The organism is Methanoplanus limicola DSM 2279, assembly GCF_000243255.1.
Taxonomy (GTDB): Archaea; Halobacteriota; Methanomicrobia; order Methanomicrobiales; family Methanomicrobiaceae; genus Methanoplanus; species Methanoplanus limicola.
This window is the reverse complement of record NZ_CM001436.1, coordinates 3,127,861-3,185,531: the sequence shown is the minus strand read 5'-3', so window position 1 is coordinate 3,185,531 and position 57,671 is coordinate 3,127,861. Positions and strand designations below refer to the sequence as shown.

The window sequence follows — 57,671 nt, the reverse complement described above, 5'->3', positions numbered from 1 at the left end:
CCGGACGCTGTTTTCGCGAGGCCTGAGGTACTGTGACTACAATGATATTTTTCCCCTCATATGTTTTGGGTTTAATGTTCCTGTTCTGGAGTATGTTCACACTCACTTTTTTTGGATTGTTAAGATTATTCCAGATGTCCTGAATCATCTGTCCGTATTTTGGCAAATTATGATATACAACAGATTCATCTTTTTCCTGTGCTCCAAGAATTATAATGCCTCCACTGGTATTTGCCATTGCAGAATAGGTCTCCCAGAAGGATTCGGGAACTGCTCCTTTTTTGTCCCTTCCCAGTGCGGTTTTTAGTTCAACGTCAAAACCTTCCTTAAGGGAATCCAGGTCAAAAAAATCTTTATGATACATATCCATACTCCCGGAGGCTGACATCAGGCAGTCCCTTTGCTGTGCCTCTTTTGGTCTTCATCTTTTTCATTGCTTCCTGTAATTTACCAGCCAGTTTTCATAGGTCACAGACCGATTGTATGCCGGTGATTTGGAGCATATTTTTATAAATTCTGGAGGTTATGGATAAATCAGAATCATATCTCTTTTATATTGACGATCTCGACCGGAATTCCCCACTGCTGCACTGTCATTATATCGTCCTTCGTGTCTGCAAGGAATCTCACTTTAAGCCCGTCTTTCTGCATATTCTCCCCAAGATTTAAGGGGTAATATCTGGTGCCGTCCTTTGCCACAATACCGTAAAATCCTCCTTCAAGGTCAACATAAGTGACTGTTCCTTCTGTATTTATATTCACATCCGGAGCGTCTTTCCATATCGTGCTGTCACTGCTGTTTGATATACAGCCCGCAGCCATAACAGCCGCAGAGGCTAAAAGAAGGGTTATCGCCAGACTGCACATCCGGTTTGGTTCAGAAGATCTGTCTTTATCCATTAAATTTATTCTGATTTCAAAAATATATATAATATGTCTGCTTCTCCGGAGTTTAGGAGAGTTGGAAGTGGCAGGTTTTATTTTTTAATCCTGCAAATCCGGACTGTCCAGATCAAGGACAATCCCAACTCCGGAATATCCTGTATCACAGTACTTGGAGAGCTTAAGTATTTCGTCAAAACCTGTGCAGTGTCCGGGGTATATCCTGCCTCTGACATTATCCCTGAGATATTCTCCTGTCTTTTTTATCTTCTCATCAGGCAGTCCTGCCAGGTGAAGTCCGCCCATGATTCCGATTATCTCCTGCTCTTCTCCAAATGCCGTCTTCGCCTGCTCAACAATTGAGCAGATTCCCGAATGCGAACATCCGGTGAGGACAAATATACCTTTATCTGTCCTTAATGCAAGGGCTGTGTCATCCGGAATAGTATCAACGGTAAATCCTTTATCGCCTGTCTCATCCGGGTACACCGACCAGTCTCCAGGGTCTTCAAAGTCAAAAATACGTCTGATCTCGCCGAGGAAGACGACATTTTCGGAGAGTTTTACAGGTTTTGCAGTAAGTGTTATTCTGAAATGCTTCTCCAGGTCCTCTCTTGTGAACGGATTTCCGATATATCTGAGATGATCTTCCTCTCTTGCATACCTCTTCCTGAAAAACTCCGGGTGCGCAACAATCTCAGTCTTATTATTTTCATCTGAAGCCTGACGGCCTTCTTCTGTACCTGTTTCAGCGTCCTGAAGGGTGTGAATCATATGCAGAATCCCGCCTGTGTGGTCATAGTGGCCGTGTGAGAATGCAATAATCTCAGGTTCAAAGACGTCAATATCCATCTTCTCAGCATTTTTTGCAAATAAATCGGTTTTTCCGGTATCGAAGAGTATTTTTTTCTCCCCATCTTCAACCAGTGCTGAGAATCCGTGTTCTCCGGAGAAAGGGGATGCAAATATGACTGAATTTTCAGTAAGTATTGTTATTTTCATTTATGTGTCCCTTATTATGAATCTGGTGTTTTATAGTTGTTATACTGTTCTATCTCCGGATGCCAAATCCGATGCCGTTGTGTTCGCAAGTCTCTCCTGAAGGCCGGCTGTTGCATAAATGGATCTTATTACTGAGTCGATCTCCGCGAGGTTTGCATCCGGATTTGTGTTCAGTTCAAGTGAGAGCAGAGGCAGTGCGGGGCCGCCGATTTTAATAAGTGCAAGTGAAGCACCTTCAGTCTCTTCCTGATTTCCGGTGTTAAGAACATCAATTAATGGCTGATATGCCGGCTCACCTATACATGCCAGGATATTTACTGCCCATTCGCGCTGATTTTCATCTCCTGATGAGAGCAGTCCGATCATAGGTTCAACTGAAATTTCGCCCATCCTGGTGAGAGCTACAGCAGCCCATGTTGCCGACTGTTTATCTTCAGATGTGAGAACGGCACTCAACTGTGGTATTGCAGCCTCTCCTCTCTCTGCAAGAGCCTCTGCTGCCTTCTTCTTATCTTCCTGTGTGCCTGATTTAAGGGATTCAATGTACCCTGATATTTCTGAATCGCCGCTGTTTTCTCCTGTACATCCTGCAAAGAGGGAAATTATCAGAAGAAGGGACAGCAGTACTGATATCCGGAATATTTTCATTATAAATCTGTTGAACCTTTCTGAAGAAAAAAGTCATGGATTCTCCGGGTGATTACCCATAATGATATGGGCGGTTTTCTCTGGTCTCATCTGCATTATCCTGCCCGGATCTTTCTGTAATGATACCGTCCTGAATAAATTATCTCTCTTAATTATCTTTAATATGTGCTGATCCGGCTGAATTTCAGATGAAAAGGGTTAATTAGTAATCTGCCTGTTTAAAATTATGGTTTTAAGTGAAGTTCCATGCCCAAAGTGCGGGAAGACCGGATTATATGTAGAAAAACCCTCTGATAACGAAGTATGGGTAAAATGCCACGAATGCGACCTTTTTCTGGGGATGAGTGATGAAGACTGGCACAGGATTCATAATTCGCCTAATCTTCATGAAAAAATTGCAAAAGTCTACAAAACCGAATATCCCAAAGCAGTATCCGGAGGTTCATGCCGTGCATGCAAATCCGGAAAGGACGACCTGATCTTTGGGATATGTAAATCATGCCTCTATAAAATTCTGATAGTAATTCTTGTCATAATGGTTATAGGATCATATGCAGTCTGGATGTCTGTCCTTTAATCCGGGAAATTTATATTCATTATATTTTTTATTTAACCCTGCCGGAATACCGGTTAACCTATACTATATAACATATTAATAACTCCTGAAATACAATTGCCATCTGCATGTATTGTAAATCCTGTAATCCGGAAAGAAAGGACTGTACAGGATTTGGTAACATTGAAATGTCTTAATAAAGTATAATTCAGAACATTCCGGAATTGTCCGGAAAGTTTGCTTATTACTATGCAGTGCACTATAATCTTATACAGTTACAGGCCGGATCTTAAATAATATGTCAGATTATATACGCCGGAATATCAGACTTCCGGAAGGGCAGATATGGACTACAGTTGTGTAACAGTTCCGGGTAGGCGGGTTTATAATGAAGATTCATGTATAGCCATGCCTGTAGGTGAAGGCATACTTCTTGCAGTGGCAGATGGCCTTGGAGGACATGCTGCCGGTGAAGTTGCATCCGGGATTGCTATTGATACTCTCAGGTCCGTTTTTACAGATAAGTACAGGGCCGGAGACGGAGTTTCGGGTGTTGAAGCCTTAATGCGGCTGGCTTTTGAAGAGGCAGACCGTATTATAATTTCAGAAGCGAAGGATGAGCGGGCAGGAATGGGTACAACCCTTACTGCAGCATTTATCGTTGACGGCTCGGTTGTAGTCGGAAATACCGGTGATTCGAGAGTTTATCTTCTTGACGGTATTCTCAGGCAGATTACAAAGGATCACTCTGTTGTCCAGGAACTTGTGGACAAGGGGATGGTGGAAGCTGAATCGGCGAGGTTCCATCCGATGAAGCATATAATCAGGCACTCCCTCGGAGGTGACTTCAGGGTTGACATAATTTCTGATTCTCTGAGTTCCGGAGTGACGCTTCTCCTCTCAACAGACGGCCTTCATGATTACATCGGTTCAGAAAGGATTGAAGAGATTTTAAAGGGTGTTAAAGCCTGTGATGCAGCAAAGGCGCTCATTAATGAGGCACTATCATCTTCAGATGACAATATCACAGCAGTTGTTGTGAGGACTGACTGAAAAATCCCCTGAGTTCTGGGGCTTTTTGAAATATAGTATAATTCAGAACTTTCCGGAATGTTCCGGGAAGTTTGATTATTACTATGAAGTGCGGTATAAGTGCATGATTTGAAATAATCCTGGTCACAATCCGGTTATCCCAAATCATTATGCAGCGCACTATAATTATCTAATATTAATATACAGAATTTGCATGAGGTGACTTTAATGGCAGGAATTTATGACGAAAATGAGAAGACAATTGCAATCAGTTCTGATCCGGATTTTTTTGAGGACCTGTCTGAATACTTAAACGTCCTCTCCAACCCGACAAGGCTCAGAATACTGAAGTTTATTGAGCATCATCCGAAAGAGGTCCGTGAGATTGCAAAAGAGATTGATACCAGTTATGAGAATACAAAGAAGCATCTTGACAAACTGCTTAAAACAGGAGTGATAAAAAAGGAGGCCGGTATGGGCCGTCAGACTTCTAAAGGTGCTCTTCCGGTCTGGAAATATTCTATAATTCCGGGTGGGATGGAAGGAATAATCAGAAATCTGAGCATATTTTCAAACATTGACGTAAGAATCGGTGAGAGTGAGATCAATGATAAACTTGATAATATAAGAAAGATGATTGCGGATGAGTCCGGCTCTGATGTACCTGTTCTGGTTATGCTCGGAGGGGAGGACGACGGGAGTGCTTACCCTCTGAAGTCAGATGATGTCAGGATTGGCAGGGAGGACCATTCAGCACCCCAGTACAGTTATTCAGATGATGCGGTTGTAATTTCCGGTTCGTATGAGGCCGTTACAAGAGTTACAAAACCTCATGCCCGTTTTTTCAGAAGGCATAATATCTGGTATTTTGAAGACTGTGACTCTACAGGCGGTTCTTATATAAACAGCGAAAAGATAACACCCTTCCGTGAAACTGCTCTTAAAGGCGGAGATATGATCGACCTGGGGCGTGGTCCCCGCGGTGCAAGACTCATATTTAATGCCTTTTAAGTAATATAATATATTATCATGATTTCCGTTCTGATGACGGAGATTTTATTTTAATCGGAGGCAGCAGTAATGATAATACCGGAGATTCGATCCAGCCCTGAAATTTCCGGTTTTCTCTGCCGCCTTCTTCTCCTTTCACTGCTTATTCTGTTAATTCCCGGTGCGGCATCTGGTGCATCTGTTTATGTCGGCGGCGATGACGGTTTTCCAGATATTGCCTCTGCAATTAATGCAAGTAATCCTGGTGATACCGTAATTGTAAGTTCGGGCGTTTATGCAGAAAATATCCTCATTGATAAACCCCTGACCCTCCTTGGAAATGACTCCGGAAAGGGCACTCCAAAGATCGAGAGTTCATTCGGAGATGCGGGAATAAAGATAAATGCAGATTATGTCTCAGTAAAAGGGCTGATTGTGAGTGGTAATGCCGATTCCGGCATAATTGTCCGTGGCGGGAATATAACTGTCAGTGAATGTGATATTCAGTCCACTCCTTCCGGAATTACGATCTACCGTTCATCAGACGTCACAGTCAGGGAGAACACAATCCGTGGTCATGAGGTTGGTCTTTTTATTGATGAGTCTGAAGGGTGCATAGTATATCTGAATGATTTTGAGAATAATGTCAATGTCAGATGCCTCTCTCCCGGAGTGGTGTGGTATTCACCGGATAGAGAGTATATTTATAAAGAGAACAGTTTCAACTCACCACTGGGCAATTACTGGAATGATTATGTCGGTATTGACGGGAGCGGTGACGGCATTGGTGATGTGCCATATATCGGTTATTCTGATGATAAAGTCATTGTTCCGGACCGGAATTTCTATACTGTGAATGGGATCAATCCGTCAGGCGGCCGAATTTTTCCGGGACATAACTTTGTTGAGGATAATTATCCTCTCATATCCCATGTTTCGTATTACATACTTCCGCCTCCTGGAGGTTTTTCTCCCGGAGAAGGCGGCAGAGAGAAACCAGATCCGGTGAATGGCAGCAGGTTGCCTGATAATAATAGCCGCGGTGAATTTCCGGGACTGAATTTCAGCCAGCCGGTTCAGAACCCTCCGCCGGTGGCGTGGCTCTCAGGGGTATCTCCCGTTGAAGTGGTAGTTCTTATGCTGCTTATGTCAGGTGTTATTGCCGGAATGCTTGACCTTGTCGGCGGTTACAGGGAAGTTGAGAGCAGCGGTTCCCGCATAAGGAGAAACGGGATAAAATTCTTTTATGGCGGATATATTGCAATTGCGGTTGCAATGCTCTATTCCGTGGTCTCATATACCTCACGGCTGATCATAAGAAATATCGATTACGGGATTATTCAGGTATTATTCATTGCTTTAACGACATTTCTGATCGCGTCTTCGGCGTTATTATCGTACAATTTTATTAAAGGTGGAGTGCCGGTCCTCCTGAGCAGGCTTCATGCACCACTCGCAGCGTTTGGATTTATTTATTTTTTTGTATCTCTTTATACCGCACCGGTTGATCTCGGACCTTTAAATTCAATTATATACCCAGTATCCCTGATTCTGTCGATCTGTCTTCCTCTTCTTTATTTCTACATATATGAGAGTTCTCCCCAGAAATCAGTAAAAGAGGAGATAATTTCGGGTTTTCATCCGGAAATTGTCTCATCCGACACTGTTGTTGTCTCTAATTATGATCACACCACAGTCTTTGACAATGAATACGGCATTATGGGTTCGGCACTTTCAGGTTCATATTTCCCGGAATGCCTTGGTGAGCGTTATTACGGTGTGGAATTTATCGGTAAAGGGGGTATTGCCAGGGTATTTAAAGCTGTCAGGAGGGATGACGGCGAAGTTGTTGCTGTGAAGGTTCCGATTAACTTTGATGAGGTTACGGGGCGCTTTTTTATGAAGGAGATGAGAATATGGGAGGAATTATCGCATAAAAATATTGTGAGGCTGAATTCAGTCAATATTCTGCCTGTTCCTTTCGTTGAGATGGAGTACGTTGTATCTGATCTTTCTGAGTCTGAAAAACCTCTCCCTCTAAAAGAGACTCTTAAGATTATTGAGGGAATAGCTGAAGGTCTCTCATATGCACATAAACTCGGTATCATACACCGCGATATAAAACCGCAGAATATTTTAGTGACCAAAGACGGTACGGCAAAGATTACCGACTGGGGCCTTGGCAAGATGATCTCAGACGGTCATGAGACCACGGTTGTTGGTTTTTCACTTAACTATGCAGCTCCTGAACAGATTGCACCACGCAGGTTTGGTGTGCCTGATGAGAGGACTGATATCTATCAGATGGGCGTTGTATTTTATGAGATGGTCGTTGGCATGAGGCCGTTCTTTGGCGGAGGTGTGGGTGAGATGACTGATGAGATTATCCACCGTATGCCGATGAAGCCATCGGAAAACCGCCTGTCTGATGAGCCTTTCGACAGAATCATTATGAAATGCCTTGAGAAGATGCCAAAAGACAGATATCAGAATATCGGAGAGTTTCTGAGTGACCTGCAACACCTGAAAGATATTCTCTCTTCTCAGGGTGAGATCTGATTCTGATCTAATCCCTGTTTTTCTGCTTAATTTTCAGATCGGAGTTCTTTATCTGCTTCTTATCCTGAATATTTCCCTCGTGTTTCTTTTACCCGGAGATTTTACCGTTTAACCGTCCGGTTAAAAGCAGTAATCTGTGATATTTTAACCATTTATATAATCAGGCGGTGACTTATTTATCAGGGTGGCAGAGAAGGGGAAAATAACCCCACCCTTTTCTGCATATCCCGAGTAAATACCGAGGTGATGATTCAGTAATAACAGATATCAGAATAACCAGAAGATCTGTTCATGAATTATGCCGGTTAAAGAAGAGTTCAGGTGGTTGCCAGACCTTAATCTGAACAGTCTTCTTCCGGCAGATTCTGTTAAATGCTAAAGTAGATCAAACCGGTGAAAGAGTAATCGGGCGGGCCTGAAATATTAATTACGGCCATTCAGTCTGAATTAATTTCCCCATACCGGTGACAGGTCCGTCAAAACTTCATCATATAATAAAAACTCCGGACAATATCCGGAATTCCCGGATAACCAGACAATACCAATCAATAATAGATCGTAATTTATAGGGCCTTTTGGCCCGCAAATACCCAGATTAACCGATCCAACCATTAAATGAAATCCTAAATGCCAGAATAGGAATCAGAGAGACAATCCAGATATTAACAGCAACCAACCCCCCAAACCCCAAATATATTATTACCAATCCCAAAAAAAGACCAGATAATTAATAATCATAAAGACCAGAACGACCAGAACTTTAATTCAGGACATCCTCAGGGATGTTTTGTTTAATCCGGATGCGGCCCTGCCCCGGGTCATAATCCGGAGTTGCAGGCATAAAAAACCCCATAAAATATGCATGTAATAACATCCGTGTACCTCTCCATTAACAAAGATGGAGATGCTTTTTTTTTACGCTTAAAAAAATGTATGTTTATCTTATATTCATTACTTTTTCTGCAAGTTCGGCGGCTTTATCCTTGCCGATTATAAGGCCTCCTGAGATGTTAATCCAGTGGCAAAGTTCATTCAGGTGCTCTTTTTTAAGGTCATCAAAATGAAGGCTGTCAAGGTGGTATTTGGTCTGCCTTTCAAGGAATGTTTTGGCCGCCGGACCGAGATAAAAGGTTGCTTCCTTTAAGACCTTTTCTGAAAGAATGGACATCTGGTCTCTCTCCTCAGTCTTTTTCGTCCCCGAAATCCATCATCATAATCTTTAAACTCGCAACCATTCTTCCGAAAGATTCTGCAAGTTCGCCGATCTCATCGTTCCTGCTGACATCAACAGTGACTCCTGAGTCACCCATGCTTATTTTGTTGGCAGTTTCGTTTAATTTGCGGATGTCTCTTATCATCGACCTGGCAAACATGGCAATTATAAGGCCGGCAATTGCAACAGAAATCAGAATAATCATGTATATTGTATTCCCTATGAAATTCTGGCGGTCAATTACTTTGTGGCTGTCCATGTCCACCCCGACGATGCCCACAACTTTTCCTTCGGAATTATATACCGGGGCATAACCTGAGATTACAACTCCCCACTGGTCTATTGTAAATTCCTTCTCTGATATCGGCCTTTCAAATCCGAGGAACATCTCTTCTGTCGGTTCGTCATATACTTCATTGACTCCTGCGACATCTTCTGAGATGCCGTATTCTGCATCAACAACAAAGGCGATATCATCCCCAACCTTCCTCATGGTGTACAGATACATTATCTCATCCGTAGATTCCTGGATTTCATAGAGCTGATCTCTCAGCTTAATAAATTCCGGTGAATTTTCATCCCCTTCCTTTATATTCTGAAGAATATCCCCGTCAACCTGGGTGGCAATTATACTTGCGGTTGATAGCAGTTCATCCTGGGTTGTATCTTTAAGGGCGGTCTTTGTTTCGCCATATGTGTAGAAGAAACTCATTCCCGATATGACTATGATGAGTACTATAAAACTCACCGTAAGCTTTGTCATTATGCTGTTGTACCATTTTGTCAATTAATTCACCTTTAATAATATATTGTTAATATTCTAATGTTTTGGATTGAATGTTAAAAAAAGTTGTGTATTCCGGAATTAATGATTTTTAATTTTGTTTATTTATTATTATGTTGTTATTTGTGGTGTTGATATTTATGTCTGTAGTCTGACAGCCAAATATTATTTTATCTCTCTGTTGAACCGTTATCTCTGTGACATAAGATATTCATACGCTGAAAGTGCCGCTTTCGCACCGTCCCCTGAGGCAATTATTATCTGCTTGCCCTTTACCGAGGTCACATCTCCGGCGGAGAACACCCCTTTTCTGTCAGTATTCCCGTTTATGTCGATGATAATCTCTCCTTTCTCATTTCTGGCTACAAATCCGTCGAGAAAAGCCGTATTTGTCTGATGGCCTATTGCAAGAAAGAGTCCGTCTGTCTCCAGTATTTTCTTCTCACCGGTTTTTCTCTCTTCTATCGTAACCGATTTCAGAAAATCATTGCCTGACAGTTCTGAGACGACATAATTTGTATACGTATTTATACCTCCTGTGTCCCTGTACTGGCTGAGGTAGATCTCATCTGCACGTATTTTGCTTCTGACAATGAGATTGACTTCCTTTGCTATTTTGCTCATCTCTATTGCAGTAGTGAGGGCATAATTGCCGCCTCCGACTACGGTTACAATTTTGTCCCTGAACAGAGGGCCGTCACATGTTGAGCATATGCTTATCCCTCGTCCTATATACCTCTCTTCCTTCTCCAGACCGAGCCATTTAGGACTTACTCCGCTTGTGATAATTACTGCCCGGCATCTGTATTCGGAGCCGGATTCTGTACCGATTATATACTCATTCCCGTCTTCTTTTAACGAAGAGACACTGTCAAGTTCGATTGTCATATCCTGGGTTCTGATCTGCTCTTCAAACTTCTGCATGAGGTCAGAACCGGAGATGAGCTTAAATCCCATATAATTCTCTACCGACCATGATTCCAGTGCCTGACCTCCGATATTTTCTGTAATTATCATCGTATTGAGCATCTTTCTTGAGCAGTACATAGCTGCCGTCATTCCGGCCGGCCCTCCGCCGATGATGATGACATCCGGAATTCCGTCCTCTTTTCTCCGGACCCCGAATATCTCATTGAGGGCGGGAATGTCAAAGCCTATGATGGTTTTTCCTTCTGCCACTGTTACAGGCACACCATACTGACCGGAAAGTTCAACCATCTCTTTTGCGGCTTCTATATTCTCGCCTACGTCAATGCTCTCATATTTTATTTTTTTCCTATCCAGGAATGCCTTTAAAAGGCGGCAGTACTGGCAGTTTTTGGTAGAATAAACCCTCACATCAGACATAATATGAGCTATATTGTCTTCTTAATATTAGATATTATCCGTCAGTTAAAAAATCAGGGTTAATGCCAGACATTCCGGCAAAAATGTAAATCCTGCTGATAATTTCCGGCTAAATAAAATGTTTATAGTCTCCGGGATTATCTTTTCCGGAAAAAAAATGGTCGTTTTGAAATTTACTCTACTTCTCGGAACATTCTTGCCGGGACACCACAAATCGGGCATTTTTCAGGAATGATATCTACTTCAATATTTCCGCATACCGGACAGAGATAAACCTTTGAAAGTTCAAAATCATTTCCTGCGGATACTGCCTCCAGTGCCTTCTGATATCTTCCGGCGTGAACCTCCTCTGCCTTCATTGCATGGGTAAATACTGTTGCAGCTTCGTTTTCCCCTTCTTCATCTGCAGTTTTGATGAATGCAGGGTACATCTCCGTGTACTCTTCGGTCTCACCGGCAACTGATCCTTTTAGATTTTCCTCTGTTGAACCAAGTTTATTTAAGACAAATAAAAGTCTCTTTGCATGAATGGCTTCTGCTTCTGACGCTGCCTTGAAGAGCTTTGCGACATTTGGATATCCCTCTGCTGTCGCTTTCTCTGCAAAAACCTCATATTTCCGGTTAGCCTGTGATTCGCCTGCATATGCTTCTTCTGCATTTTCCATTGTAGTCATAATAATAAACTCCTTTTCCATTTTAATTCATGTCAGTTATACTATAAATGGTTATAGCAGTTATTCCGGTGAACCACCCGGAATTTTCATCTTCCGGATGTCTCACGATTGCCGTTATCAGTCTTTCTGCACTTTTTTGGTATCCCTTATCTCTTGCCTCTGTCAGTCCTCAAGGGTGGAGATGTCTCCGGGATCAAGCCCCATTGCCTCTGCCTTTAATACCCTCCTCATAATCTTGCCGCTTCTTGTCTTTGGCAGGCTTTCAACGAATTTTATCTCGGATGGCATTGCTATCGGACCGATTGTCATCCTTACATGATATTTCAGTTCATTGGACAGTGTTTCAGAACCTTTAAACCCTGTTCTGAGAATTACTGACGCTTTTATTATATTGCCCTTCAGTGGGTCGGGAATACCAATCACTGCCGCTTCAGCGACTGTTTCATGCGAAACAAGGGCAGATTCGACCTCGGCTGTTCCCAGGTTGTGGCCTGCGACAATGATTATATCGTCAGACCTTCCAAGTATCATTATATAGCCGTCTTTATCCTTTACTGCAAGGTCGCCGACAGTATAGCACCCTTCAATCTGAGACCAGTAATGATTATATCTCTCTTCATTGTTCCATATGGTCTTCATCATTGCCGGCCACGGACCTTTTATCACAAGAAGGCCTGTTTTTCCGGGAGGGAGACTTTTGCCCTGCTTATCCACGACATCGGCTTCAACGCCGGGCAGTGGCTTGCCTGCAAATCCGGGCTTCATCGGTTCGCCTATGAGGGTCGTTATCATGTGCATACCGGTTTCGGTCTGCCACCAGGTATCTACAATCGGGGTCCTGCTCTTTCCGATGACCCTGTAGAACCATTCAAAAGCCTCCGGGTTTAGGGGTTCTCCGACTGAACCGAGTATTCTCAGGGAATCTAAGTTATATTTGTCCGGCCATTCCTCACCATGCTTCATAAACATCCTTATGGCCGTTGGTGCGGTGTACATGATGGTAACGCCGAATTCCTCGACAATCTCCCACCATACTCCGGGGTCCGGGTAATCAGGCACTGATTCACTTATGATGACCGTTGCTCCGTTTGAGAGCGGGCCATAGACTATATACGAATGCCCTGTAATCCATCCCGGATCTGCCGTGCACCAGTAAACGTCGTTATCCTTCATATCAAATACATACTTTGTAGTGTAGTACGTTCCGACGAGATAACCTCCGCAGGTATGCAGTACCCCCTTTGGTGTTCCGGTCGTCCCGCTTGTGTATAATATGAATAAAGGATCGTCAGCATCCATCACCTCAGGTTCACAGTAGTGGCTCTGACCTTTCATGACGTCATTGAAGTCCATCTCCATCTCAGCGTAGAGTTCTATCGGAGGGTAAGACCTCCTGTGTACTATCACCTTTTCAACGGTGGATGCATTTACGATTGCTTCATCCACGATCGATTTCAGGCTGATTGATCTCCCCCTTCTGATGCTCACATCCGCTGTTATGACAAATCTGGCCTTTGAGTCCCTGATTCTTGCATGCAGTGCTTCTGATCCGAATCCTGCATACACAATTGAATGTACTGCGCCAAGCCTTGCACAGGCAAGAATTGCAATCACGTGCTCAGGTATAAACGGCATGTAAAAGACAATTCTGTCGCCTTTCTTCACACCGAGATTTTTAAGGCCGTTTGCAAATCTGTTTACTTCCCTGTACAGCTGCCTGTACGTCAGTACCTTCTCGCCGCCGTCATCTCCCCTGAAGATTAAGGCAACCTTATTTCTCTTTCCGTCATTTACATGCCTGTCAAGGCAGTTCACCGTGACGTTCAGTTTTCCGCCCGGAAACCATGATGCATATGGGGGGTTCCAGTCGAGGATTCTGTCCCATTTCTTCTCCCAGACGAGTTCCCCTGCCACTTTTGCCCAGTAGGTCTCCGGATCATCCTTAAAACGCCACAGTGCCTCGTAGTAGTCCGGCATGTGTGCATTTGTCCGGTAGGAGGGATCTGCGTGGTATGTCTTTGACATCCCTTCCTCCTGTCCGGAACCCGTATCCGGTTCTGGCATATTTGTCATTATTAATCATTATAATTTATATAGTTTTCTGTTGTCGAATTATTGCTCGTCAATTGACGACCTGGTTGTTTTATCCCGTTCTGCCTGTCTCTCTCTTCTCCGGCAATATTCCTGCATGTTACGGCGGCATTTAACCGGGTTACTATTCCGGAATAAAACATCCGCATTTAAAAATGAGAGCGGGTAATACTTACGCGATTGCGGATGAAGGCTATCAGGGATACATATGAGAGGGACAGGCCGCGTGAAAAAATCGCCTGTAAAGGTGTGGAATGCCTTAAAAACAGGGAACTTATCGCGGCAATAATCGGCAGCGGCATGCCCGGACGGGATGTTTTGCAGGTAGCTTCTGAGATTGAAAAAATTCTTAACGATGCTAAGGGAAATCCCGGTTATGAATCCCTCCTCTCCGTTGACGGTGTGGGCGCTTCAAAGGCATCCCAGATAGTTGCCTCTTTTGAACTTGCAAGGCGCTACATGCCGCGTGATGCAGTTAAGATATCAAAGCCGCATGATGTCCTGCCTCTTGTGGACTATCTGAAGGGTAAAAAACAGGAGTATTTCATCTGTGTAACTCTCAATGGTGCCGGGGAAGTGATAGAAAACCGCGTTGTTACGGTCGGCACCTTAAACCACAGTCCAGTCCACCCAAGGGAGGTTTTTGCTGATGCGATATCAGACCGTGCCGCATCTGTAATTCTCATACATAACCACCCTTCAGGCAATCCGGAGCCTTCGGCAGATGATATCGCCGTGACCGAGAGGCTTTTGAAATCCGCAGAAATAGTCGGTATTGGAATTCTTGACCATATAATCATTGCAAAAAACGGTCTTGTAAGTTTAAGGGAGAGGGGTTATATCTGAGTGAACTGCAGATAAATCCCTGCTAAAAACAGGGTGACTGTTCACCTGTACCGGTTATCCGGATTCTTCAGCTGTATTTTTTGCCTTATCCTCAGCAATAAGCCTGCACATCTCATATGCCTTTGTATATGCTTCCTTTATCTTTTCAGGTTTTTTTGTGATGTCCTGAATACTGTCCATATCATTCTGAAGTACATCCTCCCAGTATTCAAAATCCGTTATGTCGCAGAAAGCCCTCATTGAAAGCCTGACACCATCGAAGTCATAAGGTACATTCATGCCGCCAATAGATATCAGGAGCGCCTTTCTCCATTTTTTCATCTCTTTTTTAACAAGCGGGTCTTTCCGTACATATTTTGCCATAAAAAATACCTGGAACCTGTCCATGAATGATTTTATGGCTCCCGGAAACCCCATAGTCATTACGGGCGAGGCAACAATTAACCCGTCAATCGTTCTGAATCTCTTTAAAAACGGAGATACGTCATCTTTCATCATGCAGTCATCATTCTGTTCGCAGTAGAAATACTCCATACATGGTGAAAATTTCAGTTTTGTAACCTCTACCTTTGTAACACTGCATCCTGCATCCTCAGCGCCTTTTATTGCTTCTGATAGCAGTCTTGCAGTATTTCCATCTTCAACCGGGCTTCCGAGCAGTGCAATAATCTGTGGTTTCATAATATTTTTCTCCTGACCGTCCGGAAATATTATTTGTCCTCCTGATTAACTTTCCGGTGGTGAAATTTATCTCTTAATCTCTAAACAATCCTGATAGGTAAAATTGTTTCTGTTATGGTTCTGCTGTTAACGCAGGCTTTTTTCCTGTGGTTGCCGTTTAGAAATGAAAATAATCATTATATTACTTTCTTATTTAAATGTTTTTTGTAAATCCGGACTGGTTTATTCTGTCATACTCCGGGTTATGCGGGTTGACCCGCTTCTCTCTTACTGTGCTGCCATTTGTGAAGTATCTCCTGGGAAAGTTTAATATGATAGCTGATTGATCAGAAAATGAGGTTTTTATTATGGCAGAAAATCCAAAAACGGTAAAAGCCGGCGAAAAAGTCGGCCCTGGCAAGTACGTCTGTATAGACTGCGGGCTTGAATTTGAGATCAATGACTCTCAGCAGGATTTAAGAAAATGCCCTACCTGTGCATGTGAGATGTATCAGTGCTTTCCGATAACACATATCAGGCCGGATATTCAGACTCCTGAGGACGCAAAACATCCTCCGGAGAGATAAATATTAATTTTCCGGGCTTTAATGTCCGAATGCTTAAATTTGCAGAATTTGTATTAAATTTACGGGGTGTAACAAAATGGTAAATGTAACTGAAGCCGGAGAGGTCTTTGAATGTGAGATCTGCGGTAATGTGGTAGAGGTACAGGAAGTCGGCGGCGGAGAGCTTGTCTGCTGCGGTGAACCTATGAGCAAAAAGGAGGAGTAACTGAGATGTCTGATTTAAAGGATCTTGAGAAGAAGATCGGCAAGGTTCCAAGAGTGTTCCGTGATATGGCAGAGAAGGACCCGATGATGTATGATAAAATTCTTGAATTTGACAATTACATCTGGGCAGACGGTTCCCTTACCAAACAGACCAAGAAGATCCTTGCAATTGCCATTACTGCGGCAATGAGGGATAACAGGGCACTTGCCGCCCAGATGGCCGGTGCTAAAAATCTCGGCGTTAAAAAGGAGGAGATTGAGGAAGCACTGCGTGTTGCCTTCCTTCTCTCAGGGATGCCTGCCTATGCACAGGGCAGAAATGAACTTGATGCACTTTATGAATAAATTACAGATTTTAGGGGAAAATAATTATGGAATCTGAAGATAAGGAATGTGAATGCCTCTCAATGCCTGTTATAGGCGAACCTGCACCGGAATTTGAGGCATTAACCACCCATGGAAAGATAAAGCTCTCGGACTACCGCGGGTCGTGGGTTATCATGTTTTCGCACCCGGCAGACTTTACTCCGGTCTGCACCACTGAATTTGCAGCCTTTGCAGGCGTTTATGATGAACTGAAATCACTGAATGCAAATCTTATCGGCCTTTCAATAGACAGTGTTCATTCTCATATTGCATGGGTCAGAAATATTGATGAGAAACTTGGAATTAAGATACCCTTCCCGGTCATCGCCGATCTTGATATGAGTGTGGCAAACAAATTCGGCATGATTCATAAGGGACAGAGCAACACCTCAACTGTCAGGACAGTCTTTTTCATCGATCCTGAAGGAAAGATCAGGGCAATGATCTATTATCCGCTCTCAAACGGGCGGTATATCCCGGAGATTGTCAGGGCTTTGAAGGCATTTCAGGCAAGTGACAAGCATCACATTGCAACCCCTGCAAACTGGCAGCCCGGCGATAAGGTGATTGTGCCCCCGCCGGCAACCCAGCAGGAGGCAGATGAGCGTGCCTCAAAAGGCTATGACTGTAAGGATTTCTATCTTTGCTTTAAGGATATCTGATATCCCTTCTTTTTTTAATCTCTGCATATCCTGCATTTGATGCGTAATAGTTTTATGCAATTCAGGACATATCAGGCAGATGTTATGGTAATATCCGTTCTTGCCTTTGCCGGAAGTCCGAGAAGGCATGGCAATTCCGAGACCCTTCTTGATTATCTTCTGGAAGATCTCAACTCCGATGAAGAGGTTGTTATTGAAAAATTTGCTCTCTCAGATATTGATGTCAGGCCCTGCCGCGGATGCAACTCCTGTGAGAAGAAGGGGGAATGCGTTATTAAGGATGATTTCCAGACGCTTATTGATAAGATCGAATCTGCGGATATAATTGTTCTCTCCGCTCCTGTGTACTGCCTTGGCCTCTGTTCACAGGCAAAGGCTCTTATTGACAGAATGCAGGTATTCAGATCGAGGAAATATGTCCTCAATATGGAGATTGTCCCGCCTGAGAAGAAAGGAAAAAAAGCCGGGGTATTTATTTCAACGGCGGGACAGGACTGGGACTGGGTCTTTGATGCCGTAATTCCGACTGTGAAATGTTTTTATCACCTTGCAGGAGTTAAAAACCGCGATATTGAATATCTTATGATTAATAATGTGGACGCCAAAGGGGCGGTTGAGGCACATCCCGATGCAAAAAGGCTTGCAGAAGAGGCAGCTGCATCTGTCCTGAAAAAGGTGAGAGTGCTTAGAGGCGGTGAGTGATATTACAATAAATGTTCTTGGTATTTCGGGAAGTCCCAGAAGAAACGGCAATACAGAAAAACTCCTTGACTGTTTTTTAAAAGGTGCAGATGCCGCCGGAGGGACTGTTGAGAAGATTGAACTCAGAAAACTTGGATATAAGAGCTGTATGGGGTGCAATAAATGCCATAAGACGGGTGTCTGTGTTGTACATGATGATCTTACAGGCATTTATGAGAAGATACTCTCTGCCGATATAACGGCTGTTGCCTCCCCGATATACTCAATGTCGGTGACTGCCGAGATAAAGGGCCTGATTGACCGCGGCCAGTATCTCTGGGCGAGGAAGTTTATCCTTGACAATCTGCACTTTGATGAGGACCATGTCAGAAATCATAAGGGGTTTTTCATCTCAACCGCAGGGATGGAGAGGGAGGATGTCTTTGATTATGTCAGGCCTGTAATGACTGCATTTTTTAATGACTGCGGTATTGAATTTACAGATACCATAGCGGCAAACGGGATGGATAAATACGGCGGTATTGAGGGACGGCCTGAAATTATGAAGAATGCTTATAATGCCGGAAGAGAAGCTGTGATTTCACTTATGGTCCGGAAAAAGGGCGAAGGATAATTCCGGATATTTTCATCCGGACCTTCTTATTTTTATCTGCGGGTCCCTGTTTCATATAGGTGTTTTGAGAGCAGATCTCCGGTATTGTGGCATATCTCCCGGCTGCGCTTAAGATTTTTACACACTTTTATTAAGGTTAATGCAGAATTCTCTGTAATGATACTGCCCTTTGGGAATTCATCAGGTGCTGATAAAGCCGGATCTGCGCCTGAAATATCACTGAACGATTTCCGCATAAAAATTGGGGAAGCGGAGGCTGAGGCAAAAAAAATAATCAGCAAGGCTGACGGTGAAATCAGTTCCCTGGATAAGATATCATGGAAACTGAGGTTTACAACTCCTATTCTTGCCGGGGCAGCACTTGTTAATGTCTGGCTGGTCTTCTATTGTACATCGGAGTATTTTCTGTACTGGATAATGTCATCGTTCATATTCCTTATGGTAAATCCCTTTCTGATGATGCTGCCGACTGATGTCGATGAAATTAAGTCTTACATAGCTTTTGTCAAAGATCTGAGGCACCGTGAGAAGAAGAGCCGGGATGAGGTTGAGTCTGCAAAAGGCGTTGAGAAGAAGGATTTTAAACTTGCGGATAAGAAAAAGAAGTTAAAGGCTCTCACTAAGCAGAAGAAGTTCTTCTCCGAATTTGCATGGAATCTCTTCTTCATAAACTGCCAGCCGCTGACTCTCGGTTTTCTTCTTATCTTCCTCCTCTCATCGGTCTTTGCATTTGTCGGATGGATGATGCTTGGGACATTTGAGAGGTATTCCTCTCTTATTGTGATAATTCAGTCTGTGGCAATAATTGCCTTTTACATAGGCATTGCGTATGCACAGCCATATTCGAGGGGTTTTTTCTCCGGAATGCTTGGTATGCATACCAATTTTAAGAAGAGATATGAGTCGGGCTGGACACAGCTGCTTAAATATATCCTCTACTCTGCCGTAATTATTATCGGTGGCGGACTGCTCTTCGTTGCGGCTATCCTGCTGCCGGGATTTACATACAGCAGTTTTACAGCCATTGAAGCAGACCTCCAGTTTAAGATCGGGCTTTTTATGGTGATATTTCTCTCACAGGTTATATTCGTCCGGCACCTTCAGGGCGCTTACAGCAGAAGGCTTGTCTTTGAACTTTTAAAATCTGAGCGTGAACTGGCTGAAAAGGAATTTTTACCTCTTCTTGCCAAGCTGAGGTCCGAATCGGAAGGCGGAGACGTAACTCCTGAAATGGCGGAGGAATTAAGAATTTCCGGGATGAATATGCTCAGCCTTGAGATGCTCTCAACAGATTACAGGGCATTGTTCGGCTATTTTCCGGTATGCACCATTATACCTGATATGGACGTTATCAAAGAGATTCCTGACAGGCTGTATGAGGAGAACTGAAGATTTTCACAGCCGTTTCCCGGCATCCGATAATAATTTAATCTATTTTTGTTTTTTCATCCGGAAATCCCCGGAGAAGGTTTTGATATTTACGGTACAGCCAGTCCCGGACTTCTGTCATCATGCCGGTTCCGGCTTCTCAGCCGGACTAAAAGAGGTTAGTGTGGGGGTTATGCAAAGATTTTGACTATAGAATCCAGGATTCCGCCGTAGTCCTGTGATATGAGGATCATTGCCAGGGATGCGATGATCAACACTGCAAATACTGCCGGGTTCCACGAGAGGATCTTCTTTCCGTCAAGGACGCTTACAGGCAGCAGGTTGAAGAAGGCTATCATTGAGTTCACCGACATACCGACCATTCCGGTTATGGTGAGCAGGAACGGCAGCAGTCCTGTCCCGAGCACTGCCCCGAGAATGATAAGCAGGAGGAATGGCACGCAGAGTATGAGGTTTACAACCGGCCCTGCGGCTGAGATCATTCCGTTCTCCTTCGTTGTCATCGGCCTGCCGTCCCTTGAATAGATAACTGTCGCACCGGGAGCGGCAAATACTACTCCGACCAGTGCTGCAAGGGCCACTGCAATGACAAGCATCTGGTTGTCCCTTCTGAATTCTGCCCAGTAGCCGTATTTTATCGCTGTAAATTTATGCGCAAGTTCATGAAGGGCGAACCCCAGACCTACTGTTAAGAGCGAAACTCCGAAGAATATCAGAAATGTCTCCGGAGTTACATTGTTTCTGACAAATATGAGTGTAAATGCTATGGCGATTGCAAGCCAGGCAATTATCAGATCGTGCTTTTCCCTTTTGGTTATGAGGGATAATATATTGGTATTCATTCTGACTGACAGTACTTTTCTAATTATGACCTCTTATTCCTGTTGATAGTGCGGCACCTGTCCGCTCTCTCTTAAGGGTTAATATATATTGTGCCGGAGAATTATTATCATGGATCTGATGGAAGCAAGAAGCCGGATAGAAGAGATAGATATGAAGATTATCAGCCTCATAAGTGAGAGGTCTGATCTGGCTCTAAAGGTTGCAGAGGCCAAGAGAATAGAAGGCGGTGCGGTACGTGATGAAGAGCAGAGGGAGAAGGTAATCTCACGTGCGATAGATAAGGCCAGGGAATACGGCCTTGATCCTGAACCTGTAAAGGAGATATTTGAGCTTCTGATTCTTATGAATGAATACCGGCAGTGGCAGATTGCTGAAGGGGATTAGGTCTCTTCCGGAATTTTTACAGAGATCATAATATACGAATCATCAAACATCACCCCGTGTACAAGGTACACACTGCCTGAATCTTCAGGCCCTTTGAGTTTTAACCTCTCCCATCCGAATACCCCGTTTCTGACAATGCCGGTCATTAGAATATCCCTCTCCTTTGTCTTCTCCCAGACTGATGAGAAGAGTTTACCCTTCACGTCCGCACCACTGCATACCATTTCAGTAAAGGAGCGGTTAATCTCCAGTATCTCAAAGTCCGGGTGGGATATTATGCAGATGCCGACCGGTGAATAATGGAAGGCAAATCTGTAAAGCCTGCTCTGGTCATTCTTCTTCCGGAGAAAATCCATACTGATGTTATTCTCCGGATGATATTATTATTTACTGCCTCTTCTGAAGGCAAAAAAAGTTAAACGGATGCTGAAGGGCAGTACCCGGAAGAGGGTTTTACTGCTCATTTCTTGTGATCATGGTTCCTACGCCCTCATGCGTGAAAAGTTCAAGCAGGAGGCTGTGATCGTTGTTTCCGTTTATTATGTGCGTGTAATCGACACCGTTTTTAAGGCAGCTGATGCATGACTCAATTTTTGGTATCATGCCGCTTACAATGACGCCCTCTTCTATGAGCCTTTCAGCCTCATTTATGTTCAGCCTGTGGTATGTCCTTGTCCTCTGGGCATTCATCACACCGTCGACATCAGACATATTGATGAATTTAAACGCCTTTAAGGCAACTGCAATCTCGCCTGCGGCGGTGTCGGCATTTACATTCAGGCTCATTCCTCTCTTGTCTATTGCAATTGGAGCAATTACCGGGATATACTTGTTCTCCAGCAGACATTCAAGGAGGGATGGATCAACCTCTTCTATCTCACCGACATGGCCGAGATCGACATCCTGCTCAAGGTCGTCTATCTTTATCCTCTTTGCTCCCATCTTCTTTGCAAAGAGAATATTGCCGTCATTGCCGGACACTCCGACACCCCTTGCGCCGAATTTGGTGATGAGGGAGACTATGCCGTCATTTATCTTTCCGACAAGAACCATCTGGGCAATCTCAAGGGTCTCTTTGTCAGTAATTCTAAGTCCGGCGACAAATTTAGGCTCTTTACCCATATCTTTCATCTTCTGGGTGATCTCAGGGCCGCCGCCGTGAACGATTACAACCCGCATTCCGACATAATGCAGGAGCACCACGTCCTGAATTACGGTGTCAAGAACGCCTGCGTCCACCATGGCATGCCCGCCCAGTTTTACAACGACGGTTTTGCCGTGGAACTGCTGGATATAAGGCATCGCCTCCATTAAAACATCTACCCTGTTCATGTTGTGTACTTCCCGTTAATTTCCACATATTTCTCTGTCAGATCACATCCCCAGGCTGTTGCGGATTCACTGCCTGAGTCGAGATCTATAATAAAGGTGACTGTTTCACCTGCCATCATATCCTTTGCCGCCTTCAGTGTTTCCGGATTTTTGATGTCATCTGCGGTTATCTCCCCTCTGACAGCAAGAGGTACTCTCTTTTCACCGTCTGATATATATACTGAGGCTTTATCCACATCAAACTCAACGCCTGCACGCCCTGCTGCGGCGATAACACGGCCCCAGTTTGGGTCCTCGCCGTAAACGGCTGTTTTAACAAGCGGAGATTCGATCACGGTCTTTGCAACAGCCGCTGCATCGTCCTCGGATGCGGCATTTATTACTGTTATCTCAAGCATCTTTGTTGCGCCCTCACCGTCTGATGCTATCTGCTTTGCGAGGGATATACATACCTCCTCAAGTGCGCTGTATAACTCGTCAGGGTCTGCCCTTCCGTTAATTCCGGTGGCGGTTAAGAATGCACAGTCGTTTGTCGATGTGTCGCCGTCTACAACAACCCTGTTAAAACTCCTGTCAACCGCTTTTTTAAGCATAACGCTGAGTTCTTCCGCCTCTGCCTCAGCATCCGTATAGATGAATGCAAGCATTGTTCCCATGTTGGGCGCTATCATGCCGCTGCCCTTTGTAATTCCTGCGACAGTAAAGCCCTCTCTTCTGCATACTGCGTGCTTTGGCTTTTTGTCTGTCGTCATTATGGCTGATTCTGCATCAGATTCAGCTTTTTCGTCCCGGGAGAGACTGGATTTTATCCTGTTGAACTGGTCCTCAACTATCTCCATTCTCATAAAACGCCCGATGACCCCTGTGCTTGCAACGCCTACCTTTTCAGGAGATGTCCCGAATGCCTCTGCCCCAAGTTCTGCCATCCTCTCTGCATCTTTTAATCCCTGTTCCCCGGTATAGACGTTTGCATTTCCGGAATTGACGATTATGCCGTCCAGGTATCCGGATTTCATCCTCTCTCTCATGAGGTGCACAGGCTCTGCTGCGAGAAGGTTTTTTGTAAATACTGCGGCAGCGTTTCCTGAAGCTTTTATGAGTGCAAGGCCGTATTTGCCCTCCTTAATTCCGGCCGCAGTTACACCTTTAACGGCACATATATTGTTCATATTATTCTTTAGTCCCCGTTTGATCCTGTTCCTATGCCCCTGACTATGTCCTGCCTGGTGATGATTCCGACAAGCCTGTTCTGCTTCAGGACAGGAAGCCTGGCAATTCCCTCTGAGAGCATAAGTCCGGCAGCATCTTCAATGTCAGCTTCGTCATCTATTGATACAATCTCTGTGCTCATTATATCTGATACAGGACTGTCCCCTATGTCTGAGAGTGCTTTTTTTGTCTTCTCCCAGTTGATAAATTCACGGATTGGGATCTCGATTATCTCCAGCGGGGACGGCAGCCAGAGGTCGTCACTTAAGTCGCCTGTGTCAAGCAGTGAAAGTATGTCCGTCTCTGTCACAATTCCGGCAAGTCTCTCGCCGTTCATTACCGGAAGGCCGCCTATTCTTTTTTTCCTCAGAATTCCGGCTGCCTCACTCACCTTTGAATTAACTGTTATTGTCACCGGGTTAGGTGTCATTACGTCCCTGACTTTCATTGTTATAACCTCTTTTTACGGGAATACCGGGGCGTTCACAAGCCCGTCGTTCTCCCTGTATCCGCACATTATATTCATATTCTGTATCGCCTGTCCGCTTGCGCCTTTTACAAGATTGTCTATGGCTGATACTGCAACTATCCTTCTGCCCTCACTCTCAACGGCAATATCACAGAAATTGCTGCCCCTTACTTCAGCAAGGGTCGGGTTCTGAAGCCTTACGAAGAACTCATTTCTGTAGTAATCCTCATATAATTTTTCTGCCTCAGCCTGTTCAACCGGCTCTTTAAGCAGTATGTGTGCTGTTGTGAGTATGCCCCTGTTAACCGGGAGAAGGTGCGGTGTGAAATGGCAGTCTGCATCCGATCCCAGAAATGCCAGTTCCTGTTTCATCTCCGAGAGATGCCTGTGGTTTGTCCATTTGTAGGCTTTCAGGCTGTCTGCAACGTTTGTGTACTGGTTTGTCGCCGTCGGAGCAACTCCTGCGCCTGAAACTCCTGTTTTGGAGTCATAGATCACCGTCTCAGCCATCCCTGCAAGCGGTGCGGCTGCAAGTGTTGCACCTGTGGGGAAGCATCCCGGGTTTGCGACAAAAGAGCTTCCCTTTATCTCTTCCCTGTGAATCTCCGGAAGTCCGTACGGCGCTTTAAAGTAGTTTTTATGGGCTACTCCGTATGTCTCTTCATATACGTCAGGCGGCAGCCTGTAGTCAGCACTTAAGTCAACGGTCTTAATCCCCCTTTCCATGAGGTCAGCGGTGTAGTTCATCGCAACTGTATGCGGTACCGCAAGGAATGCAAAGTCTGCATCAACTGTCCGTGTCTCAGGGTCGGTGAATTTCAGGTCGCACAGCCCCTTTAAATTCCGGTGGACTGAATCAACCGTTGCTCCTTCTTCCTTTCTTGAGGTGGCGCATGTAACCTCTGCCTGTGAATGGGTGAGAAGGAGCCTTATCAGATCCCCTCCGGTAAATCCGGAGGCCCCGATAATTGCAATATCCATAAAATAGTATTTATTAACAAAGCGTAAAATCCCTTTGTCTTTTGTTCAGGGTTATTTTACTGCCGGCCGGGATTAATCTGTGCTGCCAAATTTGTAAAAAAGCCTTTTTGCAATATTTTCTATCATTTGCCGGTTTTCAAGAGCGACCAGCAGATCATCGGGGAGTCCTGAAGCTCCGAACTCTGCACCGGCCCATGCGCCGCATATGAAGGCCGTTGTGTCTGTATTCCCGCCTGTCTGGGAGGCAATATTCAGGAAATTTATATCTTCGCCATAGCGCAGTATCAGATACGCCGACAGTGGTATTGTCTGATAGACGCTTACATTATTCCCGATTGTCTGAAGCGCGCTCTCCGGTGAAATGCCTTCTTCAGCATAATTTATTGCCAGGTCTATCTTACCGGCAAGCTTCTCATCAACTTTTGCCATCTCTTTTGTGGCATGGTAAAGTGGTTCTGTATCATGGCTTAGTGTGTACCTGAGAAGAAGTGCAAACCAGAGTGCGCCTGCATGCGCCGCGGGACTGCTGTGAGTGACTGAGCATGCCTCAGTAAGCTTTTCCTTTATAGCCGGGGTATCTGAATATACAAGGGCGAAAGGAAGTCCGAGTGGTACACAGCCCGCTGTGTCCGAGAAGCAGCCCGGATTTTCATCTCCTGCAACTATATGTCTGCATGCGCTGAGTATTGTCCCGTCCGGAAACCTGAGCTGTTTTCCGAGGTAAAGCTCTTTTAGCCTTTCTGTGTAGGATTTTACAGAGTAGTTTCCGCTTATGAATAGTTCAGATACGGCAAGTGCAATCTGGGTGTCGTCGGTATAGCAGCCTTCTTTGAGTCCGGAATTAGGATGAATCCGGCTTGGTTTTACATATTCTGTCCTCAGATGCCTCAGGGATGCCGGTGTTGTCTCGTATGGCATTCCGAGTGCATCACCAATTGCTGCACCAAGCATCGCGCCCCTGTATTCATTCTCCATCAGAATATACTCTATTGATTCCTTGGTTAAACTTTGTCATTGTTCTTCTGTCAGAATGATTTTCCTGCAATACGGGCAGAATGTGCGCTGTTTCTCTTTTTTTGTGCTTATATGACAAATTATATTCACTATTTTTTCCTCTGCCGGGTCTTTTCGGGGGCTGCCGTCCCAGTGTCCGGGGTTAGAACTTTTCCGGATAATATTTTGGATATCCGGGTGAACCAGTTCTTAGTGGGATATTTTAGGCCGGTTTATGGCTTTTTATTCTCTGAATCCGGAGAAATGTTATTTACATTCTTTTTAGATACTATTTATCCTGTATTTATACGGGATTTTGGAGGGTGATGCCAGTTGAAACTGCTGATGGTGGATGAAGAGCCGGAAATTCTGGAGCTTGCCGGGATTTATCTCAATAAATATTCTTTTTATGATATCGATAAGGTATATTCGGCTGACAAAGCTCTTGAATGTCTCAGAATCAAAAATTATGATGCCATAGTCTCTGACTACGAGATGCCTGAGATGGACGGTCTGACTTTCCTCAAAAACGTCAGGAAGAGCCGGCCGACCATACCTTTCATTATTTTTTCCGGAAAGGGCAGGGATGAGGTGGTCGTTGAGGCCTTCAGGTTCGGGGCTGACGGCTTTGTACAGAAGGGTAAGAATGCGAAGGCAAATTTTGCAGAACTCTCGCACCAGATTGAGATAGCGGTTGCGAGAAACAGCGCAAAGTCCGAGCTTAAGGTAAAGGAACAGGCTATCGAGTGTTCATACAACGGGGTATTTCTTGCAGATGCCGAGACTCTGTTAGTTTCATATGTCAACCGTTCGGGCCTTTCACTTTTTAATTATGGTGCCAAAGGTGAAATGATTGGGAGGTCTTTACATGATTTCCTTGAAATTCCGGATGAGATTGACATTGCGAGCGATATTCTCTGCCGGGTGAAGGACAAAGGCGGTTTTGTGGGGGAGCTTAAAGGCAGAAGAAAGGACGGTTCGTCCGTTCATCTCCGGATTTCAATAGATATGATCACCGATGAGGCCACCGGGACTGACCATCTCTTTGGGACATTTGTGGATATTACCGAGCAGAAAGAGTATGAGAAAGAATTTCTCTCCTATATCACCGAAGCCGCCAGAAGAATACGTGAACCTCTTTTTCATATCTCAAGGTCCCTTGAGGCGGCGGCTTTTTCTGATACGCATGACCCTGAAAAATTAAGGCTTATGCTTCTTGTCCAGAAGAAGAATGCCGACCAGGTGATTGAGAATCTCAATGAGCTGAACAGGGCGATTACAAAGGCCAAGGATTACATCCCTGATGAATATCTTGAATATCTGTTAAGGTGAATTTTGTCGGGCATTGATGGTTTTATCAGCGGAGAAGGGGCGGCAAAGGTAGTGCTGGCTCTGACACGGGCAGAGAACCTTGCAAATGCCAACTGTGAAATTATCAAAAAATCTGCTGAAGCCGGCAACAGGTCAATAGTTATCACGATGAACAACCCCTCTCCTCTCTTAAAAGACCTCTACAGGTCAGAGGGGATAGATATCTCAAATGTCTATTTTATAGATGCAATCACAAAGTATGCCCTTGGCAGTCTTCCGGGTGACATCGACAACTCTGTCTTCGTTACAAGTCCGTCAAATCTGACGGATATAGGTATTTCAGTGACTGAGATGTTAAAGGAGAATTCTGGTGAGAAGACGATTGTTCTTCTCGATTCTGTCAACACCATGCTTATCTACATGCCCACCCCGACACTGACCAAATTCATGCATTTTATGTCCAGCAAATTAAGACTGATGAAGTGTACGGGTTTTTATCTCTCTGTAAAAGAGGGGCTTGACCCTGTCCTTCTGATGCAGCTCAAAACTTTTTCTGACAGCACTGAAGAGATCTGAATGCTGCGGCTAAGACCCTTAAGCAGGCCTGTAAAATTAATCTCCATAATTATTTTGGGTCCGGAAGTTTTTCCGGTCAGAAGATCTCCGTGAACATATGGTGTAAAAAAGGAGTCGGGTATTTTATTCCGGTAAATCTCTCACTCGGCATCGCTTCTGAAGGTCTCTTTCTCCTCATTTTTGATGGCTGATTCAAAGCATTCCGATGCCTCCCGGAATCTTCCGAGATATGTGAGGCATTTACCTTTTCTGTACACAGGAGCAGTGTCCCTGTGGTTTAGTTCTGTGCATTTCTCATATGCTTCAATTGCCCCTTCATATTTGCCTATGCACTCAAGTGCGATCCCTTTTCCAAGCCAGGCGTTTGAATCTTCTGTGCCGCCTTCAAGGGCTTTCTCAAAGGATTTTCCGGCTTCATTGTAGCGCCCTATATTTATAAGGAGCATTCCCCGTGCATTCCAGAGGGCGCTGCTTCTCTTTCCTGATCTTATTGCATTTTCAAAGCATTCGAGCGACTCTTCGTACAGTCCAAGTCTCTCAAGTGAGTTTGCTTTTATTACAAAGGCACCTGTAAGGTCGTGCTTCTCTTCAAGTATCCTGTCTGTGAACTTGATGGCCTTTTCGTATCCGCCCATATGCATCTGCGCAAGGGCGCACTGGAAGTAGCTCTCGGTGTCCGGTCCGGCACCTTCAAGGGCAGCACCGAACTGGACGAGTGACTCCTTGTAATGGCCGGAATTGAGGAGTGCTGAGGCCAGGCCAAGCCTTGAGAGGCGGTCTTTTCCGTCGGTCTCAAGAACCTTTGAAAACGCCTCCGCAGCCTCTTCGTAAGAGCCAAGCCTTGTCTGCATCTCTCCCCTTATTCTCCAGGCAGTCGGATTTACCGGGTCATGTGCCTCAATATTTTCGGCAGCTTCAACCGCGTCCTCATATCTGGCCATCCTGACGAGGAGTTTTGTGAGTTTTATCCATGTGTCTATATCTTTCTCATTGTCCTCAAGTACGGCTGCGTAGTGGCCTGCTGCAATTTCAAAGTCCCCTGCCCTCTCGCAGACTGATGCAAAGGCGAGTCTTGCTTCAGTATCGTCGCTCTCTTCCGTTTCAGTGGTGTCAATATATCTGGTGAAGGCATCTTTTGCATCCTGGTAACGGTTTGTGCCGGCAAGTGCAAAAGCCCTTCCACGCATTACTGCAACATTGTCAGGATCTCTCTGTGCAAGGCTGTCAAAGATCTCAGCCGCTTCGTTGTAATGGCCTCTTCTTGTGAGCAGAAGTCCGGTTTCGAGCATTATGCCGCGGTCCTCAGGCCTCAGTTCTGTTGCTTTTGCAAGTGATTTTACTGCCTTTTCATATTCGCCGGTCTTTTCAAGGGCAAGGCCAAGGTCTCTCCATCCAACACCGTCATCTCTGTTTGCCCGAACGTAATGTTCGTATGCTTTGGCGGCCTTATCGAATTTACCTAAGGATTTCAGGTCGGTTGCAAGGGCAAGGGCTGCTCCTGTTCTTTCAGGCTCCTCTTCAAGAACACTCATGTATATGCCGGCCGCTTCCTCGATCATGCTGTTTCTGTCCAGTATTCTTGCCTTCTGGATCTTCAGGGTGTTGTCCGGTTCAATAAGCTCAGAGAGGCTGATGATTGCGCTGAGTGCTTCCTCATAACAGCCGAGCAGTTCAAGGAGGTCAATATATTCCCTCCATGCAGTAATCCCGGCTTTTCCTGAATCTATTACGGGAGAGAGGCATGCGACAGCGTCCTCATATAAATTCATTGACATGAGAACTGATGCTTTTTTGGAGAGGGCTTCGATGTCATCCGGAAGTATTGTCAGTATCTGATCAAAGCTCTGCAATGACTCTTCAAAGAGGCCGAGTTTGATCTGGCTGTCTGCCCTGCCTTTCCACATCATTACATCGTTTTCGTCGATGTTCAGGGCAGAATCAAAGCATTCGAGGGCCTTTTTATAATTGCCTGTCTGGTATGTGGCAGTGGCCTTCTTCTCAAGGGAATCTTTCTCTTCAGGGAATTCAAGTATTATCTTGTTCAGGGCGTCAATCGCACCTTTGTAATTCCCTGTTGCAGTCCTGGAGTCTGCAAGGAGGCGCCATGCATTGTAGTCGTCCGGGTTCTTTTCCGTAATTGTTGCAAAGCATTCTTCTGCCTGTCTGTATTCTCCAAGGTGCATCAGTGCCTCACCCTGGATCATGAGCAGTCTGTGTTCCCTGATGTCTATTTTATGTTCATTGATGGTCTGGATCTTCTCTTTTTCAAAGAGGTTGAGTTCTCCGTCACTGCCGATCCAGTTCACAAACCCGGCATTGTTGCCCTCCATTACCTGTGAAAAACTGACTGCCGCTTCACTGTAGCGTCCAAGCCATGAGAGGCAGATCCCCCTGTGGTACCAGGTCGGCGAGTTTGAGGATGCTGATTTTAGTACATTGTCAAAGCATTCGACTGCCCTTGAGTACTCTCCTATCTGCTCCAGTGATATACCCATCATATGCCATGCCTGGATATTTTCAGGTGCCCTCTTTACGATAATCTCAAGTGCATGTGACGCTCCGGTGAAGTCGCCGTTCCAGTAGAGATCACACCCTCTTCTGAATGCCGCGGAGAGGTCATCGGGGTTTTCTGCCATTATTGTCCTGTAGATCTCCGCAGCCTCTGAATATTTTCCGCTTCTCTCCAGTATTCCCGCACGGCTGTATGCGGCTGTCAGGTCCCCGGGTGCGGCGGCCATTGCATTTGAATAAAAGATCTCCGCTTCGTCGTATTTATTCATAATCTCCAGGATATGTCCGGTTTTGATCATTGCCGTGACATTTCCCGGATCAAATCTGAACACTGCCTCATATGCCTCAAGGGCACGGTTCCAGTCAGATATCCGCATGCAGAGGTTTCCCAGGCGCTCCCTGAGTATAATATTGTTCTCATCCTTTTCGAGAAGTTTTTCACAGCATTCTGCTGCACCGGCAAAATCTCCGGTTGATTCATGTGCCTCTGCTTTTTTGTATATTACATCCGTAACTGACGGGTCCATTGAGAGTACCCTGTCATAGCACTGTACGGCCCCTTTAAAATCTCTCCTGTAATAGAGGGCGTTTCCGAGAGACTGCCATGCTGATATGTTATCCGGAGATGCAGCAACTGACCTTTTGAAAAATCTCTCTGCATCTTCATATTTTCCGGTGTGCATAAGGGCTGTTCCCATCTTAAAGCAGAGTTCTCCGTTTTCAGGTTCGATCTCTATAGCTTTTTCAAGGTCCCTGGATGCTTCTTCATATCTTCCCTGCTCAAAATGCGCTGAGGCTTTGTCTATCCAGGGGTTTGGGTTGCTCCCCTGGCCGATTAATTTGTCAAGAAATGCCATTTCTTCTTCCAGACTCCGGTTATGTTATTTACATTATATGGCGGAATTTCTTTTCATGCAGTGCCCGGTTTCCGGATAATTCCTTCGCACAGGTCATGCGGGACCTTTTCCGGCTGCCTGAATCTGCACCATACCTGAAATTCCGGCAATATCATAGAAATTTATTATCAGTTCTGTTATGTTAATATTAGTGCATATTATTATCTTCTGATTGATTTTTCATGTCTGACAACAGGCCGGCTCTGCCGCTCCGGCAGAAATAACAGTGTCAGTTTTTTATGGAGGCGGGGTTTTTTCCTTTACCCGGCAACCGGTTTCTCCTGGCTGATATAATGACAGGCAGATTTCCGGTGAAGAATAGGCACCGGTTCGCTATAATTTTGGCTGCATAGAAGTCCGGTGTGGATGATAATTATCCTGTGATGTAATAACAGCTATAAAAGAGCACTTCAGTTACATGAGGAAAAATGGATCTGCAAAACCATGTGGTCTGGGGAAGACCAATTGGGGGTTATGGTTTTACATCTCCGGGTGATTATCCCGGCATTTGATTGGGGGGATATGAGGGTTAATTAAAACGTTAAATGATGATGGGGGTGTTTGGGGATTGATCATGGGGGTGTAACGAATTATAACCATCTGTTTTGCCGGTAATCGGATATGTGATTAAATTTTAAATTAATAATCACCCTGTGCATCCTCATGCACAATTATTCGTGGGTGTTGTTACTATTTAAATTTATCTGGATCTGATGATCCAATCCTCTTATCCATTGTATTGTCACTGGTGATGTATTATAACATAGTTTTAATATCTCTAACATTCAGTTTTATATTATGGAATCAGAACCCTCGGAGCTACCGGCAATTCTGGAGATTTTAAAGGAAAATCCTCGTGGAATGTCCGTTAGGCAGATTTCCGAGGCAATAGGGATGAACAGGGTCACTGTGGCGCGTTATCTTGATGTACTGCGGACGTCAGGCCGTGTTGAGATGGTACCCTATGGTCAGGCAAAAGTTTATTTCTTATCTCACCGCGTCCCCATAAGTGCTCTGCTTGACTTTTCATCAGATTATGTTATTGTTCTCGGTAATGACAGAAAGATAGTTCATGCTAATTCAAAGATGCTCGAACTTTTTGATTTAAAGCTTGATGCTCTCTCCGGAGTATATATTGACGATCTGATGTCTCCGGATAATGATGAAAAGAACCTTGCTCCTTTTATAGATGCTGCTCTTTCAGGCCGCGAGGTTATAGAGGAGATCTGCATACAGAAAGGTAATACAGATATCTGTTTTGAGATGAAGATAATTCCTGCTGTATTTGAAGATGGTGCACCAGGTCTTACAATAATATTTCATGATATTACAGAGAGGAAGAGGACAGAGGAGATGATACTCATCCAGCGTGATCTTGCCTGGCAGCTCTCTGCCACACAGTCATTAAGTGTTGCTCTTCCGCTCTGCATAAGAACGGCCAGGTATATCCTGAATATAGAATCAGGCGGTGTTTATCTTCGGAATGGAGATTCTGGTGATTTTGAGCTTGTTTATTCTGAAGGGTTAAATGATCTCTTCAGGACAAAGATTAGCACAATCAGTGCCGGTTCGCGCCTTGGAAGGGATATAATATCCGGCAGGCCGATTTACGGAAAGAGTACTGATATTAAATTCGGAGAAGGTACTGATGATATTCTGGGTATGACCGGGCTGAAATCACTTGCAATCATACCCCTGCCTGACAACGGAAAGGTTATCGGGTGCTTCTCACTTGGATCGTACATTCCTGATGATTACAGTAAATTCAATAAACGTGAGATCGAAACACTTGCAACTTATATCGGCAGTGTAATTTCAAGAATAAAGACGCAGGAAGACCTCAGGCTCAGTGAGAAGAAATATAAAACGCTCTTTAATTACTGTGAAAATCCCGTTTTTGTACATAATTTCAGGGACAATATAAAGGAACCCGGCCGGATAATTGAGGTGAACAGTGCTGCCTGCAACGGGTTTGGCTACAGCAGAAATGAACTGTACAATATGTCAATTCTGGATCTTGACTGCCATTTAAGCGAAGAGGACTTAATGTCAGTTATTGAAGATCTCAAGCAGGAGAAAGTTGCAGATTACAGAACTATATACCGGAATAAGGGGGGTGAGGAAGTGCCTGTAAGTGTCAGGTCTCATCTCTTTGATTTTGATAAAAATTCTGTAATTCTCAGTGTTGCAAATAAGAATGTTCTGTGATGCCGGTTTTTTTACCCGGGTTCTCAAAAAATCTGTTTTTAGTGTCTGTTTTTTTAAAAATGTATTCGCTGAAGGATAACTGACATGAAAAGAAACCTTGAGGATATTCTGTTGTCCACCGGAGAGATGGGTCATATGGAGAAACTTCTTTTATTCCGGAGTTCTGCTATGAAAGATGCTTCTGCCGACAAAATCCTGAATGAAGTTATCCATCCTACTCTTGAGGATCTCGAATTCTTTCTGCGCTATTATGTTGTGAGGGATTATTCTGAAAAGAGACTTAAGGAGATAATCTCAGAATGGATAGATGCACAGATAAAAAAAGGATGAGGTGTCAGATATTTTTCCGGCTGAAAATCCTGGTTATTTCTGACTTGCTGCGTGGCCGGAACCTCTGAACGTTTCCTCTTATGACGCTTATGCTTCTTTAAGTTTCAGAATTATCTTAAGTCCCTCTCTGTGATCTCCGGGAACTCTGTCTGTAACTTCCATGCTCCCCCCAAAGGATTTCATTATCATATCTGCGGTTGCAAGCCCAAGACCCCTGCCTCTTCGTGAATCAGACCCTTTCTGAAATCTTGCAAGTACTGTCTTTTTAATTCCGTCATCAATGCCGGGACCGTTGTCGCTTATGGATACATTTACTGTTCCGTCCCTCTTCTCTGCATTTATGCAGATCTTTACGCCCTCTCCGCCGTATTTTATACTGTTTTCAATGACTATGTCAAGAACATCTGTCAGCATTTCGTCCGCTTTTACACTTATTTTCTCCGTCTCTGCTTTAATATCTGCACCTTTATGCCTCTCTGCCGCTTCCCTGACTGCCAGACCTAAATTCACCGGACGGCAGATCCTCTCTCTGTCGTGGATTGTTCTGATCCTTGAGACATTCTCGATAATACTGGCACTATGCCTTATTCCTGAGAGCATCTTATCAAAGAGCGGTCTCTCTTCTTCAGATACACTTTCTGCCAGGAATTCTGCATAACCGAGTGCTGCGGTATTTGCATTGTTTATATCATGGGTAAGTATGTCGAGGTAGAGGTTTGACTTACTGTTCGCAGTGCAGAGTTCGGAATTGAGTTTTTCTATCTCTTTTTTTCTGCTGACACTATCTGTAATGTCATTTAAGGTCAGAATAACATCATCTTCCGAGAGAAGTGATGCACTTATAAGGCCGTAATTCAGGTTTTCCTTCGCGGATTCCATCTCATAATTTTCAACCGTTCCTGATCTGTCTATCTCTGTAAGTATTCTGTTGTAGTTTTGATCGCCCACTATTTCAGAGAAATTATCTGTATCTTCAGGGATATCCCATGAACTTATTATATCTGTGAATTTATGGTTTTTTTCCGTAATTTTGCCGGTATATCGGTTAATAAGAGCAATTCCACCCTCTGAATTCTCAAATATTCCGGAGAACTTTATTTTGTCTTTTTTTATCCTGTCCGATATAACCGAGACTGTTATGGATATGCTGACATATACATAAAACTGCATTGTGGCCGAGACGATGCCCTCAATTCCCGGATATTCTGCTGCATAGATGATGAATACATATGCGGCTGAGATTAATGTTGAAGCGAGAACACCTTTTTTCGGGAAAAAAAACGAGATCAGGATTATCGGAAAATACAGTATGTGAGATACAACTATTGTAACATTGTCAAAGAAGAGAAGGTATGTTACCTCCATTATAAGGAATAAAGCAACAACTACTCCTATTGGTGCCCATTCCCAGATTATTTCCTTTTGTTCCTGACTATAAAAGGAATTTATCATAGGCTAAATGTAGGGAAAAGAAGTATAATAAGGCTTTTAATGTGCTATATTTCTGTAAATATTTTAAATTTCCGTGACGGTTCAGCCGGAAATTTCTGAACCGGTTTTTATATTTTCCATTTTTTACGGGTATATTCGGCATATGCGGCAAGGCCTAATATGCCGTCTGTTGAGGGGTGCACTTCCATAATTTCCGCAATATCTCCGGTTTTAACACCATTTTCTATCATATATGCAAGGTATGCACTCACCGGTCCTGATGCAGGTGTGCCGAGGTACATGCCGCAGATTTGACCGTTCTCTTTACTGTATTCAATCAGTGCCTGCCCTGTATTTCTCTCAGGCACTGACCAGAACGAACCGGGACCTGAAGGTGCAGGCATTGCCATCTCCATACATTCATCAGGTTTTTGTGAGCAGAAGGAATGCTCATATCTCAGTTTTACAGACTGGGGAAGTATGGCCGGGACTTTTTTTGGGGTTCTGCCAAGCATCGCATCCGCAGCAATGCTCCCTTCTGCCCTTGCAACCGGGGTGAGGTAAGGGCCGCCTGTGACGTCCCCTGCGGCAAATACTCCCTTTACCGAGGTCTCCATTTTTTCGTCAGTAATTATTGCACCGTTTTCCCTCTTCTCCGGGCCATGTATCATTGCTGAATTTGGTATAAGTCCGGTGGCGAATAAAACGGCATCTGTCTCTATATGAACTCCGGAATCTTTCAGAAGTATTCCGTCTGCCCGTCTATCTCCTGTAATCTCTGCCGGTGTGGCATTCTCAGTTAATTTTACACCCTTCAGGTCTTTTAAGGCACTCTCAACGCCTTTAAGCGGCATGCCTTTTAAGAAGCCGCTTCTTGCAATAATATCCACTTCTGCTCCGAAAGAAGAGAATATGTAAGCGTATTCAGCGGCAATAACTCCCCCACCGATGATACAAATTCTCTCCGGAATATCTTTAAGGCCGGGAATTACCGTATGAGGGTTATATACTCCCTTAAGTTCCGCACCGGGAATTTCCGGGACAAAAGGTTTTGAGCCGGTTGAGATGAGCATCTTATCCGGGTAAAGGGTCTCCTTACCGGTATATACCTCAGGGCAGTCAACCTCCGCTTCGGCATTCCGGATCTCTACGCCGGCATTCTCCGTCTCCTTTTTAAGGATTCCGGATATTGTGGCATGTATCTCAGTCATCCGGCTGACGGCGTCCGGATAGCTGACTGATGTCTCTCCCGATATTATGCCGAGTTCCTTAAATCTTCTGCTCTCATCCAGATGCTTTGCGATGTCATTTAAGGCGCATATGACCATACATCCCTGGTGGAGACACTGCCCCCCTAGAGGGCCTCTCTTCTCTATCAAAATTACTTCTTCGCCTTCAGATGCAAGTTTGATCGCCCCGTACCTGCCCGCAGGGCCGCCGCCGATTACAGTTATCATCTTTTCATCTTACCTGTCTTTTCAGAAGAGTTCTACTCCGTCATCCATAGGTTCTTCGAGGAATTCTCCGGTAAATGCATTGATCTCAACGATTTTATCCCCGCGAATCTGTATGACCGGAAGATAGACGAGCATAATTTCGGTTGAGACTGTCTCCTCATCCGGTTTTACTTCCTTATCCTCGTAATATATTGTATCCCCTTCAGTTGTGCTCACCCTGACGCTTTTTGTCAGTTCCTCCACGAAATCCTTTCTGATCTCTTCTTTTATCTCTTTTTTGCTGACGTGGGGCTGGACTATTTCAGCAGATTCCGGGACCCTTTTCTCCTCGACGACACTGAAATTCAGTTCCTCATCATCTGCGGGAGATTTTTTTCCGGAAACTGCATTTACAAGCCCGAATACTTCCGAATTGAAGTCAATAATGTGGCTTTTGTATCTTTTTTCTCCGCTGCTCCTGCATTCGTAGAGATAATGGGGTATATAGAGCTTCTTTAGTGTCCCTTTAATCCCTGCAATACGCCTGGCTTTCTCGTCACTGATTCTTGACGGCAGAAGCGGGAGTTCAGGCGCATATTCGTCAGGTTCGTCATATTTTTCAGATCCGGAAGAATAAGGTTTATATTCTGCCTTTTTTTTGTCTGCTTCAAATCTGAGTGCCAGATTTTCATTAAGCACATATGCAACGACTGCCTGCCCGGAATACTTTGCAAGGTCCTGGTATGACCATATGGTGCAGTTCTCCGCATGCACATTGTTATTCATTGTGAATACTATCTTTCTGCACTCTTTTTTGCCGGATTCCAGCTCTATGCGGAATTTTTTATTGTTGAAATTATCTATCCGGTCTTCATCATCCGAGCATAATACAACAATACAGTCATCATCAGTATATGCAGAGAGATCGATCTGCTCATTCCCTTCTCCTGTCTCATATCCTGCACTGTTCAGGATATCACTTATGGCTTTGACTGCTCTTTCCCTGATCATTTATATCCTATCTTGATTTGAAACGGAATTATTGTTTCTGTTGAATATGAAAAAAAAGTACTAACTACTGATGCATTCGGCAATGTGCTGTTTTGTGATGTGGCTCGTTATGTAATACCAGTATGTATTGAAAAAGCGTACAAATCCGTTTGATTCTGAGAAGAGGGCGTTTGCCCTGTCATCCGGAGGGTCCATAGATACAAGAACCTTTGAATCATCGACTATACAGATGCCTGCATATTTTCCTTCAAGTTTCATCTCAGGTTCAATATCTTTCTTAACAATCCATATTTTGCAGTTTTCCGGTATTTTACCCTTCCACTCGTTTGTAATGATGGTTGCAGATGCCTTTCTCTCCTTAGAACTGAGTATATCTCTCAGTTCCCTGCTGATTATGTCATATCCCAGTATCAGTCTGATCTCGCTCTCTGCTTTTGTGATTATCTCTTTTGTTTTTGCAGTGATATTTTCATTGCCGTAAATTGTCCATATCAGTTCCTGATGTCCTTTTTCATGCGCCTGCCTCCTCTCATAAATCTCATCTAATGCCTCTTTTGCATTCTCAGCATCTTTTTTTATATTGCTTAGAAGGGTTTTTATTGCCTCATCCGGACATGCAGCAGAGAATCTTTTAGGGGTTGTATTTGATACTACTGTGATATTTTTATTCAGCAGTTTATCAAGTGCTGGATATACGGAAGCACGCGGTACACCTGATATTTCATGTATTTCGGTTGCTGTTGCCCCTTCATACCGCAGCAGGGCTATATACACAAGGGCCTCGTATTTTGTAAGTCCAAGGGATTTTAGGGATTTTGTTATTTCGGAGGTCTTCTCCAGAGAGTCGTTCATTAGCATAACCATATATATGGCTGACTCTATTTAATGTTGTCACAAAAATAACAACAAGTGTTGTGTTAATAAAAATTATTGAGGATAATCGTAAATGAAGCTAAAATACCTATTATTTGCCTGTCTTATTGTTGCGGCATGTGTGATTATGCCGGCATCAGCAGGTTCAAAATACCTCTCCGGTGAACCTGAGATCAGCCTGGCAATATCAGGCACAAATGAATATTCCCCCGGGGATGATGTTACACTGACTGTGTCTGTCCAGAATTCCGGGATGAAAAATGTGAAGATCATTCAGTCAGATATCGTTGACCGGGATGACAATCCGGATACTGCAAAGATGGTCAATGTCGGCATTGATTCCGGTAAGGCTCCGGTTACAATAAAGTCCGGTTCACAGATGATCGGAGACATTGCCGGCGGTGCGACAAAGAGCGTCTCATTTAAGATGGAAGTTGACAGATATGCAGAGGACGGAGAATATAATCTGATAGGGGTTGTAAAATACAAATATCTCTACTTTGCAGAGCAGTCAGGCACAGATGCCATCACTTACTACTGGAAGGATGTAACCGAAGAGATCCCCCTTAAAATAACAATCAAGCCTAAAATTGTGATTGATGTCTCGGATGTCAGGACTGATTCGATGAATGTCGGCACAGAAGGTTACATAACAATGAATGTGAAGAATACAGGGTATGAATCCGGCAAAAATTCCGTCATTAAACTATCACGTGCCGGAACAAGCGCTGTAATTCCTACAGACTCAAGTGTGTTCGTCGGCGATTTCGCACCCGGAGATGTGAAGTCTGTAACCTTTAAGGCATCAGTTTCAGAGAATGCCGAGGCAAAGAATTACCCTGTTCTTGTATCTGTCGATTACAAGGACTCTGACGGAAAAGAGCAGACCTCCGACTCTGAGACTGTCGGTGTTGATGTAGGCGGAAAGATCGACTTTGAGATAGTCTCACCAACGACAGTCCTTCAGGTCGGAGAGAAAGGCACAATTGAGATCGAATACAAAAACACGGGCGCTGCAACGGCATACAACGCCAAGGCACGCATCAGTGCGGTTGACCCGTTTACAAGCAATGACGACACCGCATATCTCGGTGATCTTGCGCCGGGGGAGACTGCAACCGGACGTTATGAAGTCACTGTCGATTCAACTGCAACTGTTAAAAACTACGGGATTGATTCTGAGATAAGGTATCGTGACTCACTTGACAACTCACAGATCTCTGATTCAATGAAGGCAGAAATTGAGATTACAAAGAAGTCAGGTATGTCAGTTCTCACAAGCCCTATAGTCATTACTCTTATACTTTTTGTCCTGATCGGGGCAGGGTATTTTGTATTTAAACGTAGAAAGAATTAGTAATGGATATGATCAGGGATATTCCTCTCCCAAAACCTGATATCAGGTCCACAGAGGATATGAGGTCTGTTCTGTATAATGCGGCGGATGCAGAAGAGGACAGACCCCTTTATTTTATGTACCGTGCTCTTTCTAAGAATGAAGATGATGCTGAGTGGCTCATTTCACATAAAATAAGATATGATATTACAGAAATTCCTCCGGGGGAGATTGGCGGGGAATATGTAAAGACAAAAGGCCATTATCATCCTGATGCACCTGACGGGTTTGGGTATCCTGAACTGTACCAGGTCCTCTCCGGAAGTGCACATTACCTCCTTCAGAAGAAGGACCTCTCGGAGTTTATTCTGGTATGTGCACTGGCAGGTGATTTTGTTCTAATTCCTCCCGGTTACGGGCATGTGACGATCAATCCCGCGGATGAGACTCTTATTATGGCAAACCTTGTATCTGATAACTTTTCCAGTGAATATCAGTTTTATGAAGATATGCACGGTGCTGCATGGTATGAGACAGAAGAAGGATGGATTAAAAATCCTGCCTATGATAAAGTTCTGGAACTTAAAGTCCTGGAGAGGCCAAAGGAATATCCTGAGTACGGTATTATCCGCGGCAGGAATATATATGGCCTTATAGGGACGGATTACCTGGAATTTTTAAATAAGCCGTCCCTTCTAAACGGAAACAGAAAATTTTTCTGATTATACCGGAAAAATCTGCTTTTTTTAAGGGCGGTTTTTTGGCTGCCGGAAGTTTAAATCATTCTGTTTTCAGGAGATTTGGAGGGCCTGTGCGCTTGTGGGCCGCTTTTTTGATAAGCTCAAGTATTGACTTTTCTTCTTCATTTTCAGGCATATAGCTGTTTGCCTCAAGATTTTCTATGGCCCTGTCTATGGAATCGTATGTGTGTCCGATCTCATCCTCATCAGACTGCCCTTTATACAACCCTGCTGAGGGTTTTTTGTCGATTATCGCCTGCGGAACACTGATCTCAGATGCAACAGCCCTCACATCCTTCTTTAAGAGATGGAGCAGCGGCTGAATGTCTGCCGAATCATCGCCGTGCTTTGTTGAGTATCCAAGCATGTATTCGCTTCTGTTCGATGTCCCGCATACGAGGGCACTGTCCCGGTTCGCAAAATAGTACAGGGCTGTCATCCGGATTCTTGCCATGAGGTTGCCACGGAGGTAGTCTGTCTCCTCATATCCGGTTAATGTCTCAAAGGCCTTCTGTATCTCAGTTATAGGGACAACTAAGAAGTTTATGCCGAACTTCTCGCATAGTGCCCTTCCGTCCTCAATATCCTCTTTAGGAGTTACATCTGAAGGGAGCATATAACCATAGACATTCCCTCCGCCTATTGCTTTTGCAGACAGCCCGGCTGCCACTGCCGAGTCTATCCCGCCGGATATTCCTATAACTATTCTGCTTTTTCCTGCCGACCAGATCGTATGCCTGATCATATTCTCAATCTTCTGGCATTCACAGGATATGCATTCCTCATTCATTTTAATCACTCTCAAGAATATTCATAAGTTTTTTCAGTGAAACAGAACTGCCAAAGGCAATAACTGAATCTCCTGTATATATCTCTTCGTTCTCATCCGGCCTTACAACCGAATGGTTCTCCCCCTCTATGCCGATAATCTTTGTCCCTGTGAGTTTTTTAACCCTTCCGACTGTGTATCTTCTCCTGCCTTCTCTCTTCTTCATAACAACTCTCTGCCCGCCCGGAAGATCAATTAAGACAGATACCCTGTTTTTAATCACAATGTCTGCTGCAAACTGCCCGCCCATCGCAGGCAGAAGTGCAACATAGTCAGCACCGGCCCTGTACAGCTTATCAACCGATTCCGGGTGATTTGCCCTTGCAAGTATGTGGATTTTGGGGTTCAGATTTCTTGCAAGGAGGGTTGTGAATATATTGGCCTCGTCGTCGTTTACTGCTGCTACAAGGACGTCCGCTTTTTCTATATTTGCGGTCATTAGAATTGATTCATCCTCTGCATTGCCCTGTATTCCAAAATCTTCTTCAATATCTCTGTCTATTACAACCGCATTAACTCCTGATGAGTTGAGATTTTTATAGATAATTTTGCCGACATCCCCATAACCTGCAATTATTGCGTATTTCTCCGGGTGAAATGAGCATGCAAATTCTTCATCCAGAAGCCTCTGTATGGATTCCTCCCTTCCGGCAACGACAAGGGCGTCTGATCTCTCAAGCGGGACATCCTCTCCTGAGAAAGCATAAAACATTCCTTTCTTCCATAAAAATACAGGGTACACTCCGTATCTGCTGAAGAGATTTAATTCCTCTATCGTGCGGCCTAATGCAAAACAGCTCTCAATTACGGGGATATATACCAGTTTCAGGGGATTTTCCTCCCTGATGGATACAGAGGTGCCATCACGCCTTGAGGTCTCATATATGATGTCAATGACCGGTGTATTTGAGGCGTGCCTGCTGAAGATATTGCCAAGGTAGTTCTTGGGAGAGATGACATAATCCGCACCGGCGTAGATTAGGTACCTTTTGTATTCGAGAAAGTCAATGATCGCCGTGATCTTTGCCTCTGTCATCTCCCTCATGCCAAGTATGGTGGTTGCGGCGGTCTTCTCGTCCGTACTGATGATTATATGGGAGGCATCTGCGGCATGGGCGGATTTCCAGGTATTGTGCCTGTTATATTCTCCGAATATTACTCTGACTGATTTTTTGTACCGGTTCATTGCGTCCAGTGCCTTATTCCTGTCACATTCAAGAAGGACCACCGGAAGTCCTGACATCATAATCCCGTCCACTACGGACTTCGTGATCTCATTATGTCCGACAATGATTACATGGCTGGAGATCTTTCCTGTGATGGCCGATGGCGGGACAGGCTGAAGAATATCCTGGAGATAGGGTGCGATGGCCGCCGGGATTATCATAAGGACGGTAAAAACGCCGGTTGCCATAATGAAAATGAGTATAAGTATTGTGATCTGGTTCTCAACCGGAAAGAAGGTCACAAGGTCATAACCTACCGTTGTCATCGTCTGGACGACAAAAAGTGTTGATTCGGCAACTGTCAGGCGCTGATTTTCAAGGACCGGTATTGCATAATAGAGAAGAAGCGTATATGCGACGATCTGGATGATCAGAAGTTCGGTATAAAAAAATACCTTCCTCTTGTAATAGTGGTTCTTTAAGAGGTTATAGAGGCTGAATCTCTTTGACATATTACTCCTTCTTCAGTTCCTTCAGCATCCCGCATACCCTGCAGGTGCCAAATACAGGTTCGCCACATGCGGCGCAGGTTTCTGCTCCGGAATTGTCAGCCGGAATTCCGGATTTGAGCTTTTCACCGAGGTTTAACAGTGCATATTTTGTTGCAGGGTGACTGTAGTTATACTGGTTCAGAATGCCTCTGACATCTGCCCTGAGTGCATTATGTGAATATGGGCATCCACGCTCTTCATAGCCTTCTGTATGCAGCCGTGCATAGAGGGCGATCTCCCTTTCGGGTATTGTTTTAAATGGTTTAATTCTTGGCAGCATGCCTAAAACAGGTTTCTCTTTTCTGAGCAGAGTCACGGCATCGCCCCTCAGGACATTCATCATAACTGACTGCGCTTCATCATCAAGATTAAAGCCGTATGCTATCTTTGTCGCGCCGGCATCCCTTGCTGTTTTATTCAGCACCTGTCTTCTGAGAACTCCGCAGTATGAGCATGAGTTTATGTCACCTTTTTTCTGTACAATCTCATTAAGGGTAATCCCGAAATGCTCCTTAAATGATGCTGTGTGGAATTTAACGCCTCCAGACTCTGCAATATTCTCACATATCTTTATATCCCTGTACCCCGATATCCCTTCATCTATAGTTACTGCGAATATCTCTATATCTCTTCTGATGGCAAAGGTTTTTTTCAGGAAATAGAGGAGAGCTGTGCTGTCCTTTCCGCCCGAAAGTGCGACCGCTATTTTATCTCCGGATTTTATCCATCCTTCCTTCCGTATTGTCTTTTTTACCTTGGTCTCAAGATCTATGGTGAAATGTTCTTCACACAGGTGCATTCCGGAATATCTCTGAAACAGTACTGCATCCCTCTTGCATTTTGAGCATTTCATGTAATCTTCCAATCAATTTTATCCCCATAAACAGATAAAGCGTGTATGTAATATGCCTCTTAGTGCAGATGATATCCGGACACTCCATAAATATGACGTCGCTGTTCTGCTTTCGATTGAGAAACAGATGAAGCGGTACAATTGGGTGCCTGAGGAAAATATACGTAAATCAACAAAATTCTCTCAGTCTGAGCTTGAATTCAGGCTTGGGAGAGTTATGGCGAAGGACATGGTTAAGAGCAGCACACTGCCGTATGACGGTTACCAGCTTACATTTAAGGGATACGACGCACTTGCTGTATCCGCGCTTGTGAAGAGAGGCACGATATCCGCGCTTGGCACTCTTATCGGTGTGGGCAAGGAATCGACAGTGTATGAGGCGCTTGGTATGGGCACAGTTGTGCTGAAGGTGCACCGGATCGGGCAGCGGTCGTTTCAGTCTGCAAGACTTTCCAGGGATTATATGCCGGAATGGAAGCATTTTCCATGGATATTTGCATCCACTGAATCGGCAAAGAGGGAGTTTGAAGCTCTGAAAGTTCTTCAGAAAGGCGGAGTTTCCGTGCCGGTGCCGCTCACAATCAACCGCAATGTGATTGCGATGACCTATATTCCTGGTGTGAACCTCAATCAGTCAGTCTTTGAAAGTCCAGAGGACGCAGAGGTTGTGCTCGATGAGATACTTGATAATATGAAAAAGGCATATGACCTTGGATACATCCACAATGATCTCTCTGAATACAATGTCATGGTCAGTGAGAAGAATGTCTGGGTGATTGACTGGCCGCAGTGGGTGGAACCTGTCCATCCCAATGCCGAAGATATTCTCAGGAGGGATCTCGGAAATATTACCGGGTATTTCAAAAAGAAATACAGGATTGATATGAGTGTTGAGGAGGCACTCTCAAAGGTGGTCGGTTGAAGGTATTCGGAACTGATGTGATCAGGGGTTCGGTCAGCTCAAAGAGAAAGAGGCCGTCTTATGCGCTTATTATCCGGGATGACAACAGGGAGGTATTCTCAGGGGAGGTGTCCCTGTTCCGCCTGATGAGGCGTATAATATCGGAAAGACCGGATATTTTAGCGGTTGACAGCATCCGGGAGATCTCCAGGGACCAGTCTGAACTTGTCGCCCTGATGCAGCAGTTTCCGACAAAGACAAAGCTTGTACAGGTGACCGGCGGAGAAAAACAGCAGACTCTTCAGGTGGTTGCCAAAAGGTACAATATCACTTTTAAGAACCGTTTTGATCCTTTTGAGGAGGCACGTGCCATTGCCGGAATAGCAGAGGCCGGCGGCGGTTTTGAGGTGCAGGTATTTGAGGACTCATCTGATATTATAGTCTCAAGGGGGCGTTCTCCCGGCAGGGGTGGATGGAGCCAGAACCGCTATGTCAGAAAGATACATGGCGCTGTTCTGAATAAGGGCCGTGAGATTGAGGATACCTTAAAGGAATCCGGTCTTAAATATGAAAAACGGGAATTTAAGGGGTATGGCGGATTTAAAAGGGTTGAATTTCATATCAGTGGCGGAAGGGAGGATATACCTTCGTTTGGCGGTGGCGGTACTGATGTTCAGGTTAAGGTCAGATCCGGCCGTCTTGATAAAATCCGGTATGTTCAGCAGGGGGGCCGGAAAAAACACCTCATTGTGGGTATAGATCCGGGCACGACATTCGGGTTTGCAGCACTTGACTATGAGGCCAACCTCATCGCTTTAAAGAGTTCAAGGCAGATGTCGGTTGCAGACTGGATTGAGGAGATATCTCTTGCCGGAAAGCCGGTTATAGTTGCGACTGACAAGTCCCGCATGCCCTCGACTGTGGAGAAGATTAAAAGGGCATTTTCCGCTGTTCCTTTTATTCCGGCTGAGGAGAAGACTCAGGAGGAGAAGTATTCGGTCACCTCCGGGTACAGCTATGCAAATGACCATGAGAGGGACGCCCTCTATGCCGCTCTTGAGGCTCATAAATTTTTTAAAAATAAGTTCCGGAATATTGAAAGGAAGATCCCTGCCGGAGTTGATCTCGATCTCGTCCGGACAGGACTTATCAGGGGCATGACTCCTGAAAAGATACTGGGTGAAATACTTCCGGAATCTGTGGATAAAGAGCCATCTGAAGTTGTAGAAGGTGATATCTCATCCGGAAGGGACACCAGGATTTTACAGCTTGAAGGTATGGTCAGAAATCTGAAGGCTTATGCTGCTGAGCTTGAGGGTACTCTTACAAAAAAGGACGCTGAGATAATTTCACTTGAGAAGAGGCTCGCCTCTGAGAGGAGCGAGCGTGCCGAGGTAAGGAAGAGGGACGCCGAGATTGAACTTCGTGAGAGCAGAATTAAGGTTTTTAAGAAGAAACTCAGGAGTGCCGAACGGAAGAATAAGAGACTCTTAAAGCAGATCGACCGTCTGAAGAGGTTTGCTGATATCCAGACCGGAGAGTTCATTCCTTTCAAGGTTATACCTTCGCTTACCAAAGATTCCCTCAGGTCTCTTGAGGATGAGTTCGGGATAAATGAAGGTGACATCATCTATGCCGGCAATACGAGGGGCTGGGGCAGTACTGCGGTTCAGATCCTCTCGGAATCCTCTGTACAGGTCCTTATTACCGGCAAGGATGAGGATTTGAAGCTGAAGGATGCCCTGCGGGCACTGAATATTGTCCTTATTGATGCTGCGGATATAAAACTCAGCCTCAGAGGCAAATTCGGTTATGTGCTGAGATGTGACCTTGAATCAGCCCTCTCTGCATGGCAGAGCGGACAGGAGAAATTTATGAGGTCGAAATCGGAAGAGATGCTTGAGTCAATAGTTAAGGAATACCAGAGTGAGAGGATAAAGGAGGTCTGGCGTGGTTGATGATCGGGATCTGTTAAAGGTCGTAAGCGGAATTATAGGTGAGGAAAGGACATCGGATGACTGCTGCATGATAAAGGTGGGTGATGATAATATCATTCTCTCGACCGACATGCTTCATGAAAGCACTGATTTCCCGAGAGGGATGACTGACTGGCAGATCGGGTGGATGTCTGCCGCTGTAACGCTCTCTGATGTCGCTTCCTGCGGTGCAGTGCCCCTTGCTCTTCTTCTTGCCGCGGGGCTTGATGAGCCTGAGAGGATTTCAGGGATCACAGCCGGTGCGAAGGACTGCTGCGAGAGGTTTGGGGCTGAGCTTGCCGGGGGGGATATCGATTTTCACTCTGAGCTTACTATAGTCACTACCGGAATCGGCAGGGTTGAGGATGAATATTATAAAACCAGAAGGGGTGCCAAACCCGGCGATATTGTCTGCGTAACCGGCACTCCGGGCTGTGCGGGCGCAGCCCTTGAGGGTTCTGAGAGGTACTGGAAGAATCTTGTCGAGCCTCTTCCGGCTGTGCGTGAAGGGCGTCTGCTGGCAGTTGCCGGGGTCTCATCTATGATGGATGTCTCTGACGGCATTGCACTCTCGCTTTATGACCTCTCCGGCTCATCCTGTGTCGGTTTTGAGATCTCTATGGATAATCTGCCGCTTTCGCCCGGAGTTTCGCCTGAGATGGCGCTTTACAGCGGAGGGGACTTTGGGCTGCTGTTTACATGCGGAAGGGATATTCTGCCTGTAACCGGTGTGGACTGTACGGTGATCGGAGTTGTCACGGATTCAGGAGAGGTTCTCTGCGATGGAGTTTTGGTTGAGAGAAGGGGTTATTCGCACCGCTGGATGGAAGAGATCTGATCGGTAAGTCTGGGAGGTCAGTGCTGTATCTTTCCGGCCTGGCACTATACTCTTCTGTGCAGGATTTTTGGTTTGTTTTCTAACTGCCGGAATTCTCAGGAATATGATGTCTGTTGTTAATAATATGTCTTTGATTAATTAGAGTTTATATATGTGGGTGTTTTGAATTATGGATCGGGGAAGTCTGATAAAAGTTCCTCCCGGATGGGACTGTAGCGCGGTTATTGATGAATTTCTGGACAGTTATGTAATAAATCCTTTTGGAACATATTTTCTTCTTCCGACTTCCAGACTGTCGGAGGAGATCCGCCAAAAAACTGCCCTGAAGGGGGTTGCTGTCATAACTGATAATGTAACAACTCCTGAGGAGTTCGCATCCGGAATTGTGGATAAATACGGCGGCGGAGTGGCACTTCTCTCAGATGAGGAGGCGAAACTGGTTCTTTCGGGAGTTGTCAGGAAGGACAGGGATGCCCTTAAAGTTCTCTCCCGGACAGGAGAATATTCCGCAAGGATACTGAATGATCTCTACTCTCTCTTTGGCGAATCTGACGCCCGGATGCGTCAGTCTTTATCTGAAGGTATGCCGGATTCTGCCCGGATTAAGGTGCTTGAGAGGCTAAAGTCGGTATATGAGGGGGAGCTTATGGCTAAGGGATATGTTGCGCCGTCAGGTGTGTACAAAGCTGCATCCAGTTCTGCTGAGAATTTCTGCCCTGGAAGGGCACCTGTTGTTTTTGTGTGTGGCATCTTCAGCCCTTCAGAGTCATTTAAGGGTTTTATCAGCAGGCTTATCTCATGCGGGGCAGATCTCCGGTATTATCTGCCGTATTATGACAACGGGAGCGTCTTTTCTGACAGGGGGGAATGGCTCTCTCTTCCGGAGAAAGTTTCTGCTGATTCCTGTGCCGGTGATATTAATTCAGGAGATGTGGGTATTAAAGTACCTTATGCAGACCTCTTCAGTGGAAATCCTGTTGCGGTTCCGGGAGTCCGGAGAGTTTATGGGCGTTTTCCCTCTTTTCAGCTTGAGGCAGAGGCTGTTGCAGGTGAAATTGCGTCTCTTATCCGGAAAGGTGCCGATCCGGGTAGAATTGCTGTCGGTCTGCCAGACCTTGCCGGAGGAACGCCTCTTCTCTCCGCTGTTTTCTCTGATTTTTCAGTGCCCTTCTCGTCATCTGCAACTCTGGGTCTTGGGCGTTATCCTGTGATCCATGCTGCAATGCTCCCGCTTGAGGTTATTTCAGGTGATTTTAAACAAGATTCTGTATCCGAACTGCTCTCATCGCCATATTTTGTCCATGACTATGACCCGCACCTGATAGCAACTGCTGCAAAGAAGGCTATGATTGAGAGTGGTTTTAGTGACTGGTCAAAGCTTGCCGGATTATACAGGCTGCGCCTTGAGAAGATATCTATTGATTCTCTTCCGGACGATATTAAGAGAAAAGGGGCAGAGAAAGAGCTTAGGGATGCAGACATACTCTCTGATTTTTCCCGTGTTTATCTTGGAATTTTAAAGGAGGCGGATGTTAAGGATACAGTTGCCGGACATATAAGCAGGTACAGGGATATTCTCTTAAGGCTTGGTTTCGGGAGTTCTCCTGATTTCTGCACCGGCGGGACTTCCGGATGCGGGGATGATGATGTAAGATATGCAGAATATCTTGCCGGGCTTTTTGACCGGTTGTCTGCCGGAGCAGCGGGCGATAACGGTGATGAGGTGACTTTTAAGGAGTTTGCCGGATTTCTGTATTCACTGGTTGCCGGAATGAGGGTTCCTTCTGTGAGGGAGAGGGATAAGGTTCAGATTACAGGAATCCAGGAGCTTTTGGGGGCGGATTTTGACTATCTTTTCCTTGCAGGTCTGACTGACGGGAAAATTCCCCTGATCCCCAGGCTTTTTCCTTATCTGACTGAGAAGGAGGAGCAGGTTCTGTGGCCGAAAAAAAAGCGTGATAAGATTTCAAGGGAGAAATTTAACTTCATATATGCCCTTATTGCGGCAGAGAAGGGTCTTTATCTGAGCTGCCATGACGAAGACTCGGGCAGTCCTGCAATCCCTTCACAGTTTTTGCAGGTATTTCTTGATTCATGCCCGGCCGATGAGTGGATTCTGGCGGATGGTGCTGTTTCAGTCTCAGGATCTCTTAAAGATGCGGGACGGATGTTATCTGCCGGAAATTTCACTCCGGTCTATTCTCCTGCTTTATGTGATCTGTCACTGAACTCCGGGCTGCTCTCGCCTGCTTCTCTTGCTGACCGGATTAACACCGAGTCTTTCTGCCGGACAGGCGATTATGACTCTGCACATGACGGGATTCTCAGCGATCCCGATATTATCGCGGAGATTGTGAGAAGGTTTGGCCCTGAAAAAGCATTCTCACCGACTGCTCTTGAGACGTATGCGGTATGCCCGTTCAGGTTTTATTTATCTTCAGTGCTTGGGCTTGAGAGGACTGAGGTGGCGGATCTTACGCTCTCTGCATCTGAGAGGGGCAGTATCATACATGATATTCTCTTCCGGTTTTATACGGAGTGGATGAAGGATAGCTCCGGAGCACCGGGCGGGGGCGATATTGCGGCTGCAAAGGAGCTCATACTATCTCTGACCGATGAGGTTACCGGTGAGTTCCGCAGAAATACGCCTGCATGGAGTTCTATGATTAATGAACTTACAGGGGATACCGGGTTTGGTAAAGGTATTATGGAGAGATTTTTAGAGGAGGAGGCATCATTTGCGGATTCTGAATTTGTGCCGTCTCTGTTTGAGGCGTCATTCGGTACGGAGAGGCCGGGTATATCACCTGAACCTGCGGTTCTGAAATCTCTTTCAGGGGACATCATCCGTGTCCGTGGTTTTGTTGACCGGATAGATGAGACATCTGACGGCAGATTTGCGATTACCGACTACAAGACCGGAAGCCACCCTAAACTGAAGGACATCACTGACGGAAAGGCCCTTCAGCTTCCTCTTTACCTGAAAGCTTATGAGAGTTTTTCCGGGAAGAGGGGTGTGGGCGGTTTTTATTATACGGTTAAGAGAAAGGAGGTCTCAAGGAAGGCGGAGATCTACGATGAATCCGAGTCTGAACTATTCTCTTCTTTTAAGAAATCCCGGAGTAAAGATGCAGTTTTTGCTGATATTGTTAACAGATCGGTCAGTTATGCCTGCTTGTATGCAGACAGTATAAGGAAAGGAATATTCAGTCCTGCATCTGAGGCCGGTATCTGTCCTGATTACTGTGAATTTAAGTTTGTCTGCCGTTATTCTGACTTCAGAATTCTCTCGCAGTCTGATGGTGCGGCTGCTTCTGCCGGAGAATTAAAGGAGGATTCTTAGATGCTGACTGAAAGGCAGATGGATGCCATCAGACATGATTTAAGCCTCTGTGTCACTGCCGGGGCAGGGACAGGCAAGACGCATGTGCTTGTCACCCGTTATCTTGACCTGATTGAGAATGCCGGTTGCCGGCCTTCTGATATTCTTGCATTAACCTTTACTGAGAAGGCTGCTTCTGAGATGAAGGAGAGGGGTGAGAAGGAGATATTCTCAAGGAAGGGTGAATTCTGGGATAAGATCAGGGAGGATATGATGTGGGCACAGATATCAACCTTCCATTCTTTCTGTACCGGAATACTGAGGGAGTTTGCACTTGAAGCAGGCGTTGATCCCGGCTTTATGATACTTGCCGGGAATGAATCTGAGGAGATAATTTCTGAGGCTTTAAGGGGTTTATTTCACGATAAGCCGGGAGTATCCTATGAAAGGGAGATAAATGAATGTCTCAACGCCTTTGGCCTTTACACTCTTGACAGTTATCTGCGTGAACTCTACAATAAGAGGCGTATTGCAAAGGATTTCTTTGAAAAGCTTGCATATGATGATGACTATGCACTCTCGCTCTGGCGGGATGAGCTTTTGAAGGAGAAAGAGTCTGCTGCCAAAGATTTTCTTAGCAGTCCCGATCTCACAGATGCTGCTCTCTCTATGCTTCATCTTGCAGAGGCGTTTGGCAGTGAGAATGATAAGGCCGGAAAATATCTTGCATCAGTAAAGGATTACCTTGTGATGCTTAACAGCGGGGAATATGAGGACATCTGCCGTGGAATTGCCGGAATTGCGGTTACGAAGGGCGGAAGCAGGACTATGGGCAGTGCGAAGGTTATGGGTGAATCAAAAGCTGTTCTTGTGAAGGCCTATTCCCTGCTTAAGGAGTTTGCCGATAATTCTCCCTCTGCACTGCTCAGCTCCTCTGCGGAGGATGATGATCCTGAGATTGTACTCACCCTGAGGCTTTTAAAGTCGCTTGGTGTCGTCTTTGAGAGGCTGTGCCATGTGATTGAGAGGGATAAGGCGTCCCGCGGGGCCATTGACTTTACCGATATGATCGACGGTGTGTACAGGCTCTTTCTCTCCCGTCCTGATATCGTTGCCGGACATTTCAGAGGGCGGTATAAGTATATCATGGTCGATGAGTTTCAGGATACCGATCCTGTGCAGACCGCAATTATAAGCATGCTGCCGGGAGACTCCGGTCCCGGGTGCAAAAGCCTCTTTGTGGTCGGTGATCCCAAGCAGTCCATCTATCTCTTCAGGGATGCCGATGTGACACAGTTTAAGAAGACGGGCGATATGATCACAGATGATTTCTCCGGGTGCAGGGTTGCCCTTGACATCAGTTTCAGGAGCACTGATCCTGTAATTTCGTTTGTAAACCTCCTCTTTAACAGGATTCTCCGGGATACGGGCCGCCCCTGGGATTTTGACTATGAGCCTGTCTCATGTTCCAGAGTAAAAGATTCCGGCAGTGTTGAGCTTCTGCTTTCAGCTCCGGGTGACAACGCTATGGAGAATGCCCTCAGCGAATATGATATGGTTGCAGCCAGAATTAAGTCGGCTGTTCTTCAGGATAAGCTGAGGGTTTATGCGAAGGATTATTCCGGGGAGGTTGTCTGCCGGGATGCTGACTGGGGTGATATTGCTGTTTTAATGGAGAGGAGGACAAACCTCAGGTATCTTGAGCATGCCCTTGACAGTTACGGGATTCCTTACAGGATCTATTCCGGTTTTGGGTTTTATTCCAGGCAGGAGATTCTCGATGCGGGGTCACTCTTTTCATTCCTGAAAGACCCCTGTGATGATATTGCCCTCTACGGTCTTCTGAGATCTCCGTGGTTTGGCTTTTCAGATTCCGATATCTTCAGGGCATGCGGCGGGCGTGCGGGGAGGCTGTATGATAAAATCAGTTCCGGAGATGGGAATTTTCCGGAAGCTGTCAGGCTTCTTGAGAGGTGGCACGGACTTTCGGGCCGGGTGTCTGTATCGGGGCTTTTCAGGCAGTGCATTCTTGATTCTGGCATATCTGCGGTGTACAGCGGAATTCCGGGCGGTGACCAGATGCTTTCCAATCTTGACAAGCTCTCCGGAATTATCCGCGAGAGGGAGAAGAAAGGGTTTTATTCGCTGCATAAGTTCACTCATGACCTCGTTAAGTCCATTGAGTCCGGGGAATCCGAAGGTGAGGGTGAGGTATATGAGTCCGGTTCCGGTAAGGTCTCGGTTATGACTGTTCATTCATCCAAGGGGCTTGAATTTCCGGTTGTATTCGTACCGGGCCTTTCTGAAAGCCCGCCCGGAGACAGGTCTTCAATAATTGCTGATGAGGAATGCGGTGTCGGTATTAAAATTCCTGATGCAGAATCCGGTGATTATGTGAACTCCCTGCCCCTGAATCTCCAGAAGTACAGGATGAAGCTTAAATCCGGAGCTGAGAGCAGGAGGCTTTTTTATGTCGCCGTTACGAGGGCGAGGGACCATCTGGTCCTCTCCGGAAACCTGCCTAAAAAGGTTCCTGAGACTGAGCAGGGTTGCAGCAGAAGGATTGAATGGATATTTTTCAACCTGTTTTCCGGGGATAATGCCGATACTTCTTCCGGTGTGCATGAGATTACAGACGGAGATTATTCCTGCACTATAAGGGTTATCAGTGACAGGGGTGAAATCGCGGCGGAGAAGGTGGACTGCAAAAGGGATCCGGTTCCTCTTCCGGATTGTCCGCTCTGTGCTGTAGATTCAGTTAATTCTCCTGAGGGTTGTGTTTCAGCGGGTTATGATCACGGCGGCAGAAGGAAATCGGCTGAGAACTTCTCCTCAACGATGGTTGAGAGGTATTTAGTCACCGGAAGTACGGATATTTTAAAGAGGTCTCTTTCATCCGTAATTGCCGGAAATTCAGGTGCGGGTGCATTCACGTCGTCCGGGGACCCTGTCCGCGGCAGTATTATTCACAGAATTATGGCCGGAGATATGACTATTGAATCACCTGATATTCCGGCAGAGTTGAGGGGGGATTACAGGGAGATGTACCAAAAATTCATCTCATCGGAATTTATGCAGGATGTTTCGGATGATTATACCGAACTTCCGTTCTCTATGTTCTTTGAAGGTTATCCTTTCAGGGGGCATATTGACAGGTTAATCCGGAAGGGTGACGGCTGGTATGTCCTTGATTTCAAGACCGGAAATCCGTCTGAGAAATACAGCCATGATGTCCAGATGGTTTTATACAAAATGGCGGCGGAGAAGATAACAGGTGAGTCTGTCAGAACGTATCTCTACTATACGGAGAAAGGGGAGTTCAGGGAGATTATTCCCGATATTGAGGCTGTTTTAGCAGAGATCAGACTTGCATGTGAGGAGATCTCCGGAAAGAGGGGTGCCTGACTGTACTGCTGCCGGGCTTTCCCTGAACTGCTGAGGATAAGGCTGAGATTCCGGTATGGTCTGCGGATGAATGGTGAAATATTTTGTGTAGAATGGGTGATGCGGAGATGGTGATGGGATGGCAATGAAGATATTTGAGCTGGATTATAACCAGCCGTTTAACCTTGATGGTACTCTCTCGTGCGGGCAGGTATTCCGGTGGGAGAAGAGAAGTTCGGGCTGGTTTGGTGTTGCATGGGGTAAGGCTCTTCATGTCAGGCAGAATGGCCGGATTATTGAGTATTCCGGCTGCAATGAGAAGTTCCTCCGGGATTACTTTCAGCTTGATCTGAATCTTGACCGTGTTCTGGATTCTGTGAATAAAGATGAGCATATAGGGACGGCAATTTCTGAGAGTTACGGCTTAAGGCTTGTCTCGCAGAATCCCTGGGAGTGTCTGATTACATACTCCTGTGCCCAGAATGCAAATATTCCGTTTATAAGCCGGATGCTTGAGAACCTCTCTTTTGCTTATGGTGATCCGCTTCCCTCTGCTGAGGATTATATGGATAATTATTCTCCTGGTGCTGATGATAATTCTGAAAATTCTGCCGGAATATTAACGGATGATTCAGAGGGTGATGTCTGTCATGGTGCAGATAAAAGAATTGACAATTCCGGCAGGTTTTTTTCATATCCGTCTGCAAAAGCCCTTTCACTGAGCTGTGCGGCTGACGTCTCCGGATGCTCTACAGGATATCGTTCCGGCAATATCTGTGATACTGCCGGAAGGGTAACTGCAAATCCCGGATGGGCTGATGAGATTTCAGCTCTTGATTATGAGCTGGCGAGAGGAAAGATTATGGAGTTTAAGGGTGTGGGTCCAAAGGTTGCCGACTGCATTCTTCTCTTTGCTTTCCGGAAATTTGAGTCATTTCCGGTTGATGTCTGGATGAGGAGGATTATGTCTGAGTTTTATGATGTTGGTAATCCGAAAGCCTCACTTTCGGCATATGAATATGACAGGATAAGGAGGTTTGCGAAGGACTATTTCGGGGATTATGCCGGTTATGCCCAGGAGTATCTGTTTGCTAACCGTGGGTGATGCCAGCTATCTCTGATTCGGTGTAGAGCTTCAGATTGGGTTTGTGATGACTGATAATGCAGATAAAAAGAAATCCCTGAAAGATTTCCGGAGAATTCCGGGAGTGGGCCCTTCCATTGCTGAGGACCTCTATGGTCTGGGCTACAGGAGCGTCAGCGATCTTGCAGGCGAAATTCCGGAAGAGATGTACGAAAGATTCTGCATGATGCAGGGGCAGAGAATAGACCGTTGTCTGCTCTATGTCTTCAGATGTGCCGTATATTTTGCCGGAAATATGGAATCTGATTATGACCCGGAACTTCTGAAGTGGTGGTCATGGAAGGACTGAATGGACAAATCTGTCTGAAAGCAATCAGGGACGAAAGAGTGGTTGCCTGATGAGGGGCAGGATATATAACTTTACCCGGCATTTCAACAGTTCAGGTGCTGTGTTTAATATCCAGGAGGACAGAGATACGATCCGGTCAGAAATGGAGGCAAAAATATGACTGAAGATCTCAATACTCACATGAAATTCATGCAGGAAGCGATTGCCGAGGCGAAAAAAGGACTTGATGAAGGCGGAATTCCAATAGGTTCTGTGCTTGTAAGAAACGGCGTAGTCCTCTCAAGGGGCCACAACAGAAGAATTCAGGATGATGACCCGCTCATGCACGCCGAGATAAACTGCATAAAAAATGCCGGAAGAATCGGGAGATATTCAAACACTGTGCTCTACTCAACCCTCATGCCCTGCTACCTCTGTGCCGGGGCAGTGGTGCAGTTCGGCATTCCGAAAGTCGTTGCCGGAGAATCGCATAATTTTGCCGGGGCAAAGGAGTTTTTGGAGGAGAAAGGTGTAAAGGTCATCAATCTCAACCTGAAAGAGCTGAAGGATATGATGGAAGAATACATCGACACCCACACTGACATCTGGTATGAGGACATCGGCTCCCTCTGAAAATATTAATATCTGATAATGTACACTGTCCGGAGATAATTATATTTGAGCCGGGGCATATCTACAATATTATCGGTCAGGAATATATCCGGCCTGCTGATTATATCAAATCCAAAAATTCTTTCTTTGAAATCTCAGCGCTGTTAAGAATCGAAATTAATGTACCTCTGTCTATTTCATTGTGTAAAGGTAACGTGATTTTTATTGGCTTCTGCGGCGTAACTTTAAACAGACGCACATGGCTTCCCTTCTGCCTTTTTTACTGCAAAACCATCTTTAACCAGTATTTTTATAAGCTCTTTTCCTGACATGACAGGTAAACCCGTCATACAATTACCTCTACTACCCTGGCATTTTCTGAGAGAATGTAATCTTCCTCATCAGGCTCAAGGTATAACTCTATTGCTTCCCTGATGTTTTCCAGAGCTTCTTCTTCTGTTTTACCCTGTGATATGCAGCCCGGAAGAGAGGGTACTTCTGCAACAAACCACCCATCCATTCCCGGCTTAATTATTACCTGTAACTGCATGTTTTTGTGTATGTCATAATATGAATTAAATATTCACATGGTCTTTATTCAGTGAAGCCTTTGGTAAACGTGGGTTAAGTGCACAATATTTCCGTTTATGGATTCTCCATAACATTTTCCCTGGAGATCCGGGTTTGGCCTGATACAGGTGATTGTGGAAGATATTTTGAGTTTTGGGGAATAGCAGAAAATATTTCCGGGCTGTAAAATCAGTTGTCCTCTGCAATTATCTCTGCCATAAGACTGACAAAATCACAGAGAGAATCTATATTTTCCGAGATAATCCCAAGATCTGCTTCATCAAATGTTGCATACTGGTGTGCAAGCTGATTTCTGTAAAATACAAAGCTGCTCATCTTTCCTTTAAGATCTTCAGAGATCAGGCCGGCATTGCTGAGGACATTGAAAATATCGCGGTATGAGCGTGGAATTTCAAGTTTCTTTATGCTGATTATCTCTTCACCAAGTTCAAATGAAAGATTCATCAGAGTAAAGAGAATCATGGAAACTGAGTGATATCTAAGTACTTCATCTCTTTTTGGGATCCCCCCCTCTCCGGTAATCTCCTCATATTCCCTGTAATATTTTTTTATATTTGAT

The 57,671-nt window shown here is 45.1% G+C and carries 55 protein-coding genes (2 of these 55 only partly in view); 27 read left to right on the top strand and 28 right to left on the bottom strand.

Annotated features, from left to right (window positions below):
- From METLIM_RS15200 to METLIM_RS15185, 4 genes are all read right to left on the bottom strand, one after another.
- Positions 1 to 364 carry the 5' portion of an RNA-binding domain-containing protein gene (locus METLIM_RS15200; protein WP_157202335.1) on the bottom strand. The gene continues 1,556 nt to the left of window position 1, outside the view, so only the first 364 of its 1,920 coding nucleotides appear in the window; its start codon is at positions 362 to 364; the stop codon falls past the left edge of the window.
- A gap of 176 nt (positions 365 to 540) precedes the next feature.
- Positions 541 to 900 carry a hypothetical protein gene (locus METLIM_RS15880; RefSeq protein ID WP_004079803.1) on the bottom strand — a complete coding sequence of 120 codons (360 nt, stop codon included), beginning with the start codon at positions 898 to 900 and terminating at the stop codon, positions 541 to 543.
- Positions 901 to 984: 84 nt separating this feature from the next.
- Entirely contained in the window at positions 985 to 1,884 is a 900-nt protein-coding gene (locus METLIM_RS15190) for an MBL fold metallo-hydrolase (RefSeq protein WP_004079802.1), read from the bottom strand.
- A gap of 39 nt (positions 1,885 to 1,923) precedes the next feature.
- Positions 1,924 to 2,532, bottom strand: a complete 609-nt coding sequence (locus tag METLIM_RS15185) for a HEAT repeat domain-containing protein (RefSeq protein ID WP_004079801.1) — start codon at positions 2,530 to 2,532, stop codon at positions 1,924 to 1,926.
- A gap of 226 nt (positions 2,533 to 2,758) precedes the next feature.
- Between METLIM_RS15185 and METLIM_RS15180 the strand changes: the two genes are divergently transcribed.
- The 4 genes from METLIM_RS15180 to METLIM_RS15875 all read left to right on the top strand — a co-directional run bounded on the left by METLIM_RS15180 (position 2,759) and on the right by METLIM_RS15875 (position 7,669).
- Positions 2,759 to 3,109, top strand: a complete 351-nt coding sequence (locus tag METLIM_RS15180; protein WP_004079800.1) for a hypothetical protein — start codon at positions 2,759 to 2,761, stop codon at positions 3,107 to 3,109.
- Positions 3,110 to 3,433: 324 nt separating this feature from the next.
- Positions 3,434 to 4,141, top strand: a complete 708-nt coding sequence (locus METLIM_RS15175) for a PP2C family protein-serine/threonine phosphatase (RefSeq protein ID WP_004079799.1) — start codon at positions 3,434 to 3,436, stop codon at positions 4,139 to 4,141.
- Positions 4,142 to 4,348: 207 nt separating this feature from the next.
- The gene (locus tag METLIM_RS15170; protein WP_004079798.1) at positions 4,349 to 5,131 is read left to right on the top strand and encodes an FHA domain-containing protein; all 783 of its coding nucleotides are present in this window, start codon (positions 4,349 to 4,351) and stop codon (positions 5,129 to 5,131) included.
- Positions 5,132 to 5,200: 69 nt separating this feature from the next.
- Complete coding sequence (locus tag METLIM_RS15875; RefSeq protein WP_004079797.1) at positions 5,201 to 7,669, top strand: protein kinase domain-containing protein; 2,469 nt, start codon at positions 5,201 to 5,203, stop codon at positions 7,667 to 7,669.
- Between the two features lie 937 nt (positions 7,670 to 8,606).
- On the opposite strand, the gene METLIM_RS15160 is transcribed toward METLIM_RS15875, so the two are convergent.
- The 5 genes from METLIM_RS15160 to acs all read right to left on the bottom strand — a co-directional run bounded on the left by METLIM_RS15160 (position 8,607) and on the right by acs (position 13,751).
- Complete coding sequence (locus METLIM_RS15160) at positions 8,607 to 8,837, bottom strand: hypothetical protein (protein WP_004079796.1); 231 nt, start codon at positions 8,835 to 8,837, stop codon at positions 8,607 to 8,609.
- A 13-nt stretch (positions 8,838 to 8,850) separates the two neighbouring features.
- Positions 8,851 to 9,669, bottom strand: a complete 819-nt coding sequence (locus tag METLIM_RS15155; RefSeq protein WP_004079795.1) for a HAMP domain-containing protein — start codon at positions 9,667 to 9,669, stop codon at positions 8,851 to 8,853.
- A gap of 186 nt (positions 9,670 to 9,855) precedes the next feature.
- Positions 9,856 to 11,013 carry an FAD-dependent oxidoreductase gene (locus tag METLIM_RS15150; RefSeq protein ID WP_004079794.1) on the bottom strand — a complete coding sequence of 386 codons (1,158 nt, stop codon included), beginning with the start codon at positions 11,011 to 11,013 and terminating at the stop codon, positions 9,856 to 9,858.
- Positions 11,014 to 11,186: 173 nt separating this feature from the next.
- Positions 11,187 to 11,687, bottom strand: a complete 501-nt coding sequence (locus METLIM_RS15145; RefSeq protein ID WP_004079793.1) for a rubrerythrin family protein — start codon at positions 11,685 to 11,687, stop codon at positions 11,187 to 11,189.
- Positions 11,688 to 11,849: 162 nt separating this feature from the next.
- The gene (gene acs, locus METLIM_RS15140; RefSeq protein WP_004079792.1) at positions 11,850 to 13,751 is read right to left on the bottom strand and encodes an acetate--CoA ligase; all 1,902 of its coding nucleotides are present in this window, start codon (positions 13,749 to 13,751) and stop codon (positions 11,850 to 11,852) included.
- 213 nt (positions 13,752 to 13,964) lie between these two features.
- Between acs and radC the strand changes: the two genes are divergently transcribed.
- A complete protein-coding gene (radC, locus tag METLIM_RS15135; RefSeq protein WP_004079791.1) occupies positions 13,965 to 14,624 on the top strand; it encodes a RadC family protein in 660 nt (219 codons plus the stop codon).
- Between the two features lie 54 nt (positions 14,625 to 14,678).
- Here radC and METLIM_RS15130 read toward each other — a convergent pair whose 3' ends face one another.
- Complete coding sequence (locus METLIM_RS15130) at positions 14,679 to 15,305, bottom strand: flavodoxin family protein (protein ID WP_004079790.1); 627 nt, start codon at positions 15,303 to 15,305, stop codon at positions 14,679 to 14,681.
- Positions 15,306 to 15,652: 347 nt separating this feature from the next.
- Here METLIM_RS15130 and METLIM_RS15125 point away from each other — a divergent pair, with 347 nt between their 5' ends.
- The 7 genes from METLIM_RS15125 (at position 15,653) to METLIM_RS15095 (ending at position 19,807) form a co-directional block, all read left to right on the top strand.
- Entirely contained in the window at positions 15,653 to 15,871 is a 219-nt protein-coding gene (locus METLIM_RS15125) for a zinc ribbon-containing protein (protein WP_004079789.1), read from the top strand.
- Between the two features lie 76 nt (positions 15,872 to 15,947).
- Positions 15,948 to 16,076 (top strand): desulfoferrodoxin FeS4 iron-binding domain-containing protein, encoded by a 129-nt coding sequence (locus METLIM_RS15120; RefSeq protein WP_004079788.1) that lies wholly within the window; start codon positions 15,948 to 15,950, stop codon positions 16,074 to 16,076.
- Positions 16,077 to 16,081: 5 nt separating this feature from the next.
- Complete coding sequence (locus tag METLIM_RS15115; protein ID WP_004079787.1) at positions 16,082 to 16,420, top strand: carboxymuconolactone decarboxylase family protein; 339 nt, start codon at positions 16,082 to 16,084, stop codon at positions 16,418 to 16,420.
- 26 nt (positions 16,421 to 16,446) lie between these two features.
- The gene (locus METLIM_RS15110; RefSeq protein WP_004079786.1) at positions 16,447 to 17,103 is read left to right on the top strand and encodes a peroxiredoxin; all 657 of its coding nucleotides are present in this window, start codon (positions 16,447 to 16,449) and stop codon (positions 17,101 to 17,103) included.
- A gap of 84 nt (positions 17,104 to 17,187) precedes the next feature.
- A complete protein-coding gene (locus METLIM_RS15105) occupies positions 17,188 to 17,805 on the top strand; it encodes a flavodoxin family protein (RefSeq protein WP_004079785.1) in 618 nt (205 codons plus the stop codon).
- Positions 17,798 to 18,418: a flavodoxin family protein gene (locus METLIM_RS15100; protein WP_004079784.1), complete on the top strand. Its 621-nt coding sequence runs from the start codon at positions 17,798 to 17,800 to the stop codon at positions 18,416 to 18,418. The genes METLIM_RS15105 and METLIM_RS15100 overlap by 8 nt, the downstream gene beginning before the upstream one ends.
- 156 nt (positions 18,419 to 18,574) lie before the next feature.
- The gene (locus METLIM_RS15095; RefSeq protein WP_004079783.1) at positions 18,575 to 19,807 is read left to right on the top strand and encodes a hypothetical protein; all 1,233 of its coding nucleotides are present in this window, start codon (positions 18,575 to 18,577) and stop codon (positions 19,805 to 19,807) included.
- A gap of 170 nt (positions 19,808 to 19,977) precedes the next feature.
- Here the strand turns inward: METLIM_RS15095 and METLIM_RS15090 are convergent, their stop codons facing one another.
- Complete coding sequence (locus METLIM_RS15090) at positions 19,978 to 20,649, bottom strand: zinc metalloprotease (protein ID WP_004079782.1); 672 nt, start codon at positions 20,647 to 20,649, stop codon at positions 19,978 to 19,980.
- A 109-nt stretch (positions 20,650 to 20,758) separates the two neighbouring features.
- Here METLIM_RS15090 and METLIM_RS15085 point away from each other — a divergent pair, with 109 nt between their 5' ends.
- Positions 20,759 to 21,034: a chorismate mutase gene (locus tag METLIM_RS15085; RefSeq protein ID WP_004079781.1), complete on the top strand. Its 276-nt coding sequence runs from the start codon at positions 20,759 to 20,761 to the stop codon at positions 21,032 to 21,034.
- On the opposite strand, the gene METLIM_RS15080 is transcribed toward METLIM_RS15085, so the two are convergent.
- The 6 genes from METLIM_RS15080 to METLIM_RS15055 all read right to left on the bottom strand — a co-directional run bounded on the left by METLIM_RS15080 (position 21,031) and on the right by METLIM_RS15055 (position 26,000).
- Positions 21,031 to 21,390, bottom strand: coding sequence for a PAS domain-containing protein (locus tag METLIM_RS15080; protein ID WP_004079780.1), 360 nt, complete (start codon positions 21,388 to 21,390; stop codon positions 21,031 to 21,033). The genes METLIM_RS15085 and METLIM_RS15080 overlap by 4 nt on opposite strands.
- Positions 21,391 to 21,487: 97 nt before the next feature.
- Complete coding sequence (gene argB, locus METLIM_RS15075) at positions 21,488 to 22,366, bottom strand: acetylglutamate kinase (RefSeq protein WP_004079779.1); 879 nt, start codon at positions 22,364 to 22,366, stop codon at positions 21,488 to 21,490.
- Entirely contained in the window at positions 22,363 to 23,535 is a 1,173-nt protein-coding gene (argJ, locus tag METLIM_RS15070; RefSeq protein ID WP_004079778.1) for a bifunctional ornithine acetyltransferase/N-acetylglutamate synthase, read from the bottom strand. Before argJ ends, argB begins: the two co-directional genes overlap by 4 nt.
- 8 nt (positions 23,536 to 23,543) lie before the next feature.
- Positions 23,544 to 24,023 (bottom strand): CBS domain-containing protein, encoded by a 480-nt coding sequence (locus METLIM_RS15065; RefSeq protein ID WP_004079777.1) that lies wholly within the window; start codon positions 24,021 to 24,023, stop codon positions 23,544 to 23,546.
- Positions 24,024 to 24,038: 15 nt separating this feature from the next.
- Complete coding sequence (gene argC, locus METLIM_RS15060; RefSeq protein WP_004079776.1) at positions 24,039 to 25,025, bottom strand: N-acetyl-gamma-glutamyl-phosphate reductase; 987 nt, start codon at positions 25,023 to 25,025, stop codon at positions 24,039 to 24,041.
- Between the two features lie 72 nt (positions 25,026 to 25,097).
- Complete coding sequence (locus tag METLIM_RS15055) at positions 25,098 to 26,000, bottom strand: ADP-ribosylglycohydrolase family protein (protein ID WP_004079775.1); 903 nt, start codon at positions 25,998 to 26,000, stop codon at positions 25,098 to 25,100.
- 351 nt (positions 26,001 to 26,351) lie between these two features.
- Here METLIM_RS15055 and METLIM_RS15870 point away from each other — a divergent pair, with 351 nt between their 5' ends.
- Both METLIM_RS15870 and METLIM_RS15040 read left to right on the top strand, forming a co-directional pair.
- Positions 26,352 to 27,350: a PAS domain-containing response regulator gene (locus tag METLIM_RS15870; protein WP_004079774.1), complete on the top strand. Its 999-nt coding sequence runs from the start codon at positions 26,352 to 26,354 to the stop codon at positions 27,348 to 27,350.
- Between the two features lie 3 nt (positions 27,351 to 27,353).
- A complete protein-coding gene (locus METLIM_RS15040; protein WP_004079773.1) occupies positions 27,354 to 27,905 on the top strand; it encodes a hypothetical protein in 552 nt (183 codons plus the stop codon).
- Between the two features lie 140 nt (positions 27,906 to 28,045).
- Here METLIM_RS15040 and METLIM_RS15035 read toward each other — a convergent pair whose 3' ends face one another.
- Positions 28,046 to 31,273: a tetratricopeptide repeat protein gene (locus METLIM_RS15035; protein ID WP_004079772.1), complete on the bottom strand. Its 3,228-nt coding sequence runs from the start codon at positions 31,271 to 31,273 to the stop codon at positions 28,046 to 28,048.
- Positions 31,274 to 32,110: 837 nt separating this feature from the next.
- Between METLIM_RS15035 and METLIM_RS15865 the strand changes: the two genes are divergently transcribed.
- Both METLIM_RS15865 and METLIM_RS15025 read left to right on the top strand, forming a co-directional pair.
- A complete protein-coding gene (locus METLIM_RS15865) occupies positions 32,111 to 33,520 on the top strand; it encodes a PAS domain S-box protein (RefSeq protein WP_004079771.1) in 1,410 nt (469 codons plus the stop codon).
- Positions 33,521 to 33,604: 84 nt separating this feature from the next.
- A complete protein-coding gene (locus tag METLIM_RS15025; RefSeq protein ID WP_004079770.1) occupies positions 33,605 to 33,850 on the top strand; it encodes a hypothetical protein in 246 nt (81 codons plus the stop codon).
- A gap of 87 nt (positions 33,851 to 33,937) precedes the next feature.
- Here the strand turns inward: METLIM_RS15025 and METLIM_RS15860 are convergent, their stop codons facing one another.
- The 4 genes from METLIM_RS15860 to METLIM_RS15005 all read right to left on the bottom strand — a co-directional run bounded on the left by METLIM_RS15860 (position 33,938) and on the right by METLIM_RS15005 (position 38,580).
- On the bottom strand, positions 33,938 to 35,302 hold the full coding sequence (locus METLIM_RS15860; protein ID WP_004079769.1) for a sensor histidine kinase: 1,365 nt from the start codon (positions 35,300 to 35,302) through the stop codon (positions 33,938 to 33,940).
- Positions 35,303 to 35,409: 107 nt separating this feature from the next.
- Positions 35,410 to 36,738 carry an FAD-dependent oxidoreductase gene (locus tag METLIM_RS15015; RefSeq protein WP_004079768.1) on the bottom strand — a complete coding sequence of 443 codons (1,329 nt, stop codon included), beginning with the start codon at positions 36,736 to 36,738 and terminating at the stop codon, positions 35,410 to 35,412.
- 21 nt (positions 36,739 to 36,759) lie between these two features.
- Positions 36,760 to 37,728 carry a hypothetical protein gene (locus tag METLIM_RS15010; protein ID WP_004079767.1) on the bottom strand — a complete coding sequence of 323 codons (969 nt, stop codon included), beginning with the start codon at positions 37,726 to 37,728 and terminating at the stop codon, positions 36,760 to 36,762.
- A 60-nt stretch (positions 37,729 to 37,788) separates the two neighbouring features.
- Positions 37,789 to 38,580 carry a TrmB family transcriptional regulator gene (locus METLIM_RS15005; RefSeq protein WP_169312409.1) on the bottom strand — a complete coding sequence of 264 codons (792 nt, stop codon included), beginning with the start codon at positions 38,578 to 38,580 and terminating at the stop codon, positions 37,789 to 37,791.
- 94 nt (positions 38,581 to 38,674) lie between these two features.
- On the opposite strand from METLIM_RS15005, the gene METLIM_RS15000 reads away from it, so the two are divergent.
- Both METLIM_RS15000 and METLIM_RS14995 read left to right on the top strand, forming a co-directional pair.
- Complete coding sequence (locus tag METLIM_RS15000) at positions 38,675 to 39,958, top strand: COG1361 S-layer family protein (RefSeq protein ID WP_004079765.1); 1,284 nt, start codon at positions 38,675 to 38,677, stop codon at positions 39,956 to 39,958.
- A gap of 2 nt (positions 39,959 to 39,960) precedes the next feature.
- Positions 39,961 to 40,659, top strand: a complete 699-nt coding sequence (locus METLIM_RS14995) for a glucose-6-phosphate isomerase family protein (RefSeq protein ID WP_004079764.1) — start codon at positions 39,961 to 39,963, stop codon at positions 40,657 to 40,659.
- Positions 40,660 to 40,717: 58 nt separating this feature from the next.
- Here METLIM_RS14995 and nadE read toward each other — a convergent pair whose 3' ends face one another.
- Genes nadE through METLIM_RS14980 form a run of 3 tightly spaced genes read right to left on the bottom strand, consistent with a single transcriptional unit; the run spans position 40,718 to position 44,076 of the window.
- Complete coding sequence (gene nadE / locus METLIM_RS14990) at positions 40,718 to 41,467, bottom strand: NAD(+) synthase (RefSeq protein ID WP_004079763.1); 750 nt, start codon at positions 41,465 to 41,467, stop codon at positions 40,718 to 40,720.
- A gap of 1 nt (position 41,468) precedes the next feature.
- Positions 41,469 to 43,184, bottom strand: a complete 1,716-nt coding sequence (locus tag METLIM_RS14985) for a potassium channel family protein (RefSeq protein WP_004079762.1) — start codon at positions 43,182 to 43,184, stop codon at positions 41,469 to 41,471.
- A 1-nt stretch (position 43,185) separates the two neighbouring features.
- Positions 43,186 to 44,076 (bottom strand): TIGR00269 family protein, encoded by an 891-nt coding sequence (locus METLIM_RS14980; RefSeq protein WP_004079761.1) that lies wholly within the window; start codon positions 44,074 to 44,076, stop codon positions 43,186 to 43,188.
- Between the two features lie 52 nt (positions 44,077 to 44,128).
- Here METLIM_RS14980 and METLIM_RS14975 point away from each other — a divergent pair, with 52 nt between their 5' ends.
- From METLIM_RS14975 to METLIM_RS14940, 8 genes are all read left to right on the top strand, one after another.
- Positions 44,129 to 44,998 (top strand): RIO1 family regulatory kinase/ATPase domain-containing protein, encoded by an 870-nt coding sequence (locus tag METLIM_RS14975; RefSeq protein ID WP_004079760.1) that lies wholly within the window; start codon positions 44,129 to 44,131, stop codon positions 44,996 to 44,998.
- Positions 44,995 to 46,935: a DUF460 domain-containing protein gene (locus METLIM_RS14970; RefSeq protein WP_004079759.1), complete on the top strand. Its 1,941-nt coding sequence runs from the start codon at positions 44,995 to 44,997 to the stop codon at positions 46,933 to 46,935. Before METLIM_RS14975 ends, METLIM_RS14970 begins: the two co-directional genes overlap by 4 nt.
- The gene (gene thiL, locus METLIM_RS14965) at positions 46,928 to 47,791 is read left to right on the top strand and encodes a thiamine-phosphate kinase (RefSeq protein WP_004079758.1); all 864 of its coding nucleotides are present in this window, start codon (positions 46,928 to 46,930) and stop codon (positions 47,789 to 47,791) included. The genes METLIM_RS14970 and thiL overlap by 8 nt, the downstream gene beginning before the upstream one ends.
- A gap of 169 nt (positions 47,792 to 47,960) precedes the next feature.
- Positions 47,961 to 51,134, top strand: a complete 3,174-nt coding sequence (locus METLIM_RS14960) for a PD-(D/E)XK nuclease family protein (RefSeq protein WP_004079757.1) — start codon at positions 47,961 to 47,963, stop codon at positions 51,132 to 51,134.
- Positions 51,135 to 54,518, top strand: coding sequence for a UvrD-helicase domain-containing protein (locus tag METLIM_RS14955; protein WP_004079756.1), 3,384 nt, complete (start codon positions 51,135 to 51,137; stop codon positions 54,516 to 54,518).
- A gap of 118 nt (positions 54,519 to 54,636) precedes the next feature.
- On the top strand, positions 54,637 to 55,602 hold the full coding sequence (locus METLIM_RS14950) for a DNA-3-methyladenine glycosylase family protein (protein WP_004079755.1): 966 nt from the start codon (positions 54,637 to 54,639) through the stop codon (positions 55,600 to 55,602).
- A 46-nt stretch (positions 55,603 to 55,648) separates the two neighbouring features.
- The gene (locus METLIM_RS14945; RefSeq protein ID WP_004079754.1) at positions 55,649 to 55,930 is read left to right on the top strand and encodes a helix-hairpin-helix domain-containing protein; all 282 of its coding nucleotides are present in this window, start codon (positions 55,649 to 55,651) and stop codon (positions 55,928 to 55,930) included.
- 156 nt (positions 55,931 to 56,086) lie between these two features.
- The gene (locus METLIM_RS14940) at positions 56,087 to 56,542 is read left to right on the top strand and encodes a nucleoside deaminase (protein ID WP_004079753.1); all 456 of its coding nucleotides are present in this window, start codon (positions 56,087 to 56,089) and stop codon (positions 56,540 to 56,542) included.
- 100 nt (positions 56,543 to 56,642) lie between these two features.
- On the opposite strand, the gene METLIM_RS17760 is transcribed toward METLIM_RS14940, so the two are convergent.
- The 3 genes from METLIM_RS17760 to METLIM_RS14930 form a co-directional block, all read right to left on the bottom strand.
- A complete protein-coding gene (locus tag METLIM_RS17760) occupies positions 56,643 to 56,780 on the bottom strand; it encodes a type II toxin-antitoxin system HicA family toxin (RefSeq protein ID WP_083824975.1) in 138 nt (45 codons plus the stop codon).
- An 87-nt stretch (positions 56,781 to 56,867) separates the two neighbouring features.
- Positions 56,868 to 57,071, bottom strand: coding sequence for a type II toxin-antitoxin system HicB family antitoxin (locus METLIM_RS14935; protein ID WP_004079751.1), 204 nt, complete (start codon positions 57,069 to 57,071; stop codon positions 56,868 to 56,870).
- Between the two features lie 209 nt (positions 57,072 to 57,280).
- Positions 57,281 to 57,671, bottom strand: the 3' portion of a protein-coding gene (locus METLIM_RS14930; protein ID WP_048146094.1) for a DUF86 domain-containing protein. Its footprint extends 113 nt past the window's final position; 391 of the gene's 504 nt are visible here — the last part of the coding sequence; its start codon lies beyond the right edge, outside the window; its stop codon occupies positions 57,281 to 57,283.

Excerpts from the sequence above, each read along its gene's own strand:
- METLIM_RS15170 (WP_004079798.1), top strand. The coding sequence starts at position 4,349 with ATGGCAGGAATTTATGACGAAAATGAGAAGACAATTGCAATCAGTTCT.
- nadE (WP_004079763.1), bottom strand. The coding sequence starts at position 41,467 with ATGAATGAGGAATGCATATCCTGTGAATGCCAGAAGATTGAGAATATG.
- METLIM_RS15150 (WP_004079794.1), bottom strand. The coding sequence starts at position 11,013 with ATGTCTGATGTGAGGGTTTATTCTACCAAAAACTGCCAGTACTGCCGC.
- METLIM_RS15000 (WP_004079765.1), top strand. The coding sequence starts at position 38,675 with ATGAAGCTAAAATACCTATTATTTGCCTGTCTTATTGTTGCGGCATGT.
- METLIM_RS14935 (WP_004079751.1), bottom strand. The coding sequence starts at position 57,071 with ATGCAGTTACAGGTAATAATTAAGCCGGGAATGGATGGGTGGTTTGTT.
- METLIM_RS15015 (WP_004079768.1), bottom strand. The coding sequence starts at position 36,738 with ATGATAACTGTAATCGGCGGCGGCCCTGCGGGCAGGTACGGGGCGATC.
- METLIM_RS15130 (WP_004079790.1), bottom strand. The coding sequence starts at position 15,305 with ATGAAACCACAGATTATTGCACTGCTCGGAAGCCCGGTTGAAGATGGA.
- METLIM_RS15090 (WP_004079782.1), bottom strand. The coding sequence starts at position 20,649 with ATGAATACCAATATATTATCCCTCATAACCAAAAGGGAAAAGCACGAT.
- METLIM_RS15175 (WP_004079799.1), top strand. The coding sequence starts at position 3,434 with ATGGACTACAGTTGTGTAACAGTTCCGGGTAGGCGGGTTTATAATGAA.
- METLIM_RS15105 (WP_004079785.1), top strand. The coding sequence starts at position 17,188 with ATGGTAATATCCGTTCTTGCCTTTGCCGGAAGTCCGAGAAGGCATGGC.
- METLIM_RS15115 (WP_004079787.1), top strand. The coding sequence starts at position 16,082 with ATGTCTGATTTAAAGGATCTTGAGAAGAAGATCGGCAAGGTTCCAAGA.
- argC (WP_004079776.1), bottom strand. The coding sequence starts at position 25,025 with ATGGATATTGCAATTATCGGGGCCTCCGGATTTACCGGAGGGGATCTG.
- METLIM_RS15065 (WP_004079777.1), bottom strand. The coding sequence starts at position 24,023 with ATGAAAGTCAGGGACGTAATGACACCTAACCCGGTGACAATAACAGTT.
- METLIM_RS15010 (WP_004079767.1), bottom strand. The coding sequence starts at position 37,728 with ATGATCAGGGAAAGAGCAGTCAAAGCCATAAGTGATATCCTGAACAGT.
- METLIM_RS15865 (WP_004079771.1), top strand. The coding sequence starts at position 32,111 with ATGGAATCAGAACCCTCGGAGCTACCGGCAATTCTGGAGATTTTAAAG.
- METLIM_RS15095 (WP_004079783.1), top strand. The coding sequence starts at position 18,575 with ATGATACTGCCCTTTGGGAATTCATCAGGTGCTGATAAAGCCGGATCT.
- METLIM_RS14980 (WP_004079761.1), bottom strand. The coding sequence starts at position 44,076 with ATGAAATGCTCAAAATGCAAGAGGGATGCAGTACTGTTTCAGAGATAT.
- METLIM_RS15110 (WP_004079786.1), top strand. The coding sequence starts at position 16,447 with ATGGAATCTGAAGATAAGGAATGTGAATGCCTCTCAATGCCTGTTATA.
- radC (WP_004079791.1), top strand. The coding sequence starts at position 13,965 with ATGAAGGCTATCAGGGATACATATGAGAGGGACAGGCCGCGTGAAAAA.
- METLIM_RS15125 (WP_004079789.1), top strand. The coding sequence starts at position 15,653 with ATGGCAGAAAATCCAAAAACGGTAAAAGCCGGCGAAAAAGTCGGCCCT.
- argB (WP_004079779.1), bottom strand. The coding sequence starts at position 22,366 with ATGAACAGGGTAGATGTTTTAATGGAGGCGATGCCTTATATCCAGCAG.
- METLIM_RS15860 (WP_004079769.1), bottom strand. The coding sequence starts at position 35,302 with ATGATAAATTCCTTTTATAGTCAGGAACAAAAGGAAATAATCTGGGAA.
- METLIM_RS15160 (WP_004079796.1), bottom strand. The coding sequence starts at position 8,837 with ATGTCCATTCTTTCAGAAAAGGTCTTAAAGGAAGCAACCTTTTATCTC.
- METLIM_RS15180 (WP_004079800.1), top strand. The coding sequence starts at position 2,759 with ATGGTTTTAAGTGAAGTTCCATGCCCAAAGTGCGGGAAGACCGGATTA.
- argJ (WP_004079778.1), bottom strand. The coding sequence starts at position 23,535 with ATGAACAATATATGTGCCGTTAAAGGTGTAACTGCGGCCGGAATTAAG.
- METLIM_RS15085 (WP_004079781.1), top strand. The coding sequence starts at position 20,759 with ATGGATCTGATGGAAGCAAGAAGCCGGATAGAAGAGATAGATATGAAG.
- METLIM_RS14960 (WP_004079757.1), top strand. The coding sequence starts at position 47,961 with ATGGATCGGGGAAGTCTGATAAAAGTTCCTCCCGGATGGGACTGTAGC.
- METLIM_RS15080 (WP_004079780.1), bottom strand. The coding sequence starts at position 21,390 with ATGGATTTTCTCCGGAAGAAGAATGACCAGAGCAGGCTTTACAGATTT.
- METLIM_RS14945 (WP_004079754.1), top strand. The coding sequence starts at position 55,649 with ATGACTGATAATGCAGATAAAAAGAAATCCCTGAAAGATTTCCGGAGA.
- METLIM_RS15055 (WP_004079775.1), bottom strand. The coding sequence starts at position 26,000 with ATGGAGAATGAATACAGGGGCGCGATGCTTGGTGCAGCAATTGGTGAT.
- METLIM_RS14975 (WP_004079760.1), top strand. The coding sequence starts at position 44,129 with ATGCCTCTTAGTGCAGATGATATCCGGACACTCCATAAATATGACGTC.
- METLIM_RS15120 (WP_004079788.1), top strand. The coding sequence starts at position 15,948 with ATGGTAAATGTAACTGAAGCCGGAGAGGTCTTTGAATGTGAGATCTGC.
- METLIM_RS15190 (WP_004079802.1), bottom strand. The coding sequence starts at position 1,884 with ATGAAAATAACAATACTTACTGAAAATTCAGTCATATTTGCATCCCCT.
- METLIM_RS14995 (WP_004079764.1), top strand. The coding sequence starts at position 39,961 with ATGGATATGATCAGGGATATTCCTCTCCCAAAACCTGATATCAGGTCC.
- METLIM_RS14955 (WP_004079756.1), top strand. The coding sequence starts at position 51,135 with ATGCTGACTGAAAGGCAGATGGATGCCATCAGACATGATTTAAGCCTC.
- METLIM_RS15025 (WP_004079770.1), top strand. The coding sequence starts at position 33,605 with ATGAAAAGAAACCTTGAGGATATTCTGTTGTCCACCGGAGAGATGGGT.
- METLIM_RS14950 (WP_004079755.1), top strand. The coding sequence starts at position 54,637 with ATGGCAATGAAGATATTTGAGCTGGATTATAACCAGCCGTTTAACCTT.
- METLIM_RS15880 (WP_004079803.1), bottom strand. The coding sequence starts at position 900 with ATGGATAAAGACAGATCTTCTGAACCAAACCGGATGTGCAGTCTGGCG.
- METLIM_RS15035 (WP_004079772.1), bottom strand. The coding sequence starts at position 31,273 with ATGGCATTTCTTGACAAATTAATCGGCCAGGGGAGCAACCCAAACCCC.
- METLIM_RS14985 (WP_004079762.1), bottom strand. The coding sequence starts at position 43,184 with ATGTCAAAGAGATTCAGCCTCTATAACCTCTTAAAGAACCACTATTAC.
- METLIM_RS15875 (WP_004079797.1), top strand. The coding sequence starts at position 5,201 with ATGATAATACCGGAGATTCGATCCAGCCCTGAAATTTCCGGTTTTCTC.
- METLIM_RS15185 (WP_004079801.1), bottom strand. The coding sequence starts at position 2,532 with ATGAAAATATTCCGGATATCAGTACTGCTGTCCCTTCTTCTGATAATT.
- METLIM_RS15145 (WP_004079793.1), bottom strand. The coding sequence starts at position 11,687 with ATGACTACAATGGAAAATGCAGAAGAAGCATATGCAGGCGAATCACAG.
- acs (WP_004079792.1), bottom strand. The coding sequence starts at position 13,751 with ATGCCAGAACCGGATACGGGTTCCGGACAGGAGGAAGGGATGTCAAAG.
- METLIM_RS15005 (WP_169312409.1), bottom strand. The coding sequence starts at position 38,580 with ATGAACGACTCTCTGGAGAAGACCTCCGAAATAACAAAATCCCTAAAA.
- METLIM_RS14940 (WP_004079753.1), top strand. The coding sequence starts at position 56,087 with ATGACTGAAGATCTCAATACTCACATGAAATTCATGCAGGAAGCGATT.